Origin of the sequence: Frateuria sp. Soil773, assembly GCF_001428405.1 — a bacterium.
Taxonomy (GTDB): Bacteria; Pseudomonadota; Gammaproteobacteria; order Xanthomonadales; family Rhodanobacteraceae; genus LMSL01.
The window spans coordinates 44,698-87,708 of sequence record NZ_LMSL01000040.1 but is presented as its reverse complement, the minus strand read 5'-3'; the positions used below and the strand labels follow the sequence as shown (position 1 = coordinate 87,708).

General features: G+C 70.2%; 43 protein-coding genes, 1 pseudogene and 1 riboswitch. Of the genes and pseudogenes, 11 read left to right on the top strand and 33 right to left on the bottom strand.

Annotated features, from left to right (window positions below):
* From ASG87_RS21035 to ASG87_RS14730, 5 genes and pseudogenes are all read right to left on the bottom strand, one after another.
* Positions 1–622 (bottom strand): annotated as a pseudogene (locus tag ASG87_RS21035) (Hsp70 family protein); the annotation flags it as partial.
* Between the two features lies 1 nt (position 623).
* Positions 624–858 (bottom strand): Hsp70 family protein (locus ASG87_RS21030; protein ID WP_235499663.1); only part of this gene is annotated, 235 nt, incomplete at its 3' end.
* 90 nt (positions 859–948) lie between these two features.
* Positions 949–1,512: an HdeD family acid-resistance protein gene (locus ASG87_RS14740; RefSeq protein ID WP_056006755.1), complete on the bottom strand. Its 564-nt coding sequence runs from the start codon at positions 1,510–1,512 to the stop codon at positions 949–951.
* Between the two features lie 304 nt (positions 1,513–1,816).
* Positions 1,817–2,569: an EAL domain-containing protein gene (locus ASG87_RS14735; RefSeq protein WP_056006752.1), complete on the bottom strand. Its 753-nt coding sequence runs from the start codon at positions 2,567–2,569 to the stop codon at positions 1,817–1,819.
* Positions 2,570–2,603: 34 nt separating this feature from the next.
* Entirely contained in the window at positions 2,604–2,840 is a 237-nt protein-coding gene (locus ASG87_RS14730; protein ID WP_056006749.1) for a hypothetical protein, read from the bottom strand.
* Between the two features lie 328 nt (positions 2,841–3,168).
* Between ASG87_RS14730 and ASG87_RS14725 the strand changes: the two genes are divergently transcribed.
* Positions 3,169–5,484, top strand: a complete 2,316-nt coding sequence (locus ASG87_RS14725; protein ID WP_056006746.1) for an FdhF/YdeP family oxidoreductase — start codon at positions 3,169–3,171, stop codon at positions 5,482–5,484.
* Positions 5,485–5,590: 106 nt separating this feature from the next.
* Here ASG87_RS14725 and ASG87_RS14720 read toward each other — a convergent pair whose 3' ends face one another.
* Positions 5,591–6,064, bottom strand: coding sequence for a molybdopterin-dependent oxidoreductase (locus ASG87_RS14720; RefSeq protein ID WP_056006742.1), 474 nt, complete (start codon positions 6,062–6,064; stop codon positions 5,591–5,593).
* A 176-nt stretch (positions 6,065–6,240) separates the two neighbouring features.
* Here ASG87_RS14720 and fdhD point away from each other — a divergent pair, with 176 nt between their 5' ends.
* Positions 6,241–7,080 (top strand): formate dehydrogenase accessory sulfurtransferase FdhD, encoded by an 840-nt coding sequence (gene fdhD / locus ASG87_RS14715; protein ID WP_056007338.1) that lies wholly within the window; start codon positions 6,241–6,243, stop codon positions 7,078–7,080.
* A gap of 62 nt (positions 7,081–7,142) precedes the next feature.
* Here fdhD and ASG87_RS14710 read toward each other — a convergent pair whose 3' ends face one another.
* The 13 genes from ASG87_RS14710 to ASG87_RS14650 form a co-directional block, all read right to left on the bottom strand.
* Complete coding sequence (locus ASG87_RS14710; RefSeq protein ID WP_082583011.1) at positions 7,143–8,144, bottom strand: ABC transporter ATP-binding protein; 1,002 nt, start codon at positions 8,142–8,144, stop codon at positions 7,143–7,145.
* Positions 8,144–8,899: an ABC transporter permease subunit gene (locus ASG87_RS14705; RefSeq protein ID WP_056006739.1), complete on the bottom strand. Its 756-nt coding sequence runs from the start codon at positions 8,897–8,899 to the stop codon at positions 8,144–8,146. Before ASG87_RS14705 ends, ASG87_RS14710 begins: the two co-directional genes overlap by 1 nt.
* Before the next feature lie 8 nt (positions 8,900–8,907).
* Complete coding sequence (locus ASG87_RS14700; protein ID WP_200949124.1) at positions 8,908–9,819, bottom strand: extracellular solute-binding protein; 912 nt, start codon at positions 9,817–9,819, stop codon at positions 8,908–8,910.
* Entirely contained in the window at positions 9,816–10,166 is a 351-nt protein-coding gene (locus tag ASG87_RS14695) for a hypothetical protein (protein ID WP_056006736.1), read from the bottom strand. The genes ASG87_RS14700 and ASG87_RS14695 overlap by 4 nt, the downstream gene beginning before the upstream one ends.
* Positions 10,163–10,735, bottom strand: a complete 573-nt coding sequence (locus tag ASG87_RS14690; RefSeq protein ID WP_056007333.1) for an NTP transferase domain-containing protein — start codon at positions 10,733–10,735, stop codon at positions 10,163–10,165. Before ASG87_RS14690 ends, ASG87_RS14695 begins: the two co-directional genes overlap by 4 nt.
* On the bottom strand, positions 10,719–11,216 hold the full coding sequence (locus tag ASG87_RS14685) for a molybdenum cofactor biosynthesis protein MoaE (RefSeq protein ID WP_056006733.1): 498 nt from the start codon (positions 11,214–11,216) through the stop codon (positions 10,719–10,721). The genes ASG87_RS14690 and ASG87_RS14685 overlap by 17 nt, the downstream gene beginning before the upstream one ends.
* Position 11,217: 1 nt before the next feature.
* Positions 11,218–11,478 (bottom strand): MoaD/ThiS family protein, encoded by a 261-nt coding sequence (locus ASG87_RS14680; protein ID WP_162258378.1) that lies wholly within the window; start codon positions 11,476–11,478, stop codon positions 11,218–11,220.
* Complete coding sequence (gene glp, locus ASG87_RS14675) at positions 11,475–12,716, bottom strand: gephyrin-like molybdotransferase Glp (RefSeq protein WP_056007330.1); 1,242 nt, start codon at positions 12,714–12,716, stop codon at positions 11,475–11,477. The genes ASG87_RS14680 and glp overlap by 4 nt, the downstream gene beginning before the upstream one ends.
* 8 nt (positions 12,717–12,724) lie before the next feature.
* Positions 12,725–13,738, bottom strand: coding sequence for a bifunctional molybdenum cofactor biosynthesis protein MoaC/MoaB (gene moaCB, locus ASG87_RS14670; protein WP_056006728.1), 1,014 nt, complete (start codon positions 13,736–13,738; stop codon positions 12,725–12,727).
* Positions 13,739–13,741: 3 nt separating this feature from the next.
* Positions 13,742–14,722 (bottom strand): GTP 3',8-cyclase MoaA, encoded by a 981-nt coding sequence (moaA, locus tag ASG87_RS14665; protein ID WP_056006726.1) that lies wholly within the window; start codon positions 14,720–14,722, stop codon positions 13,742–13,744.
* A riboswitch (molybdenum cofactor riboswitch) is annotated at positions 14,715–14,853 on the bottom strand. Its footprint overlaps the gene before it by 8 nt.
* Before the next feature lie 266 nt (positions 14,854–15,119).
* The gene (locus ASG87_RS14660; RefSeq protein ID WP_056006723.1) at positions 15,120–15,812 is read right to left on the bottom strand and encodes a 4'-phosphopantetheinyl transferase superfamily protein; all 693 of its coding nucleotides are present in this window, start codon (positions 15,810–15,812) and stop codon (positions 15,120–15,122) included.
* A gap of 1 nt (position 15,813) precedes the next feature.
* A complete protein-coding gene (locus ASG87_RS14655) occupies positions 15,814–17,223 on the bottom strand; it encodes an MATE family efflux transporter (protein ID WP_200949123.1) in 1,410 nt (469 codons plus the stop codon).
* Positions 17,220–18,242, bottom strand: coding sequence for a cytochrome P450 (locus ASG87_RS14650; RefSeq protein WP_056006717.1), 1,023 nt, complete (start codon positions 18,240–18,242; stop codon positions 17,220–17,222). Before ASG87_RS14650 ends, ASG87_RS14655 begins: the two co-directional genes overlap by 4 nt.
* 117 nt (positions 18,243–18,359) lie before the next feature.
* Between ASG87_RS14650 and pgm the strand changes: the two genes are divergently transcribed.
* The 4 genes from pgm to ASG87_RS14630 all read left to right on the top strand — a co-directional run bounded on the left by pgm (position 18,360) and on the right by ASG87_RS14630 (position 21,471).
* Positions 18,360–20,006 (top strand): phosphoglucomutase (alpha-D-glucose-1,6-bisphosphate-dependent), encoded by a 1,647-nt coding sequence (pgm, locus tag ASG87_RS14645; protein ID WP_056006715.1) that lies wholly within the window; start codon positions 18,360–18,362, stop codon positions 20,004–20,006.
* A gap of 115 nt (positions 20,007–20,121) precedes the next feature.
* Positions 20,122–20,334: a DUF2945 domain-containing protein gene (locus ASG87_RS14640; protein ID WP_056006713.1), complete on the top strand. Its 213-nt coding sequence runs from the start codon at positions 20,122–20,124 to the stop codon at positions 20,332–20,334.
* Entirely contained in the window at positions 20,334–20,903 is a 570-nt protein-coding gene (locus ASG87_RS14635) for a DUF488 domain-containing protein (RefSeq protein ID WP_056006710.1), read from the top strand. Before ASG87_RS14640 ends, ASG87_RS14635 begins: the two co-directional genes overlap by 1 nt.
* 262 nt (positions 20,904–21,165) lie before the next feature.
* On the top strand, positions 21,166–21,471 hold the full coding sequence (locus ASG87_RS14630) for a hypothetical protein (protein WP_056006707.1): 306 nt from the start codon (positions 21,166–21,168) through the stop codon (positions 21,469–21,471).
* A 33-nt stretch (positions 21,472–21,504) separates the two neighbouring features.
* On the opposite strand, the gene ASG87_RS14625 is transcribed toward ASG87_RS14630, so the two are convergent.
* From ASG87_RS14625 to ASG87_RS14600, 6 genes are all read right to left on the bottom strand, one after another.
* Positions 21,505–21,891, bottom strand: a complete 387-nt coding sequence (locus ASG87_RS14625; RefSeq protein ID WP_157511111.1) for a hypothetical protein — start codon at positions 21,889–21,891, stop codon at positions 21,505–21,507.
* Between the two features lie 133 nt (positions 21,892–22,024).
* The gene (gene zipA / locus ASG87_RS14620; protein ID WP_056007327.1) at positions 22,025–23,032 is read right to left on the bottom strand and encodes a cell division protein ZipA; all 1,008 of its coding nucleotides are present in this window, start codon (positions 23,030–23,032) and stop codon (positions 22,025–22,027) included.
* Positions 23,033–23,042: 10 nt separating this feature from the next.
* The gene (gene smc / locus ASG87_RS14615; protein ID WP_056006701.1) at positions 23,043–26,552 is read right to left on the bottom strand and encodes a chromosome segregation protein SMC; all 3,510 of its coding nucleotides are present in this window, start codon (positions 26,550–26,552) and stop codon (positions 23,043–23,045) included.
* Between the two features lie 171 nt (positions 26,553–26,723).
* Complete coding sequence (locus ASG87_RS14610) at positions 26,724–26,975, bottom strand: BolA family protein (protein ID WP_082583031.1); 252 nt, start codon at positions 26,973–26,975, stop codon at positions 26,724–26,726.
* A gap of 17 nt (positions 26,976–26,992) precedes the next feature.
* The gene (locus tag ASG87_RS14605; RefSeq protein WP_056006696.1) at positions 26,993–27,295 is read right to left on the bottom strand and encodes a YciI family protein; all 303 of its coding nucleotides are present in this window, start codon (positions 27,293–27,295) and stop codon (positions 26,993–26,995) included.
* A gap of 313 nt (positions 27,296–27,608) precedes the next feature.
* Positions 27,609–27,857, bottom strand: coding sequence for a hypothetical protein (locus ASG87_RS14600; protein ID WP_056006694.1), 249 nt, complete (start codon positions 27,855–27,857; stop codon positions 27,609–27,611).
* Between the two features lie 311 nt (positions 27,858–28,168).
* Between ASG87_RS14600 and ASG87_RS20255 the strand changes: the two genes are divergently transcribed.
* Positions 28,169–28,330 (top strand): hypothetical protein, encoded by a 162-nt coding sequence (locus tag ASG87_RS20255; protein ID WP_157511110.1) that lies wholly within the window; start codon positions 28,169–28,171, stop codon positions 28,328–28,330.
* A 76-nt stretch (positions 28,331–28,406) separates the two neighbouring features.
* On the opposite strand, the gene lysS is transcribed toward ASG87_RS20255, so the two are convergent.
* The 3 genes from lysS to prfB form a co-directional block, all read right to left on the bottom strand.
* Complete coding sequence (lysS, locus tag ASG87_RS14595) at positions 28,407–29,930, bottom strand: lysine--tRNA ligase (RefSeq protein ID WP_056006691.1); 1,524 nt, start codon at positions 29,928–29,930, stop codon at positions 28,407–28,409.
* Positions 29,931–30,096: 166 nt separating this feature from the next.
* The gene (locus tag ASG87_RS14590; protein WP_056006688.1) at positions 30,097–30,447 is read right to left on the bottom strand and encodes a hypothetical protein; all 351 of its coding nucleotides are present in this window, start codon (positions 30,445–30,447) and stop codon (positions 30,097–30,099) included.
* Between the two features lie 42 nt (positions 30,448–30,489).
* Positions 30,490–31,615 (bottom strand): peptide chain release factor 2 gene (gene prfB / locus ASG87_RS14585; RefSeq protein WP_157511109.1). Its coding sequence is split into 2 segments (ribosomal slippage): positions 30,490–31,539 and positions 31,541–31,615, totalling 1,125 coding nucleotides; the frame shifts between segments, so codons are not numbered across the junction.
* 141 nt (positions 31,616–31,756) lie between these two features.
* Here prfB and ASG87_RS14580 point away from each other — a divergent pair.
* Positions 31,757–32,977, top strand: coding sequence for a retropepsin-like aspartic protease (locus tag ASG87_RS14580; RefSeq protein WP_082583007.1), 1,221 nt, complete (start codon positions 31,757–31,759; stop codon positions 32,975–32,977).
* A 15-nt stretch (positions 32,978–32,992) separates the two neighbouring features.
* Here the strand turns inward: ASG87_RS14580 and asnB are convergent, their stop codons facing one another.
* The 5 genes from asnB to ASG87_RS14555 all read right to left on the bottom strand — a co-directional run bounded on the left by asnB (position 32,993) and on the right by ASG87_RS14555 (position 40,160).
* Positions 32,993–34,675: an asparagine synthase B gene (gene asnB / locus ASG87_RS14575; protein ID WP_056006685.1), complete on the bottom strand. Its 1,683-nt coding sequence runs from the start codon at positions 34,673–34,675 to the stop codon at positions 32,993–32,995.
* A 389-nt stretch (positions 34,676–35,064) separates the two neighbouring features.
* Positions 35,065–35,451 carry an STAS/SEC14 domain-containing protein gene (locus ASG87_RS14570; RefSeq protein WP_056006682.1) on the bottom strand — a complete coding sequence of 129 codons (387 nt, stop codon included), beginning with the start codon at positions 35,449–35,451 and terminating at the stop codon, positions 35,065–35,067.
* A gap of 73 nt (positions 35,452–35,524) precedes the next feature.
* Positions 35,525–37,330 carry a single-stranded-DNA-specific exonuclease RecJ gene (gene recJ, locus ASG87_RS14565; RefSeq protein WP_056007319.1) on the bottom strand — a complete coding sequence of 602 codons (1,806 nt, stop codon included), beginning with the start codon at positions 37,328–37,330 and terminating at the stop codon, positions 35,525–35,527.
* Positions 37,327–38,250 (bottom strand): hypothetical protein, encoded by a 924-nt coding sequence (locus ASG87_RS14560; protein ID WP_056006679.1) that lies wholly within the window; start codon positions 38,248–38,250, stop codon positions 37,327–37,329. Before ASG87_RS14560 ends, recJ begins: the two co-directional genes overlap by 4 nt.
* Positions 38,247–40,160: an ATP-binding cassette domain-containing protein gene (locus ASG87_RS14555; RefSeq protein ID WP_056006677.1), complete on the bottom strand. Its 1,914-nt coding sequence runs from the start codon at positions 40,158–40,160 to the stop codon at positions 38,247–38,249. The genes ASG87_RS14560 and ASG87_RS14555 overlap by 4 nt, the downstream gene beginning before the upstream one ends.
* A gap of 144 nt (positions 40,161–40,304) precedes the next feature.
* Between ASG87_RS14555 and ASG87_RS14550 the strand changes: the two genes are divergently transcribed.
* The 3 genes from ASG87_RS14550 (at position 40,305) to ASG87_RS14540 (ending at position 42,830) form a co-directional block, all read left to right on the top strand.
* Positions 40,305–40,652 (top strand): hypothetical protein, encoded by a 348-nt coding sequence (locus ASG87_RS14550; protein ID WP_056006674.1) that lies wholly within the window; start codon positions 40,305–40,307, stop codon positions 40,650–40,652.
* Positions 40,653–40,800: 148 nt separating this feature from the next.
* Positions 40,801–41,841 carry an agmatine deiminase family protein gene (locus ASG87_RS14545; protein ID WP_056006671.1) on the top strand — a complete coding sequence of 347 codons (1,041 nt, stop codon included), beginning with the start codon at positions 40,801–40,803 and terminating at the stop codon, positions 41,839–41,841.
* Between the two features lie 98 nt (positions 41,842–41,939).
* Entirely contained in the window at positions 41,940–42,830 is an 891-nt protein-coding gene (locus tag ASG87_RS14540; RefSeq protein ID WP_056006668.1) for a carbon-nitrogen hydrolase, read from the top strand.
* Positions 42,831–43,011: the final 181 nt, after the last annotated feature.

Below are 43,011 nucleotides of genomic sequence, written 5' to 3'. Positions count from 1 at the left end.
GTACGGCAGGTTCACCTCGGTCTGGTGGCTGGAGGACAGCTCGATCTTGGCGCGCTCGGCGGCATCCTTCAGGCGCTGCAGGGCGAGCGGGTCCTTGCGCAGGTCGATGCCTTGTTCCTTCTGGAACTCCTCGACCAGGTAATCGATCACCCGCTTGTCGAAATCCTCGCCGCCGAGGAAGGTGTCGCCGTTGGTCGCCAGCACCTCGAACTGCTTCTCGCCGTCGACTTCGGCGATCTCGATGATCGAGACGTCGAAGGTACCGCCGCCCAGGTCGTAGACGACGACCTTCCGGTTGGCGCCCCCCTTGTCCAGGCCATAGGCCAGCGCGGCCGCGGTCGGTTCGTTGATGATGCGCTTCACTTCCAGGCCGGCGATCTTGCCGGCGTCCTTGGTCGCCTGGCGCTGGCTGTCGTTGAAGTAGGCCGGCACTGTGATAACGGCCTCGGTGACCGGCTCGCCGAGGTAATCCTCGGCGGTCTTCTTCATCTTCATCAGCACCTTGGCCGAGACCTCCGGCGGCGCCATCTGTTTGCCGTCGGAGGTTTCCAGCCAGGCGTCGCCGTTGGAGTGCGCAATGATCCTGTAGGGAACGAGGTGGATGTCCTTCTGCACCTCGGCGNCGGTGAACTTGCGGCCGATCAGGCGCTTCACCGCGTAGAAGGTGTTCTTGGGGTTGGTCACGCCCTGGCGCTTGGCCGTTGCGCCGACCAGCACTTCGCCGCCCTTCGCGAACGCCACGATGGACGGCGTCGTACGGTCGCCTTCCGAGTTCTCGATGACACGCGCCTTGGTGCCTTCGACCACCGCGACGCAGGAGTTGGTCGTGCCAAGATCGATGCCGATGATTTTTCCCATTTTCGTGTCCCCGATTCGGTGGTTTCGGTTCGATGGCCCTTTGCGTCCGGGCCATGGTCAAGGTCTATCCCGCCATTTCGCACGGGCGGCTCAGGCGGTTCGGAGCCTGATCGCCAATCCCGCCAGCGCGCATCCTTGAAAAGAAAGGTCGACCGCCAGGACCATGCCCAGCAGCCACAGGCTGTTCACCGGCCAGCCAAAAATGAAGATCAATCCGACGATGGCGGTGACCAGGCCCGAGGCGACGATCCAGCCCCAGCCATGCCGGGCCTTCGCACGGAAGCCGAGCCAGATGCGGGACAGCCCCGAAGCGGCCGCGAACAGTCCCAGCAACAACGTGAGGATGAACGACGCGAGCAGGGGATTCATGAGGGCGGTGATCCCGGCCACGAGGTACAGGACGCAGCCGGAAAGCCAGTAGAAGAAACCGCCCAGGTTTCTAGCGCCGATGGCGTGAAGAAGCTGTATCGCCCCGGCGACGGTCATCAGCAGGCCGACGTAGTACACCGTGGCGATCGTCGCCAGGACCATGTTGGCGAACGCGAGGATGCCCAGGCCGATGAGGACGATGCCCAGTGCGAAGAGCCATGCCCATCTCGCACGCATCCGGGCGGCCGCGCTCATGGACTCGGGGTGCTGGGAGGCTGTGGTCATGCCGGGTTTCCTCGGTGGCGCATCGGTTGGATCCGGGCAGCGCGGTCCGGCGGGAGAGCCGCCCGCCGCCCACGGATCTGCTGGCAACATGCATGCCAGTAGGTGAAGTGCTGGAGCATCAGCCACTTGACGCGGCGGCGACGGACCGGACGCGACCCGCATCCGACAATTTGTCCGTCCGGCATGGGACAGAGTGTCCGCGGCGCTTGCCCGGGTGATCCTGCGGCAACGCAGTCAGGGCGCTTGGTGAAGCCTCGAAGCTCGTCGATGGCGGCGCGTCCCGCGCCCGCGCAAGGCGGACGCCCTATCTCGACGCGCAGAACGCCTTGAAGTCCACGGCGGCCAGCGGCTTCGAATACAGCCATCCCTGCGCGAACTGGACGCCCGCGTCTTTCAGCAGCCGCTCTTGCCAGGGAGTCTCCACCCCCTCGGCTACCACGTAATGGCCCCGGGAACGGATGAACGTGGAGATCTGGTCGAGCCGCTTGCCGTCCGAACTCGTCAGGCTGCCCACGAACTCCCTGTCGAGCTTGATGATCGGGACGGGCTGCCGCGACAAGACGATGAAGTTGCTCTCGTCCAGATCGACGTCGTCCATGGCGACGAGCCGGTGTTCCCTGATCAGCCCCCGCAGCTCATCGAGGCCGAGGCGATCCGGGAAGCCGCGCTCGGTGATCTCCAGGATGATCTGTCGGCTGACGTCGGCGAGATTCGCCCTGCAGATGGCATATTCCAGTCCGCCTCGTCCCAGGACTTCCGGCGGGACGTTGATGCCTACGTGGATGTCGGCACGGTTTCTGAGCCAGTCCCCCAGGTCCCGGGCCACCGTGTCGATGACCCAGTAGGTCAACAGCCCGGATACCGGGGTCTCCTCGACGACGGGGACAAAATCCATCGGATAGACGACATCCGTACCGCGCCGCCAGCGCGCCAGCGCCTCGCACCCCACGCAGCGCCCGCCCTCCTGGAGCGCCACGGTCGGCTGGTATTCGAGGAAAAGCTCCTTCCGGAGGATCGCCTTATGCACCGCGCCAGGCGTGATGACGTTTTGTTCCATCGCGGCTCCCCCCTGGTAGCGTTACGGGTCCAACCTATCGCAACCGGGCCTGGAACGCGGCAAAGCCGTCGCGGGTGAGCTGTTCCATGATCGCCCGGACGTCCACGCCGTCGAATTCGCCGCTGGAGACGATGTCCGTTCCCTGCAGGTAAAGCTGGAGGTCCGCCAGATCCGGCGTATCGGGAAGGCGTGCGGCGGCCAGGGATTGCCCGATCGGGATGGCGACGAACTGTGCCGGATTGACGCCGCTTCGATAGATGTCGACGAGCATGGAACCTCCCAAGCATCGATGACGCCGGGCGCGGATCAGGCCGAGGCGCCCGGCGATTGCCCATGAGCGCGCCGTGCGGCATGGCGCGTACTCGATCAGTGAACCCGCAGAGCCTTCACACCCGGCGGTGGCGCCGCCGCAAACCGGATGGACAAGCCCGAACCGGAGAGAGGATAGTAGCCGTCGGCAAGCCTACTCTTCGACGATCCCTCCGGAACAGGCTTGGCGCCGCAAACGCAATCGGCCCATGGCTCGTCGCCGCGACGGAACGGCGACCGCGACTGGCAACGGCATCGTTGCAGCAGATACGAACGTGCAAGGTGGCAGCATGGCTGACAAAGACAAAGGCATTCCCGGCATCCATCCCTACGACAGCCCGGCGGGTGGCTGGGGCGCGCTGCGGGCCACGGCCAAGGCCGTCTTCGAGCAGATGAACGCCCCGGAGGCGGCGATCACGCTGTTCCGGACCAACAAGCCCTATGCGCTGCGCAGCAAGCGACCCGAGGGCTTCGACTGCCCCGGCTGCGCATGGCCGGACAAGCAGCACACCTCCACCTTCCAGTTCTGCGAGAACGGCGCCAAGGCGGTCACCTGGGAGGCCACCAAGAAGCGCGTGCCGCCGGAATTCTTCGCCGCGCACACGGTGAGCGAACTGCTGACCTGGAGCGACTACCAACTCGAGGGCGAGGGACGCCTGACCCACCCGATGGCGTACAACGCCGAGAAGGACATCTACGAAGCGGTCGACTGGGACGTGGCGGTGGCGCGCATCGGCGAGATCCTGCGCAGCCTGGCGGACCCGGACACGGTCGAGTTCTACACCTCCGGGCGCGCTTCCAACGAGGCCGCCTTCCTCTACCAGATCTTCGCCCGCGAATACGGCACCAACAATTTTCCCGACTGCTCGAACATGTGCCACGAGGCCACCAGCGTGGGCCTGCCGCAGTCGATCGGCATCGGCAAGGGCACGGTCTCGCTGGACGACTTCGATCACTGCGAGCTGATCATCGCCATGGGGCACAACCCGGGCACCAACCATCCCCGGATGATGGGCACGCTCCACGAGGTCGCGCGCCGCGGCGTGCCCATCATCGTGTTCAACCCGCTCAAGGAGCGCGCGCTCGAACGCTTCACCGACCCGCAGAACCCGGTGGAGATGGCCACCTTCAGCTCCACGCCGATCGCGTCCACCTACCTGCAGGTGAAGGTCGGCGGCGACGCGGCGGCGCTCAAGGGCATCATGAAGGCGCTGCTGGAAATGGACGATGCGGCCGCGCCCGGCGCCGAGGTGCTGGACCATGCGTTCATCGCCAAGCACACGCGCGGCTTCGAGGCGCTGGCCGCCGACGTGCGAGCGGCTTCCTGGCAGGACATCGAGGCCAAGTCCGGCCTGCCGATGCAGGCACTGCGCGACGTCGCCGCGGCCTACGCCAGGTCGAACGCCACCATCGTCACCTACGGCATGGGGCTGACCCAGCACCACCACGGCACGCAGAACGTGCAGCAGGTCGCCAACCTGCTGCTGATGCGCGGCAACTTCGGCAAGCCTGGCGCCGGCATCTGCCCGCTGCGCGGGCATTCCAACGTGCAGGGCGACCGCACCGTCGGCATCACCGAGAAACCGGGCGCCGACATGCTCAGGCGCATCGAGCAGACCTTCGGCTTCAAGCCACCGACCGCCCATGGCCATGACGCCGTCGCGGCGATGCAGGCCATCAGCGACGGCCGTTCGAAGGCGCTGATCTGCCTGGGCGGCAACCTCGCCGTCGCCATGCCCGATCCGCAGCGATGCTTCGCCGGCATGCGCAGCCTCGAACTCGCGGTGCACATCGGCACCAAGCTCAACCGTTCGCACCTGCTCACCGGCAGGCATTCCTTCATCCTGCCCTGCCTGGGGCGCACCGAACGCGACCTGCAGGCGGGCGGCCCACAGGCGGTGACGGTGGAGGATTCGATGTCGATGGTGCACGCCTCGCTGGGCAAGCTGCCCCCGGCCTCGCCGCACCTGCGCTCGGAACCGGCCATCATCGCCGGCATCGCCGCCGCCACCCTGCCCGACAGCAAGGTGCACTGGATGAAGTACATCGAGGACTACGACCTCATCCGCGACGCCATCGAGGCCGTCTTCCCGGACTTCGCGCAATACAACGAGCGCATCCTCGTCCCGGGCGGTTTCAGGCTGCCGCTGCCGCCCACCGAAAGGATCTGGAACACGCCCTCCGGCAAGGCCGAATTCCTGTGCATGAAGGGGCTGGACGAAGATCCCGTCGCCGTCGATCCGACCATCCTGACGCTGACCACCGTGCGCAGCCACGACCAGTACAACACCACCATCTACGGCCTCGACGACCGCTACCGCAGCGTGTTCGGCCGGCGCGACGTGGTGTTCATGAACGCCGACGACCTGGCCGAACGCGGCATCGAGCCCGGCGATGAAATCGTGGTCGAGACGGCCATCGGCCAGGGGCCGGAGCGCCGCCTGGCCAACGTCATCGCCGTCGCCCACGACATCGCCAGGGGTTCCGTGGCGACCTACTACCCCGAGGGCAACTGCCTGGTGCCGCTCGACTACAACGACCAGGCCAGCGGAACGCCGTCCTACAAGTCGATTCCCGTGCGCATCGTGGCCGCGCGGGCGGGATGACGGGCGATTCCGGTACGGAGTGGGCGGGAACGGTTCCCGCCTCGTCCGCCGGCACCGCCGGGACGAAGATCGTCGTGCCGCCCCGGCGCGGGGATCCGGCCCCGGGTCAGTCCGCCACGCGGATGGAAACCACCTGGCGCTCCCAGCGCGCCGGTCGCCGGTCGCCGGGAACGACGAGGCGCCATGCCCCGTCGCCGGGCGGCAGCGGGCGGCCGTTCTCGCGATCCGCCAGCAGCACCAGCCGGTTGCCCAGCGTCGGATCCAGTTCGCCCAGGCCGAACACCACCCTGTAGCCGTCGGTGGCCGTGACCGCCACGTAGTTGCCGAGCCGCTTGCCCCGGATCGCTTCGATCGGGGCGACGCCCGCGGCCGCAAGCACGGCACGCAGGTCATAGCCCTCGTAGCTGGCGGTTTTCCCGTGCGCGGTGGCCGAGACGGTTTGCCGCGGCACATGGGCAAGCAGCGCGGGCGACAGCGCGACGCGTCGCCCGTCGGGCACGGCGACGTAGACGGCGGCCGGCTCCGCGGCATGCGAAACCGCGCAGCAGAGCAGCGCGAGTACAAGGATCGCTTTGCGCATGGGTGCTCCCCGGATGGCCGACGCACGAGATGGCGAATATACGAATTGTGCCGATGATTACGCTACGCTGCGCGCTGCAGCAACGGCGGCCGCCATCGCCGCCCGGCGACGGCCGGCATCGGCGCCGATGCCCCCTGGCAATCGTGGCGCAGCCCCACATCGGCGATGATGCCCGCATGGATTCCAGCACTCCAACTCCCGGTCCCGCTTCGCCTGGCTACGTCGCGCGCCGTGTCGAGCGATGGCGTCGCGGGCGCGACGAACGGGTGGAGGATTGCATCGCCGAAGAGGCGCCTGTCGGCATGCTGTACAACGGCGTGTCCTTCGCGGTGATGATGGCGACCCCGCTCGACCTGGAAGACTTTGCCCTCGGCTTTTCGCTCAGCGAGGGGCTGATCGCCGAGGCGGCGCAATTGCATGCCGTCGAGCGCATCGAACTGCTCGAAGGCATCCAGCTCGCCATCACGGTGGCGCCCGAAGCGCCAGCCGCCCGGCTCGATGGCGAGGCGAAGCGCCTGCTGCCGGGGCGCGGCAGTTGCGGCATCTGCGGGACGCGCGACCTCGAAGACGCGGTACGCCAGCCGCGGCCCGTCGGAAACCCGAATCCATTCCCGGCCCCGGCGCTGGAGCGGGCGCTGGCCGAGCTGCCGCTCAACCAGCCGATGAATGCCGCCACCGGCGCCGTCCACGCCGCCGCCTGGGCCGACGCCGAGGGCCGGGTCGTGCTGGTGCGCGAAGACGTGGGCCGGCACAACGCGCTCGACAAGCTGATCGGCGCGATGGCTCGTGCCGGCATCGCGCCGGACGCCGGCATGCTGCTGCTGACCAGCCGCGCCAGTTACGAAATGGTCACCAAGGCAGCCAATGCCGGCATCGGCTTCATGGCCGCGATTTCCGCACCCACGGCGCTGGCCGTCGAACTGGCGCGCAGCGCCGGCGTATGCCTGGTCGGCTTCGCGCGACCGGGCAGCCACAACGTCTACACGTACCCTGACCGGCTGGTTTCCGGCCGATAGCGGAGAACGGCCCGGGTGTCATCGCCTTGCAGCCGACGCACGCAGCACCGCCCAGATCGAAATCAATCCCGCGGCCAGCAGCGGATGGCCGTGGGCGGCAACCGCAACCGGATCGTCCCGGCCATGTCGAGCGACCACGGCGGCGACCTGGCCCACAGCCTGGCCTGCCCGCAACGCAATCCCAGGTAACTCCCGTGCGCGCCGGCTTGCCGCACCTCCGTCGCGGCGACGACGACGCCATCGGCGTCGCCGGCGGCTGCACCGCCTGCCTCGTGCAGCTCGATCGCCTCCGGCGCGATATGCCAGTCCACCGCCGTATCGCCAGGGAGACCCGTCTCCACGGGCAAGGCCACGTTGCCCTCCGGCCAGAACAGCCGCTGCGCCCCCGGTTCGCCGACCAGCCGCCCGCCATGCACGTTGCGATGCCCCAGCAGGCGCGCCACCGCGCCATTGGCCGGCCGCGCATGCACCTCCCATGGCGCGCCGGCCTGCACGATGCGGCGCCCATGCATCACCACCAACCGGTCCGCCACCGCGGCCAGTGCGGGGTCGTGGCTTGCCGCCAGCGCCGGAATGCCCGCCGCATGCACCTCCGCGATCAGCTCGGCCAGCACGTCGTCGCGGGTGGCCGGGTCCAGCGCCGAAGTCGGTTCGTCCAGCAGCAGCAATTGCGGCCGCCGCGCCAACGCACGCGCCAGCGCCACGCGCTGCTGCTGGCCGCCGGACAGTTGCGCGGGACGCCGCTCGGCCAGTGCGGCCAACCCCACCCGCTCCAGCCATGCGACGGCCTGCCGGCGGCGATCCGCGCCGCGCAGGGCGAAGGCCACGTTCTGCCAGGCGTTCAAATGCGGAAACAGCGCATGCCCCTGCGGCAGGTAGCCCACCGCACGCTGCTGCGGCGGCAGGCCGCCGAAGGGTTCGCCGCGCGCCGGCAGCAGCCCCGCGATGGCGCGCAGCAGCAGCGACTTGCCCTCCCCGCTCGCGCCCAGCAACACGGTGAAACCCTCCACCTCGAACGAGGCGGACAGTGCCACCGGATGCTCGATGCGGTAGTCGATCCGCATCACGCCAGCCGCCTGCGCACGGCCAGGCCCAGGGCCAGCGGCAAGGGCAAGGCGACCAGGAAGAACACCCACAGCAGCGGGTACACCGCCGACAGGCCGGTGTCCTGCAGGTTCGTCCACAGCTTCACCGGGATGCCCTGCGGATAATAGGCCACGATCAGCACCACGCCGAACTCGCCCAGCGCGCGCACCCAGGCCAGCGCCACCGCGGCGGCGAGGCCGAGCCTTGCCAGCGGCAGGCTGACGCGGAAGAAGCTGCGCGCGGGCGAATGGCCGAGCGTCAGCGCGATCTGCTCCAGCTCGCGCGGCACGCCTTCGAAGGCGGCGCGCGCGGCGAGTACGTAGTAAGGCAAGGCGGCGTAGAACTGCGCAATCACGAAGGCCGGCGCCGAGTTGGTGAGCAGCAGGCCGGCCCGTTCGAGCCACTGCCCGGCCGGACCGTAGGGGCCGTACATCGTGGCGAGCAACAGGCCCATCGCCAGCGGCGGCGTGAGCAGGGCCAGCAGCAGCAGCGCGTCGACCAGCCACTGCCCGCGTACGCGATGGCGCGCCAGCCACCACGCCAGCGGCGTGCCCAGCGCCACGATCAGCGCCAGCGCGACCAGGCTCAGGCCCAGCGACACCGCCACCGCGTCGCCGTCGCCGCGCGCGAAGCCGAGATGGCGCCAGTCGGTGGCGATCGCCAGGCCCGCGAACGGCGCGGCCAGCAGCAGCAAGGCCAGCGCCGCGGCGAACGTCGTCAGCCGTGGCCGCATGGCATCGCTCAAAGGGCATCCCCGTGCGGCGGGTCGTAACCGCGCTCGCGCAGCATCGCCTGCCCCTGCGCGCCCTGCATGAACCGCACGAAGGCGCGGCCCAGCGCAGGCTGCCGCGCAACGGTCGGCACCGCGGCGTAGAACACCAGCGGCTGCGCCTCGATCTTCTTGCCGCTGGCGAGGGCGAAGCCGGCCTGCGCGTACCACGGCGCCTGCATCGCCGGCTGCGCCAGGTCGATCTCGGCCGGCAGGTCGACGGTGGGCAGGCGGTGCGAGAAGGCCGCGCTGGCGTAGCCGATCGCGGCGTCGATCTGGCCCGCTTCCAGCCGCGACATCAGCGAGGTCTCGGCGAAGAGCTGCCGCGGATTCTGGAAATCGCCGGCCACCTGTTGCAGCAGGTCGGGCTGTCGGTAATAGCGCGATGCCAGTTGCAGGGCGAGCAGTGCGTTGGCGCCCTGCGGGTCCACCGCGGGATCGGTGCGGCCGAAGCGCAGGCCGGGCTCGCGCAGCACGTCGTACCACGCCTTCCTGCCGGCGGCGGCGGCCTTGAAGTCGGCGGCGAAGCGGCTCTTCGGGCTGTAGACCACCACCATGCGCGTGCTGGCTACCGGCACCGCATGCGCCACCAGGCCGGCCTTCCGTACCACCTGCATCGGGCCGGGCGTGATGCACACGAACACGTCGGCCTGCAACTGCCTGCCGGCCAGCAGGCGCGCCAGTGCGTACGAGCCCTGGCCGATGCCCTGGTAGCTGGCGTGTTGCGCCGCGGCCACCGCGGGACCGAGGTCGTGGTCCATCACCACGCCCATCGAGCCGGCATAGGCCACGCGCAGCACCGGCGCGTCGGCGGCCAGCGCGGCGAAGCCGATCATCAGGAGCAGCGGCGCCAGCCAGCGCATGCGGGGCGACATGCGGCTCATGCCTTGCCATCCTTGTCCGCACGGCGCTGGCGCACGCTGTCGCGCACGTCCACGTCGAACAGCACTTCGAGCGCGCCGCCACCCGACACCGCCAGCTCGAACGACAGGCCGGCGCGGCTCGGAAGGCGCGCGGCGAGTTCGCGCACCGCCGCGTCCGACAGCTCCATGCGCCAGCCGTCGTCGTTGCGACGCCAGCCGTGCTGCGCGGCCAGCGCCAGTTGCTGGCGCCCGTCGCGGCCGTCGGGCCAGCGGGTGACGTTCTCCACGGTGCCGCCGGCCAGCAAGGCCGCCAGTTCCGCCTCGTCGATGCGCAGGCGCAGCGCCTGTCCCTGCTGTTGCACTCTCATCGGCTCACCTCGTCCCAGCTTGCCTCGGTATTGCAGTCGGCCAGTTGCGCGGCTTCGTCGGCGGCCAGCGCGACCTCCGCGCAATCCAGCGCCTGTTGCAGGGCTCGCAGCGAACGCCGGCGCGGCTCGCGCTCGCGCAGCAGCGCGGCGAGCAGGCCGCGGCTTTCCGTGTCGAGGCGCAAGCGCATCGGCAAGACGTGGCCGGCGCAGCGCAGGCCGCGCGCCAGTGGCTGTTCCGTGCGCAGCCGTCCCAGCAGCGCGGCGCCGAGCAACGGCATGTCCACCGGGATCACCACCAGGTCGGCATCGCCCGCCACCGTCCCGGCAATGGCGGCCAGGCCGCCCAGCGGACCGAGTCCAGGCTGCGCATCGGCGATGCCGCGGTAACCGTGACGGTCGCCGCTCACCCGCGCCTCGTCCACGCCGGCGGCGCGCAGCGCGTCGAGCTGGCGTTCGAGCAGTGGCCGGCCGCGCCAGTCCAGCAGCGCCTTGTCGCGCCCCATGCGCGTCGATTGGCCGCCGGCCAGCACCACGCCGATGCACGGCAGGCGTTCAGTGGCCGTGGGCATGGCCGGCATGGTCGTGCCGCTCGGCATCGCGCTGTTCCTCGCACAGCGAGCAGCCCTCGCTCCAGGCGCTGTCGCCGTCCACGTAGTGTTCCCGCTTCCAGATCGGCGCCTCGTGCTTCACCGCCTCGATCGCCAGCCGGCAGGCGCGGAAGGCCTCGTCGCGGTGCGGCGTGCCGGCGGCGACCACTACGGCGAGGTCGCCGATGGCGAGGTCGCCCTTCGCATGCGCGATCCACAGCTTCAGCGGCGCGCCCACCTCGGCCCGCGCGCGTTCGCCGATGGCGCGGAACGTGCGCAGCGCCAGCGGCTCGAACAGGTCGTAGCTGATGCCGGTGACCACGCGGCCCACGTTGTGGTCGCGCACCCGGCCGATGAAGGTGGCGATGCCGCCGAAACGGGGATCGCTCACGAAAGCCAGCGCCTCGGCCACGTCCAGCGCGGCCATGCGGCGCTCCACCACGGCGACGTGCAGGTCGTCCATCTCAGCCTCCGCTCACCGGCGGCAGCACGGCCAGTTCCACGCCTTCGGGCACGCTGCGGTGGTTGTGCAGGATTTCCTCGGCGCTGGCGAAGGCGGAGCAACGCACCAGCCCCGCGGGAATCGCCGGAGCGTGTTCGGCGAGATGCGCCGCAAGCAGCTCGCGCAGCTCGGCGATGCTGCTGCCGGCAGGCACGTCGAGTTCCACGTGGCCGCTGGCGTCGGCTTCGCGCAGGGCGCCGTACAGGGCGATGCGGGTCTTCATGCGCTGCATCCGTCGATGATCGGGCTTTCCAGGTGGCCGAGGCCGCATACGTCCACCAGCGTGCCGGCGGGAAGTTCGGTCGCCTCCACCGGCACCACCGCCCACGCGTTGGCTTCGGCCAGCGGGCGGATGCGGTAGGACTCCTGTCCCGGCAGCACGGCCACCGCGAGGCGGCCCTGCGCATCCAGCGCCACGCGCGCCTTGAGGTGGAAGCGCAGGCGCGGCTTCTTGGCGTAGTCGGCGGCCAGCGGCACGCGCCACGGCGCTTCGCGCGGCAGGCCCAGCATGGCGCGCAGCGCCGGCTCCACGAAGAAGCGCAGCCCCACCGCTACCGCGATGGGGTTGCCGGGCAGGCCGAAGAACAGCGTGCCGTCGGGCAGGCGCGCGAACAGCAGCGGCTTGCCGGGGCGGATCGCCACCTTGTGGAAGATCGCCTCCGCGCCCAGCCGCTCCAGCGCCTGCGGCACGAAGTCGTAGCGGCCCATCGAAACCGCGCCGGTGGACACCACTACGCGCGCGCCGGCGGTGCGGGCGCGCGCGAAGGCGGCGAGGAAGGCCTCCGACTCGTCGCCCACCGTCTCGATGTACGCGAGTTCGGCGCCGGCGCGCGGCACGCGTTCGGCCAGGAAAGGGCCGTTGGAGTTGTGGATCTGCCCAGGCGCCAGCGGTGCGGCGGGACCATCCACCAGCTCGCGGCCGGTGCACAGCACCGCCACGCGCGGGCGCTCGGCCACCGTCACGCTCGCCACGCCCAGCGCGGCGAGCAGCATCAGGTGCTGCGGCGCCAGCACGCAGCCGGCGGCGAGCACGGCTGCGCCCGCGGGCACGTCGGAACCGGCGCGGCGCACGTTTTCCTCGGCGGCCACGTCGGCCAGCAGGCGCACGCGCGGCGGCGCTTCCAATCGCGCGGTCTGCTCCACCGGGATCACGCGGTCCAGGCCCTCGGGCAGGCGCGCGCCGGTCATGATTTCCCACGCGCCGCGCTGCGCGCGCGCGATGCCGTCGCCTGCGGCCTGCTCGCCCTCGACGGTCCATTCGCTGCCCGCGGCAAGCACTTCGCCACCGCCGCCCAGCGCGTAGCCGTCCATCGCCGAATTGTCGAACGGCGGCAGCGCGCCGGGCGCCACGACCGGCGCGGCGAGCACGCGGCCCATCGCCCCGGCCATGGGCACCTCCTGCGCGGGCAGCGGTGCGCAGGCGGCGAGGATCAGCCGCAATGCCTCGGCCGGATCGAGCAAGGCATGGCTCATGCGTGGCCCTCGCCCGCGGCCATCGCCAGCGCATGCGCGAGGATGGGCGCGAGGATGTCCATGCCTTGCGCCACCGCCTTCGCGCTGCCGGGCAAGGCGATCACCAGCGTGCCGCCGAGCAGCACCGCCTCGGCGCGGCTCAGCCAGGCCAGCAGCGTGTGCTGGCTGCTCTCGCTGCGGAACATCTCCGCAAGGCCGGGCACGCGGCGCTCGGCGACTCGCGCCAGCGCCTCGGGCGTCACGTCGCGCGGGCCGAGCCCGGTGCCGCCGGTGCACAGCACCAGGCGGATCCCCGCGGCCGCCAGTTCGCGCAGGCGCATGGCCAGCGGTTCGGCTTCGTCCGCCCGCACTTCGGCGGGGCCGACGTCGGCGCCCAGGGCGCGCAGGCGTTCCACCAGCAGCGGACCGGAGGTGTCCTCGTAGTCGCCGCGATGGGCGCGGTCGCTCAGGGTGACCACGGCGGCGGGCACCCCTTCCAGCCGCGGCGTGGCGCGCGGGCGGTAGCGCTCGCGCTCGGCCTCGCTCATGCCGTCGGGGTGGAGCCACAGTCCCTTCTTGCCGCCTTCCTTGAACAGCAGCCGCACGCCGCCGATGGACAGCGCGGGCTGCACCGGCTTGGTGAGGTCGTAGAGCGTGAGCAGGGCCGCGTTGACGCCGGCCAGCGCCTCCATCTCCACGCCGGTGCGGGCGCAGGTGGCCGCCTCGCAATACACGCGGATGGCCCGGCGCTCGGCCACCGGCTCGCAGCGCAGCTCCAGGTATTCCAGCGGCAGCGGGTGGCACAGCGGCATCAGTTGCGAGGCGATCTTCGCGCCCTGCAGGCCGGCGATCTCGGCCATCGCGATGGCGTCGCCCTTGGGCAGCCGTTTCGCCACGATGTCGCCGAACGCGCTGCCGGCATGCAGCTCGCCCACCGCCACCGCGCGGCGGGCGGTGGCGCGCTTGCGGCGCACGTCGGCCATGTGGAACGCACCCTCTTGAAGCGATGCGCGCTCCTCGCGCTGGCGCATGGATCAACCTCCGGTGGATGCGAGATGGGGCGTGATGCCGGTACGGCCTTCGTGCAGGAAATGCCCCTGCTCCTTGCGGCCGATCTGGCCGCCGATGGCGCGCACCAGGTCGTCGAGCTGGTCGTCGCGTTGCAGGTGGGCGCGCAGCGGGATGCCGAACTCGCCGAACAGGCACAGCCGCAGGTCGCCGGTGGCGGTGACGCGCAGGCGGTTGCAGCCGGCGCAGAAGTCCTTCGAGTACGGCGCGATGATGCCGATGCGCCCGGCGTAGTCCGGATGACGGTACTCGCGCGCGGGACCGGCGTCGGCGGCGCGCGGCAACGCCTGCCAGCCCGATTCGCGCAGCTCGGTTTCCAGCGGCTCTGCCCGCTCGTGATGGTCGCGGAAGAACGCGAGGTTGTCGCCGGTCTGCATCAGCTCGATGAAGCGAAGGCCCACTGCGTGGTCGCGCAGGTAGTCCAGCCAGCGCGGCAGTTCGCGGTCGTTGACGTCCTTCAGCAGCACCGCGTTGAGCTTGGCGGGCAGGCCGGCGGCCAGGGCCATGTCGATGCCGCGCAGGATGTCGTCCAGCCGGTCGTGGCCGGTGATGCGCGCGAAGGCGGCGCGGTCGAGACTGTCCACGCTGACGTTGATGGCGTTGAGCCCGGCGTCCATCCATTCGCCCAGCCGGCGCGACAGCAGGGTGCCGTTGGTGGTCATCGCCAGCCGGGTCACGCCCGGCGCGGCGGCGGCGGTGCGCAGCACGTCGGTGAGATCGTGCCGCACGCTGGGCTCGCCGCCGGTGATGCGCAGCTTGTGCATGCCCAGTTCGGCGAAGCCGCGCAGCAGGCGCGCGATCTCGTCCAGCGACAATGGCCCCGCGATGCCCGCCCCGGCGCGGTAGCCGTGCGGCAGGCAATACGTGCAGCGGAAATTGCACGCGGGAGTGATCGACAGGCGCAGGTAAGGAAAGCTGCGACCGTAGCGATCGGCCAGCGGGGTCATGCCATGTGCTCCTTTCCAATGTTCGGGAGGCGAGCGCGTTTCCCCGCTCGCCCGGTGGTTCCATGAACCACGGACGCAGCACCATGTTTCCGTGGAAACGAAGATCCTGCGTCTCGGAGTTGCCCTGCGATTGTCGTTCTTATCCCGCCCCATGTCGATCACGCCGGCCACTGGCTGGTGCGCCGTTTCCGGCCTTTTCCATTCACGTTTCCAAGCAAATCGTCGACGTCCACCGCCGGTTGGACTCCGTCGCAGGAAGGGTGAACCGCTGCAACCGGCCCATTGGCGAAAAGCCATGGATTTCTTCACGGAAAGTGCACGGAAGCCGGGTGGCTGGGCCCATCGCGACCGGCTCCCATCGTGCAGGCGGGCACGGCCATGGAAAGCTTCCGCGCGGTCAGCGTGACCAGGCGCAGCTCGTGATGACGGTGGCGTCGTCGAGAAGCAGCGAGTAGCCCAGCCGGAAGCGCATGCCGGCCGGCAGCGATGCGGCGAGCGCCTCGGCGGTTTCGGCCTCGACCGTTCCGTCGTGCGCATCGACGACTTTCAATGCGCTGAATTCGAAGATCCGCCCTACGGTCGCCGCCGTGGCCTTGTAGAAGCTTTCCTTGGCGGAAAAGGCGACGGTGAGCGCCATCGGCCAACCGAGCCTTTGCGCGAGCCCATCCAGCGCCTGTCGTTCGGAGGCGTCGATGACCGACTGCGCGATCGCGTCGAGCGCGCCTTCCGTCGCCACGTGCTCGATATCGATGCCGACGCCGCGCATCGCGCCCCCGCGCAAGGCCACCGCGGCGGCGATGCCTGCGGCATGGGTGATGCTGCCTATGAAGCCACCCGGCCAGGCCGGCGCGCGCGACGGCGTGACGGCAAGGTCGACCGCGCCGCCGCCGGCCTCGGCAAGCGCGGCAAGGGCCGCCCGCCGGCCGGCGAGATATTCCGCCCGGCGCTTGGGTACGCTGCGCGCCACCGACGGCGGGCAGGCGAGGCCATGGCGGGCGAAGTGCGCGTCATCGCCCTCCTCCACCCCGAACGGCAGTAGGAACGCATCGGGCAGGCCGCCCGGATGCCGCGCAAGCGACAGGCGTTGCAAGTCAGGCCTCCACCTGGGGTCTCAACACGATCCCATTCTGCCGCCGCCGCACGGCCACCCATATCCGCCAGAAGTACAGGATGCCGATGCCGGCCTCGAACGACGAACCGACCACCCATGCCGTAGGCAGGTATTCGGCATCGCCCACGTGGCCCAGCGTGATCAGGTAGATGGTGGGGATGCTCAGCACCCACATCATCACGAAGCGCACCGCGAACAGGAACCGCGTCAGCCCCATCGCCTCCAGCACCGCCTGCCCGGTCATCGAGAAGGCGAACGCGAGCGAGTACGTCCACAACACCTTCGACGTCGCTACCGCCGCGTGGCGGATCTCGTCCGGCTTGTCGGCCAGCCCGAACGGGTCGAGCAGCACGTTGGGCGTAACGATCTGCAGGTAGGTGGTGAACGCCGCGTACACCAGCTCTATGCCCAGCGTGACTAGCACGATCCGCGGCACCTGCCCGAACTCGCCCTGCCCCAGCGCGATGCCGCACAGCACGCTGCAGCCGATGCCCAGCCCCAGCAGCGGTATCACGCCGATATAGCTGACGGTGAGGTTGACGTTGTTGGCCGCCAGCGCAATGGCGCCGAGCCCGGCGATGATCCAGATGAAAGCCGCATTGCCGAAGTTGCCGATGCCCGCCGTCACGCCCAGCGCGATGCCTTTCCTGACCCGCGGCATCACGTCGCCGCGATGGAGGCCGCGCGCCGCCACCAGCCGCCGCACGTCGCTCCACACCGCCCTGGGCATGTAGGCCACGTAGATCAGCGTGATCGCCAGCGTCCCGGCCAGCGTGCCGAGCGCCGAGCCGCGCATGCCCAGCTCCGGCAGGCCGAACCGGCCGAACACCAGGCCGATGGTCGCGGCGATGCCCACGGCCTGCCCCACCAGGCCGGCGACCAGGGTGATGCGCGTCTTGCCGATGCCGTTGAAGTACGACGACAGCGCCATGTTGAACGTCATCGCCGCGCCGAAGTACGCCGCCCAGTAGAGAAACTGCGACTCCAGCCGCGTCAATGCGGGCGGCCGGTGGCTCAAGGCCGGGATCCACGCCATCAGCGGCGCCAGCAGCCACAGCAGCACGGCAAGCACCACGCCGACCACGATGCCGATCGCCGCCTGCCACGCGGCGTCCGCATGGCCCGAGCGGCCGTACGCCTGCGCCACGCAGGACCGCGAAAACCCGACCACCGCCACGAAGAAGCCGACGATCGCCATCGCCGTGTACACCGCCGGACCGGAGGCCGCCAGCGTATCGGCGGAATACCGCGCCAGGCAGATCCGGTCGACCAGCATCATGATCAGGTTGCCGATCATGGACCCCATCAGGGGCAGCGAGACCTTGAGGATCAGCCGGGCGATGCCGAGGCTCGACGGCGGCGCGCCCGCTGCTGGCGCGACGGCGCTCAAGCCGCGCTCCCCGGCGGCGGCACGCGCGCGGTCAGGCGCACCGGCACCGAGCTGGGTGCCATGAAGAAGTTCAGCAGTTCCTTCGCCGGCGGCGCCTTCGGGTCGGGCGCCAGTTCGAAGTTGCGCAGGATCATCGACACCACCACCTTGATCTCGGTCAGCGCCAGGAAGCGCCCGGGGCACAGCCGCGCCCCGCCGCCGAACGGGAACAGCTTGCGGCTGGGGTCCTCCTCGCCCGGATCGCGCAGTTCCGCGATCCAACGCTCGGGGCGGAACCGCTCGTGCTGCGGGAACTGCGCCTCGTCGCGCCCCTCGCCCACCGTCGCCACGATGATCGCGGTGTTCTTCGGGATGAAGGTATCGGCCACGACGCAATCGGCATTGGCGGTGAGCCCCAGGTACGGGGCGACCGCCTTCAGCCGCTGCGTCTCGCTGTGCGCCGCCTCCAGGTACGGGAACGCCTTCATCTGCTCCCACTCGCGCGGCAGCGGCGCATCGCCCAGCACCCGGTCCACCTCGGCGGCCAGCGCGGCGGCGGCGGCCGGGTTCTGCGCCAGCAGGCACAGCATCCATCCGATCGAGTTGGCGGTGGTGTCCTCGCCGCCGACCACGCTCAGGATCGCGTTGGCGACCAGTTCCTCGTCGGTGAACCCGGACTCCGGATCCTCGCTGGCGGCGATCATCGCCTCCAGCATGTTGGCCGGCTTGCGCTGCTGCTCGCGCTGGTGCGCCATGCGCTCGCGCGTGTTGCGGATGAACTCCGTCACCCGCGTCTCGATGTCGGCGAACGAACGCTCGGCCGCGCGGTCCACCGGCAGCTTGAAATAGCGCCAGTACGGGAAGGCCGCGGTGGTGCGCTGGCCCAGGCGCCGGAACATGCTGTCGATGTCGCGCTGCAGGGGATCGCCATCGTGGTTCACCGCGTCGATGTCGTGGCCCATGGCGATGCCGACGATGGTGTCCAGCGCCATCGCCTTCAGGTCGCGGCGCAGGTCGATGGCGCGGCCTTCGGCCCTCATCGTTGAATCGGAGCCAGGAAGGATGAACCGGAGCTGGCCTGCGACAACTCCGTTGCCGCGCCAATCAGGCACCATGGGCGAGTTCGCGCCATCCTTCATCGAGACCCGTCAGGACCCATGAGCCAGAAACTCGATCCCCTCGCCGGCAAGCCGGCGCCCGCCTCCGCCCTGGTCGACATCCACGCCCTGCTCGCCGCATACGCCGACCTGCGGCCCGATCCCGGCGTGCCGGCGCAGCGCGTGGCGTTCGGCACGTCCGGCCATCGCGGCAGTTCGTTCGAGCGCAGTTTCAACGAGTGGCACATCCTCGCCGTCAGCCAGGCGATCTGCGACTACCGCCGGCAGAACGGCATCGACGGTCCGTTGTTCATCGGCGCGGACACGCATGCGCTGTCGCAGCCGGCGTTCGACAGCGCACTGGAGGTGCTGGCGGCGAACGGGGTGGAGACGATGGTCTCCGCCGGCGGCGAATTCACGCCCACGCCGGCGGTCTCGCACGCGATCCTGGCCTACAACAGGGGCCGCACGAGCGGCCTGGCCGACGGCATCGTGGTCACGCCGTCGCACAACCCGCCGGACAACGGCGGCTTCAAGTACAACCCGACCAACGGCGGGCCGGCCGACACCGGGATCACCCGCTGGGTGCAGGACCGTGCCAACGCCCTGCTCGAGGACGGCCTGAAGGGCGTGCGGCGGATGCCGCTGGCGCAGGCGCGCAAGGCGGCGAACGTCCGTGCGTACGACTACCTCGGCGCCTACGTCGCCGACCTCGGCAGCATCGTCGACTTCGAGGCGATCCGCGCCGCCGGCGTGCGCATGGGCGTCGATCCGCTGGGCGGCGCCGGCGTGCACTACTGGGGGCCGATCGCCGAGCACTACCGGATCGATCTCGACGTGGTCAGCGACGCAGTCGATCCGCAGTTCGCCTTCATGTCGCTGGACTGGGACGGCAGGATCCGCATGGACCCGTCGTCCAGCCACGCGATGCAGCGGCTGATCGGATTGAAGGACCGCTACGACGTCGCCTTCGCCTGCGATACCGACCACGACCGCCACGGCATCGTCGCCCGCTCCAGCGGCCTGATGGAGCCGAACAACTACCTGTCGGTGCTGGTCGACTACCTCTACCGGCACCGGCCCGGGTGGAGCGCACAGGCGGCCGTCGGCAAGACCGTCGTCACCACCGCGCTGATCGACCGCGTGGTCGCACGGCTCGGCCGCCGGCTGTACGAGGTGCCGGTGGGCTTCAAGTGGTTCGCCGAGGGCCTGTACGACGGTTCGCTCGGCTTCGGCTGCGAGGAAAGCGCCGGCGCCTCGCTGTTGCGCCGCGACGGCACCGCCTGGTCCACCGACAAGGACGGCCTGGTGCCGGCCCTGCTGTCGGCCGAACTCACCGCACGCACGGGCCGCGACCCGGGCGAGTTGTTCGCGCAGCTCACGCAGGAGCTCGGCAAGCCGTACGGCAACCGCGTCGAGGCCGCCGCCACGCCCGCGCAGAAGGCGCAACTGGCCAGGCTGTCGCCCGCCCAGTTGCGCACCGACCGGCTTGCCGGCGAGAAGATCCAGCAGGTGCTGGACAAGGCGCCCGGCAACGACGCCGCCATCGGCGGCATCAAGGCGGTCGCCGCCAGCGGCTGGTTCGCCGCCCGACCGTCCGGCACCGAGGCGATCTACAAGATCTACGCCGAGAGCTTCAAGAGCGAGGAGCACCTGCAAAGCCTGCTTGCCGAGGCGCAGGAGATCGTCGACGCGGCCCTGGCCTGACCGCCGGCAAGCGTGCCGGAGCCGGGATTACCGGCCCCGGCGCGCGGCGAGGCGTTCACGCACCTGTCAAGCGCAGGCTGCTTCCATTCGAAGGGCTACGCAGCGGAGAAGCCACATGCCCCATCCCTTCAAGGTCGGCGACCACGTTCGCTGGAATTCCGAAGCCGGCTACGTCAGCGGCACGATCACCAAGGTGCACACGCGCGACACCGAGTACAAGGGCCACGTGCGCCGCTGCAGCGAGGACGACCCGCAGTACGAGATCAAGAGCGACAAGACCGACCACGTCGCCATGCACAAGGGATCGGCGCTGCACCGGATCGCCTGATGCCAGCGCTTCCCGCCACGATCTGGACGATCGGTCACTCCACCCGCACGCTGGCGGAGTTCCTCGATCTGCTGCGCGCATACCGGATCGAAGCGATCGCCGACGTGCGGCGCTTTCCCGGCTCGCGCCGCCATCCGCAATTCGCCAGCGACGCATTGGCCGCGGCCCTGCAGGCCCAGGGCATCGCCTACCGGTGGCTGCCGCAGCTCGGCGGCCGGCGCAAGGCCAGGCCCGATTCCCCCAACACCGCCTGGCGCAACGCCTCGTTCCGCGGCTATGCCGACTACATGGACAGCGCCGAATTCGCCGGCGGCCTGGACGACCTGCTCGCCCTGGCAACCCGCCTGCGCACCGCGCTGATGTGCGCCGAGGCCGTCTGGTGGCGCTGCCACCGCTCGATGATCGCCGATGCCCTGCGCGTGCGCGGCATCGAGGTCGTGCACATCGCCGGCGCCACGCACAGCACCGTCCATCCCTACACTTCCGTCGCACGGGTGGTGGACGGCCGGCTCAGCTATGCCCCGCCCCAGGCGGACCTGCTTGGGGCCGGTCCGCCGTCGGCGTCCTAGCCGGCAAAGCCGCTTGGCGCTGCCCTTGCGAGCCCGCGAGGCGCCATCGGGATCGGCCCAGGCAAGCCCGGCATCGGAAATCCTCCCGGCATCCGGGGCCAGCACGCACGCGACTGCCGGTTTCGCCGCGCCGCGCATGGACGAGCCGCGCTGCAACCGGTACGACGACCGGCGGGAAAACGGCGGCACCAGCTTTCCATGACACCCCGGTAACGCCCGCTGGCGCAGCCTGTCTCGCACAGGGCACACCGAGGATCCCGCCATGGGCAAGCGGCCGCCGCACGCCGGAGTCAGCCGCCTCGAACAGAGGCGGTTCCTCGAAGCCTATGGCAAGGCGGTCGCCGCCTTGCCGTCCGCCGCACCGAACCGGCAGCCGACCCATCCGCCGCGCAGGCGGCCGGCACCGCGCTCCAACGCCGCCTTGCGCGATGCCTTGCCGCATGCCCGCTGGCTCGCCTACATCCTGCTGCTGGTCGCCCTCGTCACGATCATCGCCACCGGCTTCTACCTCGGCGCGGTGCATCAGGAACCCCGCCCGCAGGGCGGCGACCGCTCGTCCATGGCATGAAGGCGGCCGTGGCCGCGGGCGTCAGCCCGGGTGTCAGCCCGAAAAACCGGCCACCCGGCGCTGCGCTTCGCGGATCGCCGCGACCAGTTGATCGCGCCCGAACGGTTTCATCAACGTGACGGCGGCAGCCGGCATGGCGGCCGGCCTCGCCGGCACGCTGCTGGACACCAGCACGATCGCGAGCCTGGGGTAGCGTTCCGCCGCGGCCACCACCAGCGCCTCCGATTCGCTCTCGTCGGCCAGATGGATATGCGCGATCAGCACGGCCAACGACGGATGCAGCTCGATCAGACGATGCGCTTCGTCGGCCTGCGTGGCGGTGAGCGTGGAAAATCCCTCGCTCTCCAGCGCCAGCGCGGCACTCTCCGCGATCATCCAGGAGCGATCGACGATCAGCGCGAGCGGGTTCGACGCAGCCATGGTCACTCCAGCGCCGGCCAGGCGGTATCAGATGCAGCATGGGCGGCGCCGGCCAACGCGCCGTCCATTCCCCTCTTCCGCCCACGACCGGCGTACGCCGGCCGCGGCGGGATCGTCGGCATCCTTGCGGCGCTCAGCGCCCGAAGACGATTTCCTCGCCTTCGTGGTCGCGGTCCCAGCCGCGCAGTTCGTCGCGGATGTGCGCGATGCGCTGGCGGCCGAGCGCGTTGCGCTCCTCGTCGAGCACCAGGCCGTCGAGCAGCTCGGCCAGGCGTTGCACGGTGGGCAGCATCGCGTCCCAGGCATCCAGCGCGGGAATCGGCGCCGGCAGGGTCATGAAGAAGGTCAGGCCGGGCGTGCGCAACTGGTCGAGCCGGCTCAGGTCGAAGTTGCCGGGCTTGAGCATGTTGGCCACGCTGAAGATCGGGCCCAGCTCGCGCTTGCCGTCCACCAGGCGATGGTAGATGCCCATGTCGCCGAATTCGAGCCCGGCCTTCTCGGCCGCGACGATCAGGTCGGCGCCATTGAAATGGCTGCCTTCGCGGGCGACCAGGAACAGCGTGACGATGCGCTCCACGGGCATCTGCGGCGGCCGGCGCCCCAGCTCGGAACGCGGCGGCGCCTTGGGCGCGGCAGCCGGCGTCGGAGCAGCCGGTGCGGCGGGCGCCGATGCCGGGGCGGCGGCTGGTGCGGCGGCGGGCACCGGGGCCGGAACCGCCGCGGGCGCAGCGCCCGCTTCGGGCTGCGAGGGCGCGCGCAGGGCATCGACGATGGATGCGGCATGCCCGGTGGGCTGGGGCAGCGGCGCGGCGGACGAGCGGCCACCGGCCACCGTAGCGCCGAGCTTTTCCAGTTCCTCGCGCAGGCCCACGTCCAGCTCGCCCTGCTGCGGCTTCGCCGCCGGAAGATCCCTCGCGTCGTCCAGCGCGCCGAAGGACGCCATCGCATCGGCCTCGCCCGCGTCGCCCAGCGTCGGCTCGCGCCGTTCGCTGCCCTGCGGCGTCGGCACGCGTCGCTTACCCTGCTCCTTCTTCGGCTGGCCGAACAGCCAGATCAGCGCGAGCACGATCACCCCGACGATAAGCAGCGGAATGCCGACGGCGGGATTCCAGGCGAAGGCGAGCACGGGTTGAAGCGTCATCATCGGTTCCTCAGGCAGCTCCGGCCAGTTTAGCCGCTTCGGCGAGGTCCACCTGCACCAGGCGCGACACGCCGGGTTCGCGCATGGTCACGCCGCACAGCTGGGTGGCCGCTTCCATCGTCGCCTTGTTGTGGCTGACGAAGATGAACTGCACCTTCTCGCTCATCTCCTTCACCATGTTGGAGAAGCGGCCCACGTTGGCCTCGTCCAGCGGCGCGTCCACCTCGTCGAGCAGGCAGAACGGCGCGGGATTCAGGCCGAAGATCGCGAACACCAGCGACACCGCGGTGAGCGCCTTCTCGCCGCCGGACAGCAGCGATATGTTGGACGGGCGCTTGCCGGGCGGGCGCGCCATGATCGACACGCCGGTGTCGAGCAGGTCGTCGCCGGTCAGTTCCAGGTAGGCGTGGCCGCCGCCGAACAGGCGCGGGAACAGCGCCTGCACGCCGGCGTTGACCTTGTCGAAGGTTTCCTTGAAGCGCTGGCGGGTCTCGCGGTCGATCTTCTTGATCGCGCCTTCGAGCGTTTCCATCGCGCTGACCAGGTCGGCCAGTTGGTTGTCCAGGTAGGTCTTGCGCTCGCTCTGCTCGGCGTGCTCCTGGATCGCGGCGAGGTTGACCGGCTCCAGTCGCACGATCTTCTGCCCGATCTCGCCGAGCTGCTGCCGCCATTGCGCGGCGTCGACGTCCTCGGGCAGTTCGGCCAGCAGCGGCTCCAGTTCGAGGCCGGAGGCGGTGATCGCCTCGGCCAGTTGCTGCGCGCGCAGTTGCAGTGCCTGCGCGGCAAGGCGTTTCTCCGACAGCTTTTCGCGCAGGCCGGCGAGGTGCTGCTCGGTCTGCTGGCGCTGCTGCTCCAGCCGGCGGAACTCGGCGTCGCAGTCTTCCAGCGCGCGGCGCGCCTCGACCAGTTGCCTGTCGACCAGCAGGCGCTGGTCGAGGTAGGCCTGCCGCTCGGCCTCGAGCTCGGCGATCGGGTCGGAGCCGGCGGCCAGTTGCTCGGCCACTTCGGTGCGGCGCGCCTCGATCTGGCGCAACTGGGCGTCCATGCGCGCCAGCGCCTGTTCCAGCGAGGCCAGCGAGGAACGCTTGGACTCCAGCCCCAGCGCCAGCGCATGCGACTGGTCGGCGGCCTCGCGCGCGTTCATGCGCGCTTCCTCGCGCGCCTCCAGCAGCGCGCGGCGCTCGTTCTCCAGTTCGCGGCGCTGGTCTTCCAGGTCGCCCATGTTGTTGACCGATTCGTCCAGCCGCGCCCGCGCCTCGCGGGTCTGGCCCTGCAGTTCGTCGAGCTGGTCGACCAGCTCGGACAGCTCGCCGGCCACCTTCTCCGCGCGGGCCCGCGCGGTTTCCATCTTGCCGCGATGGCTTTGCAACTGGCCGGCCAGCTCGGACTGGCGCCGGTGCGCGTTGTACAGCTCGCGCTGGGCGTCGTCGCGCGCGCGCTCGGCCTCGAACTTGCGGGTGCGCAGGTCGTCGAGCTGCCCGGTGGCTTCCTCGATGCGCGCTTCCAGCGCCTCGACCTGCGCGGTCAGCGTGCGGATCTCGCGCTCGCGCGCGAGCACGCCCACCTGGCTGCCCTGGGCACGGCGCACCCGCGCCCAGCCCGGGCCCAGCCATTCGCCGGCGCGGGTCATTACCGACTGGTACGGCGCCAGCGCGGACAGCGAGGCCACGCGCCGGTGCGCGTCGTCCAGCGTTTCGGCGGTGAGCACGTGGCCGAGGATCGCCACCGCGGCGGCCGGCCCGCGCACGTGGGCGGCCAGCGTGCCGGCGGTGTTGGCGCCGCCTTCGACGCTGTCGAGCAGGGCGACGTCGGCGTTCTCCAGGCCGCAGAACTCGCCGGCCAGCGCATGCGAACCGTCCACCAGCACGCTGTCGAGGAAACCGCTGAGCGCGGTTTCCACCGCGGTCTCCCAGCCGGCCTCGACCTGCAGCGACTCGCCCAGGCGACGCGACTTGTCCAGCCCCAGCCGGCTCAGCCAGCTGCTGGCGGCGCTCTCTTCCTGGCCGAGCGCGGCATGCTGCAGGGCCTCCAGCGAGGCCAGCCGGCCGCGCGCGGTCTGCAGTTGCTGGCGCGCCTCGTTGAGGGTGGACTGCAGTTGGCGCTCCTCGTCCTGCACCCGCTCGTGGCTGAGCTTGTGCTGGTCGAGCAGGCTGCCCAGGCTTTCCACGCGCTCGCGCTGGGTATCGTGCTCGGCGTGCAGTTGTTCGGCCGCGGCGTCGAGCGCGGCGATGTCGGTGGCCTTGTGCTCGTTGTCCAGCGCCTCGCGGCGGCGGGAGAGATCCACCGCCTGGCGGTCCAGGTAGGCCAGCTTGGTGCGTTCCACCTCGGCGGCGCGGCTCGCCTCGCCGGCGGTGCGGGTGTGGCTGTCCCAGCGCTGCTGCCAGTCGGCCAGCTTGATCTCGGTGCTGCGCAGCGCCTCGGCGGTGTCGTCCTGCATCTGCTGCAGCGCCTCGAGCTTCGGCTCGCCTTCGGCCAGCGCCATGCGCAGCGCTTCGATCTGCTCGCGGTCGCTGGCGATGTGCGCCGCCAGCTCGGCGTGCTCGCGCTCCGCCTCGCCGTGCGCGCGTTGCAGGCGCTCGGCGGTCTCGCGGTTGTGCCGCACCTGCTGCTCGACGCGGGCGATCTCGGCGCCGACCTTGTAGACCTCGGCCTGCACCGCGTTGAGGTGCTCGCTGGCGCCGGTGTGGCGCTCGCGCACGCTTTCAAGCTGCGCCTCGGCCTGGCGCTGGTCGGCGAGGTATTTCTCGATCTCGGTCTCGGCCGCCGACAGCCCGGCGCCTTCGCCGTCGTGCCGGCCCTTCAGGTCGCGGTATTCCAGCGCGCGCAGTTCGGCTTCCTTGCGCGTCTGCTCTTCCTTCAGCGCCTTCCAGCGTTCGGCCGCGCGGGCCTGGCGGTTGAGGTGGTCGAGCTGCTTGTCCACCTCGTCGCGCACGTCGCGCACGCGGTCGAGGTTCTCGCGGGTGGACTTGATGCGGCTCTCGGTTTCCTTGCGGCGCTCCTTGTACTTGGAGATGCCGGCGGCCTCCTCCAGGTGCGTGCGCAGTTCCTCCGGGTGCGCCTCGATGATCTGGCTGATCATGCCCTGCTCGATGATCGAGTAGCTGCGCGGCCCCAGGCCCGTGCCGAGGAACAGGTCGGTGATGTCGCGGCGGCGGCAGCGCGCGCCGTTGAGGAAGTAGGACGACTGGCCGTCGCGCGTCACCTGGCGCTTCACCGAGATCTCGGCGTACTGGCCGTACTCGCCCTGGATGGCGCCGTCGGCGTTGTCGAAGATCAGCTCGACCGTGGCCTGCCCCACCGGCTTGCGCGTATTGGAGCCGGAGAAGATCACGTCGGTGAGCGAGTCGCCGCGCAGGCGGCTGGCCGCGCTTTCGCCCATCACCCAACGGATCGCGTCGATGATGTTCGACTTGCCGCAGCCGTTGGGCCCGACCACGCCGATCATGTTGGTGGGCAGGTGCAGCATGGTCGGATCGACGAAGGACTTGAAGCCGGCGAGTTTGATCGTGGTCAGGCGCATGCGTGGATGACGGGTTCCGGAAAAGGGGCGGCCGCCACGTCAGCGGCGCCGGGAGGCAATGTGCCAAGTGCTTCTATTGTGGCGCAATTCGCCGGCCGGGGTGGCGCCTGCGCTCGTGGCGGGCATGGCCGGTCCGCCCGCGGCGGGCGGGCCGTACCCCGGGCCCGTGGTTCAGCCGCGCGGGACGCCGGCGTCGATGGACAGCGCGTGGATGCCGTTGTCCATCAGGCCCTGCAGGGCCTCGTACACCATCCGGTGCCGTTTCAGCGGCGACACGCCGGCGAAGGCCGCGCTGACGATGCGTACGTGGAAGTGGCCCTTGCCGGCATTGGCGTGGCCGGCGTGCTTGTGGCCTTCGTCCAGCACCTCCAGCTCGCTCGGCGCCAGCGCGCCGGCGAGGCGCTGGCGGATCTGCTCGGCCATGGGCGCCGCCGTTGCGGTCATGCCGGCAGCGTCTTGCGGAACGGCTTGACGCTGACCTGGGCGTATACGCCGGCCGCGACGTACGGATCGGCCTTGGCCCAGCTTTCGGCCTCGGCCTGAGTGGCGAACTCGGCGATGATCAGGCTGCCGGTGAAGCCGGCCGGGCCCGGGTTCTCCGATTCGATCGCCGGAAACGGGCCGGCCAGCAGCATGCGCCCCTCGTCCTGCAGCCGGTTCAGCCGGTCCAGGTGCGCCCCACGCGCGGCGAGGCGCTGGTCCAGCGTGCCGGGACGGTCCTCGGCGATGATCGCAAACCACATGGTCCAACTCCGTGCAGTGAAACGGCGATTTTAGCCGACGGCGCCGCCGGACTGGCGCCTCGCGGCCCGAATTGCCGCCATGGCGCGGAGCGGTCATGGGCATGGCGCTGCCGGCGCCGGCAAAGACTGCCGGACGGGTCGTCGTCCTCCGATGACGCGGCGCCAAGTCGCCGGGGTTGCTTGCCTGCCAGCTCCAGCGTGCGAACACTGCGGGTTTCGTGCCATGCCAACGGCTGCGGTCCGGTGGCATGCGGGCCGACGAGCCGCTCCCATGCCGTTGCCGGCATGGAACGGTCGCATCAGGCAACGGGCATCAGGACATCAGCTGCCGGCGCGCCAGTTCGTCTTCGCGCCGCGTCCGTGCCGACGAACTCCAGGACACCAGTTCGCGCGGCGGCGGTGCCGGCAGCGGCGGCTTGCGGCGCCGGCTGTTGTGGTTTTCCAAGAGGTTCAGAAGCATCCCTGCGATCAGCCCGGTACCCATCACGGTACCCGCCAAAAGCATCACCATGTCGATCGCTCCCGGCCACCCCTGCGTGACCGCGATCACATCGTGGCGCATTCACGCACCCGACACAATCTAAGGAACGTTCATTTTCGTGATCCTGGAACGCGGAAGCCGCGTCGCGCCGGGCGGCGCCATTCCGGACAGTGCCATAAGACATGGCGGCGCCGGCTTGAAACCCATGCTGCGCAATTTACGTCGACGGGATCGGCAATACACTCGGCGGGGGAATCGCTGCGCCAGCGGCATGCCAAGGACCTGGCGGCCCAGGCTGGCGCACCCGGATCTCGCGCTGGCCCTGCAGGTGACGGCCCTGAGCCTGGCCGCGGCGATGCTGAACCCGATGCTGCCGGAGCAGGCGCGCGGCGATGCAGCGGCTGCCGGTGTTGTCCACATTCTTCATGGTGTGGCACATGGTGGCCGGCCTGCTGGGCCCGTACTGGCTGGTTTCCAGCGGTGCGACGGTGCTGCAGATGGTGCTGCTGCGCCGGCGCATCCGGCACCTGTCCGCGCTGCCGGCGACCGCCTGAAACGGCGAAGGCCCGCCATCCGGCGGGCCTTCGCGTCGTATCGCCCTGCGCCATGTCACCCCATGGCGCGGAAGCGTCAGGCTTCCGGCCGCATGTATGGGAACAGCAGCACGTCGCGGATCGAGGCCGAGTCGGTGAGCAGCATCACCAGCCGGTCGATGCCGATGCCGAGGCCGCCGGTGGGCGGCAGGCCCACTTCCAGCGCGCGGATGTAGTCGGCATCGAAGTGCATGGCCTCGTCGTCGCCGGCGTCCTTGGCGGCGACCTGGGCCTGGAAGCGCGCGGCCTGGTCCTCCGGGTCGTTCAATTCGGAGAAGCCGTTGGCAAGCTCCTTGCCGTTGACGAACAGCTCGAAGCGGTCGGTGATGCCCTTGTCGGCATCGTTCTCGCGCGCCAGCGGCGACACCTCCACCGGATGCTGGGTGATGAAGGTGGGCTGGACCAGGGTGTGCTCGACCGTCTTCTCGAAGATTTCCAGGAGCAGCTTGCCCCAGCCGTAGCCGTCCTTGACCTGCACGCCGAGGCGCTTCGCATGCGCGGCCATTGCTTCGCGGTCGCGCAGTTCCCCACGCCCGATCTGCGGGTTGTGCTCCAGCACGGCGTCTTCCATCGTCCAGCGGCGGAAGGCCGGACCCACATCGATCCTGGCGCCTTCCCAGGTCAGCTCGGTGGTGCCGATAACCTGCTTCGCCGTCTCGCGGATCACGTTCTCGGTGAGGTCCATGATCTCGTCGTAGGTGGCGTAGGCCTGGTACAGCTCCAGCATGGTGAACTCGGGGTTGTGCCGGGTGGACACGCCCTCGTTGCGGAAATTGCGGTTGATCTCGTAGACGCGGTCGAAGCCGCCCACCACCAGGCGCTTCAGGTAAAGCTCCGGCGCCACGCGCAGGTAGAGGTCCATGTCCAACGCGTTGTGGTGGGTGACGAACGGCTTGGCCGTGGCGCCGCCGGGGATGACGTGCATCATCGGCGTCTCCACTTCCATGAAGCGGCGCGGCTCGGCCTCCAGCCACTTGCGCATGAAGCCGATGATGCGCGAGCGCTTCTGGAAGGTGTCGCGCGCTTCCTGGGTCACGATCAGGTCGACGTAGCGCTGGCGGTAGCGCTGCTCCACGTCGGCCATGCCGTGGTGCTTGTCGGGCAGCGGGCGCAGGCTCTTGGTGAGCAGGCGCAGCACGTCCACCTTCACCGACAGCTCGCCGGTCTTGGTGCGCATCAGCACGCCCTCGGCGCCCACGATGTCGCCCATGTCCCAGCCCTTGAACGCCTCGTAGGCCGCCTCGCCCACCGTGCCCTGGTGGATGAACAATTGGATGCGGCCGCTCATGTCCTGCAACTGGGCGAAGCTGACCTTGCCCTGCACGCGCTTGAGCACGATGCGGCCGGCGATCTTCACGCGGCGCGCGGCGGCCTCGATGGCCTCGGCGGTATGCGCTTCCCTGTCGTCGAACTCGCTTTGCAGGTCGCCGGCAAAGCTGTCCACCTTGAAGTCGTTGGGAAACGCGATGCCCTGCCCGCGCAGCGCCGTGAGTTTCTCGCGGCGCTCGGCAATCAGCTTGTTCTCGTCAACGGCAGGCTGGGTCTCGGTGGTCTCGCTCATGGGGCTTCCGTGGTGGCCGGCGCTTGTGCCGGTGGCTGCATGTCTAAAGTAAACCCGTTCGCCCTGAGCGTAGGCCCCCAGGGCCGAAGTCGAAGGGCCGTCGCAGGGCGCTTCGACTCCGCCTGCTTTCGCAAGCCATGCCCGGCGCGAACGGGCCAAAGGGCGGTCAATTGCCCTTGCCGAACACTTTCCTGGTCGCGTCCCTTGTCGCTTCCCAGCCTTCCTTCGCACCGTGGCCGATGGCGATGCCGGCATCCCTCGCGCCATGGCCGACGGCGATACCGGCCTTCTTCGCACCGTGGCCAATGCCGGTGCCGGCATCCTTGGCGCCGTGGCCGACCTTCTTCGCCACGTCGCGGGTGGCGTGGCCCACCGCACGGGCACCGTCGGCGACGCCGTGGCCGACGTCCTTCGTGCCTTGCTTGATCTCCTGGCCGGCGCTCTCCTGCGCGGCCGCGGCGGATGCCGCCAGCGCGGCGCTGGCAAGCAGGATGCTGCAGACCTTTCTGGCACTCATGCTGGCTACCTCGTCAGGGTGGGAACGGAACGCCGGCCCTTGTCAGGCATCGACGCGCTTGGCGCCGGCATCCAGGCCGGATTTCAGGCTCGCCTCGATGAACTCGTCCAGGTCGCCGTCCAGCACCTTCTGCGTATCGGTGCGTTCGACGCCGGTGCGCAAGTCCTTGATGCGGCTCTGGTCGAGCACGTAGTTGCGGATCTGGCTGCCCCAGCCGATGTCGGACTTGGTGGCTTCCAGCGCGTCCTTCTCGGCGTTGCGCTTCTGCATCTCCAACTCGTACAGCTTGGCCGCCAGCATCTTCATCGCGCGGTCGCGGTTGGCGTGCTGGCTGCGCTCGGTCTGGCAGGCCACCACGGTGTTGGTCGGGATGTGGGTGATGCGCACCGCCGACTCGGTCTTGTTGACGTGCTGGCCGCCGGCGCCGGACGAGCGGTAGACGTCGGTCTTGAGGTCGGCCGGGTTGATCTCGATGTCGATGTCGTCGTCGACTTCCGGCGACACGAACACCGAGGTGAAGCTGGTGTGGCGGCGGTTGTCCGAATCGAACGGGCTCTTGCGCACCAGCCGGTGCACGCCGATCTCGGTCTTCAGCCAGCCGTAGGCGTAGTCGCCCTCGACGCGGAAAGTGGCGGACTTGATGCCGGCCACGTCGCCGCCGGAGACTTCCATCAACTCGACCTTCCAGCCGCGCGACTCGGCCCAGCGCAGGTACATGCGCAGCAGCATCTCGGCCCAGTCCTGCGCCTCGGTGCCGCCGGCGCCGGCCTGGATGTCGACGAAGGCGTTCGTCGCGTCCATCTTGCCGGAGAACATGCGCTGGAACTCGAGCTTGCCCACGCGGGCCTCGAGCTTTTCCACGTCGCCGGCGACCGAGTTGACGGTGTCCTCGTCGCCGTCGGCGGCGGCCATGTCGAGCAGTTCCTTCGCGTCGGACAGGCCGGCGGTCAGCTCGTCGATGCCGGTGACCACGGTGTCCAGGCGGGCGCGCTCGCGGCCCAGCTCCTGCGCGCGCGGCGGATCGTCCCACACGGTGGGGCTTTCCAGCTCGCGGCTTACTTCCTCCAGGCGCTCGCGCTTGGTGGCGTAGTCAAAGATACCCCCTAAGCGACTCGACGCGGGCCGTGAGGTCCGCGATCTGCGCGAGGATCGGATTGGTCTCGATCATGGTTGAACCGGTGCGGGAAATTCGGCCGCCCATGGTAGCAGAGCCTCCAGCCGGCCTGGATGGCCTGGCGGCTATACTCGCCGCAAACCGGACCGGGGGCTGAAGATGCGATCGATCGCCAGATGGCTATGCGGCGGATGGATGCTGTCGGCCGCGGGACTGGCCGCGGCCGCCGCACCCGACGAAGCGCCGCTCGTCCAGACCGTGCGACGGGCGGTCGCCACCGCCGACGTCCCGGCGCTCGCCGAACTGTACCGGCACCCGCCGGATGACGCGGCCCGCGCGCTTGCCGCGATAGGGCTGGAACGCATCCACTACAACCTCGACCGCTCCAGCGAAATCGCACAGACCTGCGAGCGCTCCCTGTCCGCCAGCCAGCCGGGCTACGCGTACTTCTGCGCCCTGTTCGACAACGGCAACCTGCGCCTGCGCGAAGGCCGTGCGGTGGCCGACGCGGCCGAAACCGCCATTGTCGAACGTTTCGCGGGAAGCATGCCGAAGCCGGAACTCGACCGCCTGCGCGACTACGTCAAGTCCCGTACCGGCGAAGCGGCCTTCACCGTGGAACTGCCGGGGCAGGATGAAGTCCTGCCGCTGGAGCACGCGCCGGGCGACAACCGCGGCGCCCTGGAAGTGGCCGCCAATGGCGCAAAAGCGCGGCTGGTGGTGGACACCGGCGCCAGCGACATCGTGCTCGACGCCACCACCGCCAGGCGCCTGGGCGTGCGCATGCTGGGCCGCGACAGGCGCACCAACGGCTTCCTGTCGCGCGATGTGGACCTCGAGGCCGGCATGCTCGACCGCCTCGCCATCGGCCCGGTCACCCTGCATCACGTGCCAGTATGGGTCGGAACCTCCCGATCCCGCTTGATCGGGCTGGACGTGCTGAAGACGCTGGGCGCGTTCCGCATCGCACAGGACGCGATCACCGTCTACCGTACCCCGTCGAACCGCCCGGCCTGCGAACAGCCGCTGCTGATCGCCAGCGACCTGTGGGGCAATTCGATCCGCGCCACCGTGGCGCTGTCCATCGACGGCACGCTGCGCACTGTGCTGATCGACAGCGGCAGCGCGTTCTACCTCAGCGCAGACGGGCCGGCGATGCAGGAACTGGTCTCCACCTACGCCCACCGGGTGCGCCTGCACGACATCGGGCCGCGCCTGCATGCGGCCCGCGTCGGCCAGGCCACCGCGCGCGTGGAGATCTCCGGCCAGCCGATCGAGATGACCTTCGGCGTCTTCAAGGACGCCGCCCTGCCCTGGCACTACGTGCTGGGCAGCGGCGCGCTGGGCGACATGGACTTCTATTTCGACTTCCCCGGCCGCCACAGTTGCCAGTTGCTGCACGCCAACCTGCGCTGACCGGTCCGGCACCGATCAGGCCAGCGCCTGCGCGTGGACACCGCGCACGGCGCGCCCGGAAGGGTCGGCCATGCCGGCGAAGGCCGGGTCCCACGCCAACGCCGCGGGCGAGGAGCAGGCGATCGACTTGCCTCCCGGCACGGTGGCGGCGCAGGCCTCGCCCGGAAAGTGCTGCTCGAAAATCCGGCGGTAGAAGTACGCCTCCTTGGTCGCCGGCGTGTTGAACGGGTAGCGCGCGGCGGCCGCGGCGAATTCGCGGTCGCTCACCGCCTGTTCGGCATGCGCCTTCAGCCCGTCGATCCAGCCATAGCCCACGCCGTCGCTGAACTGCTCCTTCTGGCGCCACAGGATCTCCTTCGGCAGCGCGCCCTCGAACGCCTCGCGCAGCACGTGCTTCTCGATGCGGCCGTGGCCGGCCATCTTGTGCGCGGCGTCCAGGCCCATCGCCACGTCGACGAATTCCAGGTCGAGGAACGGCACGCGCGCTTCCACGCCCCAGGCCATCATCGCCTTGTTCGCGCGCAGGCAGTCGTAGCTGTGCAGCGCGTCGAGCTTGCGCACGGTCTCCTCGTGGAAGGCTTCCGCCGACGGCGCCTTGTGGAAGTACAGGTAGCCGCCAAAGAGCTCATCCGAGCCCTCGCCGGACAGCACCATCTTCACCCCCATCGCCTTGATCCGCCGCGCCAGCAGGAACATCGGCGTGGCGGCGCGGATGGTGGTGACGTCGTAGGTCTCGATGTGGCGGATCACCTCCGGCAGCGCGTCCAGTCCTTCCCAGAAGGTGTAGACGAAGCCGTGGTGCACGGTGCCCAGCGCGTCGGCGGCGACCTGGGCGGCGGCCAGGTCGGGCGATCCCTCCAGCCCGATCGCGAAGGAATGCAGGCGCGGCCACCAGGCCTCGCTGCGGTCGTTGTCCTCGATGCGCTCGCGCGCGAACTTCGCGGCGCAGGCGGCGACCAGCGAGGAATCCAGCCCGCCGGACAGCAATACGCCGTAGGGCACGTCGGTCATCAACTGGCGGTGCACGGCCTGCTCGAACGCCCGGCGCAACTCGCCCGCGGCGGGGGCACGGCCTTTCGTCGCCGCGTAGTCGCGCCACGGCCTGGCGTAGTAGCTGCGCAACTCGCCGCTGGCGCTGTCGTACACGTGGCCGGGAGGGAACGCCGCCACGTCGGCGCAGACGCCGGCCAGCGCCTTCATCTCCGAGGCCACGCACAACCGCCCTTGCACGTCGTGGCCCCAGTACAGCGGGCACACGCCGATGGGGTCGCGCGCGATCAGGTAGCGCCGCGCCGCGCCGTCCCACAGTGCGAAGGCGAAGATGCCGTTCAGTCGCGGCAGGCCGTGCTCCAGGAACGCCGCCGCGCCGTGTTCGCGGTACAAGGCGTTGATCACCTCGCAGTCCGAGCCGGTGGTGAAGTCGTAGCCGCTGGCCGCGCGCAGTTCGCGGTGGTTGTAGATCTCGCCGTTCACCGCCAGCGCCAGCGCGTCGTCGCGCGAGCGCAGCGGCTGCGCGCCGCTGGCCGGGTCGACGATGGCCAGGCGCTCGTGCACCAGGATCACCCCAGCATCGACGAACACCCCGCTCCAGTCCGGCCCGCGGTGGCGCTGGCGCTGCGACAGTTCCAGCGCCTGCCGGCGCAGGGCCGTCAGGTCGTCGCCCGGCTGCAGGTCGAACATTCCAAAAATCGAACACATGGCTATGGCCCTTTTCGTTGTTCCGGCTTGGTTGAAAATCCGGCCACGGATGGCCGGCTTGCCTTGCGCGGGCGGTGCGCGCGCAGAAAACGAAAAGGCCCGCACGGGGCGGGCCTTTTCGCGTGTCTCTGTCTCGTGAAACGTACAGCTACGCGTCGGCCCACCAGCGGTTGGCGTTATTGTTCGCGCGATTGTTATTGAAGCGGCTGGAGTCGCCGCCGGCCGGCACGACGCCGCGCGCGCAAGGCGCGTCGAGGGTCTGGAGGCGGGTGGCGGGGAAAGTCATGGACACGACTAGAACAGATCGCCCGGCCGCGCGCAAGCGGATTTTTCGTACGGGCGTCCGGACGCCCAAACGCCACGCCGCGCCCTCATCCGCCGGCCATCATTCATTCCGTATGGACGACCGTCGGCGGCTCGGTGATCCATTGCCTGGCCGCCTCGCGTTCGGCCAGGCCGAACAGCCGGAACTCGGCCGGGATGGCGAAGCCCATCGCCTTGCACATGGTGCGGATCCAGCCGACGTCGGTCACCAGCGCGATGCGCTCCCAGCCGGTGAAATGGCGGAAGCCGAGCTTGGCGTCGTCCCACATCGCGCCGGCATCGAAGCCGGTGAAGTCCTCGGCGATGCAGTACAGCAGACGCAGCTTGCGCTTGAGCGCGAAGGCCGCCTCGATGTCCGGCACCATGACGTTCTCGTAGTCCGCCGCGGTCACCTGGTCGTGCGCGACGAAGCCCAGCGTACCGGCCGGCAGGCCGTCGATCTGCTCGATCATGATCGTCTCCCTCGCCGTGATGGTCCCATCCAAGCGCCAATGGCATGCGGACGCAAGCGGGAGAACGTGAAGATCAGGCCGGTTCGACGTGACGAAGCAGCAGGCGCGGGCTTTCGCGGCCCTGCCAGTCGTTCACCACCAGTTCGTAGGCGGCGCGCAGCCGGGAGGGCGGCGCGGCGGCGGCGACGTTGAACATCACCGCGTCGTAGAGGCCGCCGTCGCGCGGATCGCGCAGGCTGAGCCGCCAGTGCCGCTCGCCCATCGGGCGCCAGCCGACGCAGTCGAACAGGTTGTCGAACAGCGGCTCGGGAAAGCCCTGCCCCCACGGGCCGGCGTCGCGCAATTGCAGTGCCAGCGCCAGCGTGGCCGCGCCCGGCGGCAGCTCGCCGTCGGTGTAGAGCGCGGCCTGCAGGTGCTCCTCGTCCAGCCATTCGCGCGCCACCGCGTCGAACGCCGCGGCGAAGCGGTCGTAGTCGCACGCCTTGAGGCTCAGCCCGGCGGCCATCGCATGGCCGCCGAAGCGCCCGATCAGGCCGGGATGGCGCGCATCGATCAGGGCCAGCGCATCGCGGATGTGGAACCCGGCGATCGAGCGCGCGGACCCGCGCAATTCGGCCTCGCTGCCCTGGTCGAACAGCGGCAGCGCGCCCCCCTCGTCCGCGCCGGCCGGGGCGAACGCGATCACCGGCCGGTGCAGGCGCTCCTTCAGCTTGGAGGCGACCAGCCCGACCACGCCGGCATGCCACGAGGGCTCGAACAGCGCCACGCCGACCGCGTCGGTGGACAGCGCACGGTCGACCATCGCCTCGGCCTCGGCCACCATCGCGGCCTGCAGGTCGCGGCGTTCCTGGTTGATCGCGCTGAGCTGCTCGGCGTGGCGGCGGGCCTGCACCGGGTCGTCGGTGAGCAGGCATTCCACGCCCAGGCGCATGTCCTCCAGCCGGCCGGCCGCGTTCAGGCGCGGGCCGACCGCGTAGCCCAGGTCGCTGGCGCCGAGCGTGGACAGGCTGCGCCTGCCGGCCTCGACCAGGGCCGCGATGCCGGCGCAGCCGCGCCCGCTGCGGATGCGCTTGAGCCCCGCCTCGACCAGCACGCGGTTGTTGAAATCCAGCGGCACCAGGTCGGCCACCGTGCCCAGCGCGACGAGGTCGAGCAGGCTGGAAAGATTGGGGCGGGCGCCCTTTCGATCGGCCGAACTATGGAAAGACGCTTCCCGGCTCGCAGAATCGGCCTCGCTCGCAGAATTAGGAGGATCGGCGGGATACAGCCGCGCGCGCAGCGCCAGCAACAGGTAGAACATCACCCCGACGCCGGCCAGCGCCTTGCTGGGAAAGCCGTCGCCGGCAAGGTTCGGGTTGACCATCGCATCGGCCGCCGGCAGCCGCTCGCCCGGCAGGTGGTGGTCGGTGACGATCACCCGGCAGCCGCGCGCCTTGGCGGCGGCGACCCCGGCCACGCTGGCGACGCCGTTGTCGACGGTGACGATGAGCTGCGGTGCCGGCTGCAGCGACTCGACCAGGGCGGCGCTGAGGCCGTAGCCGTGGACGAAGCGGTTCGGTATCGCGTAGTCCACCCGCGTCGCGCCGAGCATGCGCAGGCCGCGCACGGCGACCGCGGTGCCGGTGGCGCCGTCGCAGTCGTAGTCGCCGGCGATCACGATCGACCAATGCCCGCGGATCGCCTCGGCCAGCAGCTCGACCGCCGCCGCCATGCCGCCCAGTGCCTGCGGCGACAACAGGTGCTGCAGGCGGTGCTCCACCTGCGCCGGTCGCAGCACGCCGCGCGCGGCGTAGATCCGCTGCAGCACCGGGTGCACCGCGTCGCCCCAACCGGCCGGCTCGCCCTGCACGGCGCGGCGCCGCAATTGCAGCGCGCTCATGCCCGGCCCCCGCGCCAGAAGCGCCAGCGATGCCACGGCCGCCATTCCCGGCGTTCGCCGCTGGCGAAGCTCAGGCGCAGCGCCTGCCGCCGCGCCAGGCGTTCGAGCGGCGGCCACCATGCCGTGGCGAGGTCGTCCGCCGAGGCGTCCTGCAGGTCGACCAGCCAGCCCGGCCTGGCCGCCGCCACGAGTTCCGGCGTCGCGGGCAGTTGCAGGCACTTCGCCTGTGCGGCAAGCGCGAGCAGCAGCGGATCGTCGCCGATCACGCCGCCCAGCCCGCTGCGCACCCGCGCCGGCAGCCGCCCGCTGCCCCATAGCCACAGGCTGTTGACCGGCGGCAGGCCACGCGCGCGGCGTTCCTCGTTCACCGGATGCCGGTGCAGCAGCACCTGCACCTCGTTGAGCAGGATCCGCCAGCGACGCCCGTCGGCGCCCTGCGGCAGGTGTTGCAGCAGATCCTCGCCCAGCGCCTGTTCCGGCGAAGCGAAGACCGGCAGCGGGCTGCCCGGCGGCAGGCGCAGGTGCCAGCGGTCGGGCGTGGACAGTTCGAGCAGCATGCCGGCGTCGCCGAACAGCGGCCGCAACGGCTTCGCCAGCGCCTGCGCCTCTTCGGCATCGAGCTGCAACCGGCCGCAGGCGAGCAGGCGTACGCCGTTGAGGTCGGGCTGCACCCAGGCCGGGTCGGCGCTGAGCCAGGTCGCGTCGGCCGCGTCGCCGGCGACGCGCTCGCGGGTCAATGCCGCGGCGGGCAGCGGATGGACGTCGCATTGGAAATAGCCGTCCAGGCCGGCGAGGTAGCCGCGCGGTCCCTCCCCCAGCACGTCGGCGCGCGCCAGCAGGCGCCGCAACGGATGCCCCGGCTCGAACCGCGCCAGGTCCGGCAGCCACAGTTCCAGCGGGCGCGGCAGGGGTGCGCTCATGCGTCGAGCTGCTCGTACAGCTCCAGCCACTCGCCTTCGAGCGCCGCCTTTTCCTGGCGCAGTTCGCCCTGGCGCTGGCCGAGCTTCATCAGTTCGGCGGTGGCGCCGCCGTAGACCGCCGGGTCGGCCAACCGGGCCTCCAGCATGCCCAGCTCGGCGTCGATGGCGGCCATCCGCGTCTCGATCTTCTTCACCCGCTGGCGCGAGCTCTTCTCCTGCTCGCGCTGTGCGGCCGCGTCGCGCCGGCGCTCCTCCGCCGCAACGGGCGCGGCCGGCCTGGCCTCGGCCTTGCCGGATTTCTTGCCGGCCGCGGTGCGCGTCTTCAGCCAGCGCGCGTAGTCGTCCAGGTCGCCGTCGAAGGGTTCCACCACGCCGTCGGCGACGCGCCAGAAGCTGTCGCAGACCATGCCGAGCAGGTGGCGGTCGTGCGAGACCAGCACCAGCGCGCCGTCGAAGCCGGCCAGCGCGTCGGCCAGCGCCTCGCGCATGTCGAGGTCCAGGTGGTTGGTGGGCTCGTCGAGCAGCAGCAGGTTGGGCTTGTCCCAGGCGATCAGCGCCAGCGCGAGACGCGCGCGCTCGCCGCCGGAGAAGCCGTCCACCGATTCGAACGCGCGGTCGCCGGCGAAATTCCAGGTACCGAGGAAGTCGCGCATCGCCTGGGTGGCCACGCCCGGCGCCTTGTCCATCAGGTGGTCGAGCGGGCTGGCGCCTTCGCGCAGGCTCTCCACCGTGTGCTGGGCGAAGTAGCCGATCTTCAGGTCCTTGTGCACCTTGCGCTCGCCGCCGAAGGGCTCCAGCTCGCCGACCAGGGTCTTCACCAGGGTGGATTTGCCGGCGCCGTTGGGGCCGAGCAGGCCGATGCGCTCGCCCGCCTCGATGGAGAAGCGCACGCCGGACAGCACGATATGCACCGCGTCGCCCGTGCCGGCGGACGGATCGGCCACGTAGCCGGCCACGATGTCCTCCAGTTGCAGCATCGAGTCCGGCAGGCGGCCGGGCGCGGCGAACTCGAAACTGAAGGGCCGCTCGGCGCGCACCGCCTCGGTGCCTGACAACTTCTCAAGCCGCTTCATGCGCGACTGCGCCTGCTTGGCCTTGCTGGCCTTGGCCTTGAAGCGGTCGATGAAGGACTGCAGGTGCGCCCGCTCGGCCTGCTCGCGCTCGTGCGAGATCTGCTGCTGGCGCAGTTGCTCGGCGCGCAGGCGCTCGAACGCGCTGTAGTTGCCGGTATACAGCTTCGCCTTGCCTTCGTTGAGGTGCAGCGTGTGGGTGATCACGCCGTCCAGGAACTCGCGGTCGTGCGAGATGATCAGCAAGGTGCCCTGGTAGCGGCGCAGCCATTCCTCCAGCCACAGCACGGCGTCGAGGTCGAGGTGGTTGGTCGGCTCGTCGAGCAGCAGCAGGTCGGACGGGCACATCAGCGCGCGCGCCAGGTTCAGGCGGCCGCGCCAGCCGCCGGAGAATTCCTTCACCGCGCGCTCGTGCGTCTCCGGCGGGAAGCCCAGGCCGTGCAGCAGGCGGCCGGCGCGGGCGCGGCCGTCGTAGCCGTTCAGTTCCTCGATGCGGTGGTGCGCGCGGGCCATCGCCTCCATGTCGCCGCGCTCGCCGGCCTCGGCCTCGTCGCGCATCGCGGCGGCCAGTTCCTCGTCGCCGCCCAGCACGTAATCGATCGCGGCATCCGGCAGCGCCGGGGTTTCCTGCGCCACCGAGGCCAGCCGCAGCTTGCCCGGCATGTCCAGCTCGCCGGCGTCGCTCTCCAGCTCGCCCTGCAAGGCGGCGAACAGGCTGGACTTGCCGCAGCCGTTGCGGCCGATCACGCCCAGCCGCCAGCCGCTCTGGATCACCAGGTCGATGTCGGATAGCAGCAGGCGGCTGCCGCGGCGCAGGGCGAAATGGCGGAACGCGATCATCGGTAAGCTTCGTCAACGGGCAAGCCGCACATCATAACGGCCAACCGGAATGCCCACCCCATCGCAGTCGCCGCAGGTCGCCATGGCACGCCCCCGGCAGTTCTGCTACAACGACGCCGCAACGCCTTGTGCGGAGAGGGGACCATGTACAAGCACCGCTTCAACCTGCCATTGATCGCCCTGGCGGCCTTCGGCTTCGGACTGTCCGCGGCGCCCGCCGCGTTTGCGGGCGACAACCTGCTGATCCATCGCGTGCAGGAGGAGCGGGGCATGAACCTGCCCGCCCGCGGCATGAGCATGGCGCAGGTGGAAAGCAGGTACGGCGCGCCGCAGCGCAAGCTGTCGCCGCGCGGCGGCGACAGCAAGAAGCATCCGGTGATCAACCGCTGGGACTATTCGCGGTTCATCGTCTACTTCGAGCGCAGCCACGTGATCCACGCCGTGCTCAACACGCCGGCCGGCAACAACACCAATCCGGCAGCGGTCAACTGAAGTCCGGCCATTCCATAGCACGGCCCGCGGCGACGCGGGCCGTGTTTTCGTATGCGCGCGGCCGGGCCGCCTCTCGTCGTACACTCTGCGCCCCGCGCGCCCGGCCCGCTGCCAGGCGCATCCGTGTTCCGCCGCCCGAGTGACCGCCATGACCCACCCCACCCTGCGCCTGCCGGCGGAATGGGAGCCCCAGTCCGCCGTGCTGATCGCCTGGCCGCATGCCGGCACCGACTGGGCCGAGCGGCTGGCCGAAGTGGAAACCACCTATGTCGCGCTGGCCGCGGCGGCGACCCGCTTCCAGCCGCTGATCGTCGTGGCGGCCGATGCCGGCGTGCGCGCGCATGCCGAGCAGGCGCTGCGCGGGGCGCAGGTGGCGCTCGATCGCGTGCGCTTCGTCGAACTGCCCTACGACGACACCTGGCTGCGCGATTCCGGCCCGGTCACGCTGAAGGCAGCCGACAGCGCCGGCTTCCAGCTCACCGACTTCCGCTTCACCGGCTGGGGCGGCAAGTTCGGCGCCGAGCAGGACGACGCCCTGGTGGCCGGCCTCACCGCGGCCGGCGTGTTCGGCCAGGCCGCGCACCAGCGCATCGACTGGGCGCTGGAGGGCGGCGGCATCGAAAGCGACGGCGCGGGCACCGTGCTCACCACCTGGCGCTGCCTGGCGCAGCGCCATCCCGAGCAGTCGCGCGAGGAGATGAGCACGATCCTGCGCGACAGCCTGCACGCCGGCCGCATCCTGTGGCTGGACCACGGCTACCTGGAAGGCGACGACACCGACGCGCACATCGACACGCTGGCGCGCTTCGCGCCGGGCGACCGCATCGTCTACCAGGCCTGCGACGATGCTGCCGACCCGCACCATGGCGAGCTGCAGCGCATGGGCGAGGAACTGGCCGCCCTGCGCACTACCGACGGTCGTCCCTACCGGCTGTATCCGCTGCCGTGGGCCCGGCCGATCCTCGACGAAGGCCGCCGCCTCGCCGCCTCCTACGCGAACTACCTGATCGTCAATGGCGCGGTGCTGGTACCGGCCTATGGCGACCCGGCCGACGACGAGGCCGCGCGCATCATCGGCACGGCACACCCGGGCCGCGAGATCGTGCAGGTGCCCTGCCGCCCGCTGATCTGGCAGAACGGCAGCCTGCACTGCATCACCATGCAGTTGCCGGCCGGCCTGGTGGGCTGAACGCGCCGTCCCGTGCGGGCGACCGTCCGCCTGGGGTCCGCTACAATCGCGTCTTCCCCTTGCGCTAGCGTCCGCCCACGACGCACAGGACACCCGGCATGACCCGAAAGACCCTCAAGGTCGCGCTGCTGCAGGAAACCGACCGCGGCAGCCGCGACGCCAACCTGGACGCCATCGAGGCCGGCCTGCGCGAAGCCGCCGCCGCGGGCGCCGAACTGGTGCTGCTGCAGGAACTGCACAACGGCCCGTACTTCTGCCAGCGCGAGTCGGTCGACGAATTCGACCAGGCCGAGACGATCCCCGGCCCGGGCACGGCGCGCATCGGCAAGCTGGCCGAGGAGCTGAAGCTGGTGGTGGTCGCCTCGCTGTTCGAGAAGCGCGCCACCGGGCTGTACCACAACACCGCGGTGGTGTTCGACCGTTCCGCCGCCATCGCGGGCAAGTACCGCAAGATGCACATCCCGGACGATCCGGCGTTCTACGAGAAGTTCTACTTCACGCCGGGCGACCTCGGCTTCGAGCCGGTCGACACCTCGGTCGGCCGCCTTGGCGTGCTGGTGTGCTGGGACCAGTGGTATCCGGAAGCCGCGCGCCTGATGGCGCTGGCCGGCGCCGAGCTGCTGCTCTACCCCACCGCGATCGGCTGGGACCCGAACGACGAACAGGCCGAGAAGGACCGCCAGCGCGAAGCCTGGGTCACCGTGCAGCGCGGCCACGCGGTAGCCAACGGCCTGCCCCTGCTGTCCTGCAACCGCACCGGCTACGAGGCCGACCCGTCGAACGTCGGCAGCGGCATCCGGTTCTGGGGCACCAGCTTCGTGGCCGGCCCGCAGGGCGAATTCCTGGCCCAGGCCGGCACCGATGCGCGCGAATTGCTGGTCGTCGAGATCGACATGGCGCGCAGCGAGCACGTGCGGCGGATCTGGCCGTTCCTGCGCGACCGCCGCATCGACGCCTACGGCGACCTGCTGAAGCGTTACCGGGACTGAGCTTCGCCGCACCGGGTTTCGCCGCGGCGTGCCTTGAAGCATCTTTGCTCTCAGCCGGTATCCCGCTATTTCGAGCCGGCTCATCCACCGCTTCGAACTCGTCATCCCGGCAAAAGCCGGGATCCAGTGGCTTCGGCCACAGACCATCGAAGTACCAAGACGCTGGACCCAAGCTTTCGCT

Coding starts and splice junctions, on each gene's coding strand:
- ASG87_RS14740 (WP_056006755.1), bottom strand. CDS start 1,512: ATGACCACAGCCTCCCAGCACCCCGAGTCCATGAGCGCGGCCGCCCGG.
- ASG87_RS14735 (WP_056006752.1), bottom strand. CDS start 2,569: ATGGAACAAAACGTCATCACGCCTGGCGCGGTGCATAAGGCGATCCTC.
- ASG87_RS14730 (WP_056006749.1), bottom strand. CDS start 2,840: ATGCTCGTCGACATCTATCGAAGCGGCGTCAATCCGGCACAGTTCGTC.
- ASG87_RS14725 (WP_056006746.1), top strand. CDS start 3,169: ATGGCTGACAAAGACAAAGGCATTCCCGGCATCCATCCCTACGACAGC.
- ASG87_RS14720 (WP_056006742.1), bottom strand. CDS start 6,064: ATGCGCAAAGCGATCCTTGTACTCGCGCTGCTCTGCTGCGCGGTTTCG.
- fdhD (WP_056007338.1), top strand. CDS start 6,241: ATGGATTCCAGCACTCCAACTCCCGGTCCCGCTTCGCCTGGCTACGTC.
- ASG87_RS14710 (WP_082583011.1), bottom strand. CDS start 8,144: ATGCGGATCGACTACCGCATCGAGCATCCGGTGGCACTGTCCGCCTCG.
- ASG87_RS14705 (WP_056006739.1), bottom strand. CDS start 8,899: ATGCGGCCACGGCTGACGACGTTCGCCGCGGCGCTGGCCTTGCTGCTG.
- ASG87_RS14700 (WP_200949124.1), bottom strand. CDS start 9,819: ATGAGCCGCATGTCGCCCCGCATGCGCTGGCTGGCGCCGCTGCTCCTG.
- ASG87_RS14695 (WP_056006736.1), bottom strand. CDS start 10,166: ATGAGAGTGCAACAGCAGGGACAGGCGCTGCGCCTGCGCATCGACGAG.
- ASG87_RS14690 (WP_056007333.1), bottom strand. CDS start 10,735: ATGCCCACGGCCACTGAACGCCTGCCGTGCATCGGCGTGGTGCTGGCC.
- ASG87_RS14685 (WP_056006733.1), bottom strand. CDS start 11,216: ATGGACGACCTGCACGTCGCCGTGGTGGAGCGCCGCATGGCCGCGCTG.
- ASG87_RS14680 (WP_162258378.1), bottom strand. CDS start 11,478: ATGAAGACCCGCATCGCCCTGTACGGCGCCCTGCGCGAAGCCGACGCC.
- moaCB (WP_056006728.1), bottom strand. CDS start 13,738: ATGCGCCAGCGCGAGGAGCGCGCATCGCTTCAAGAGGGTGCGTTCCAC.
- moaA (WP_056006726.1), bottom strand. CDS start 14,722: ATGACCCCGCTGGCCGATCGCTACGGTCGCAGCTTTCCTTACCTGCGC.
- ASG87_RS14650 (WP_056006717.1), bottom strand. CDS start 18,242: ATGAGGGCCGAAGGCCGCGCCATCGACCTGCGCCGCGACCTGAAGGCG.
- pgm (WP_056006715.1), top strand. CDS start 18,360: ATGAGCCAGAAACTCGATCCCCTCGCCGGCAAGCCGGCGCCCGCCTCC.
- ASG87_RS14640 (WP_056006713.1), top strand. CDS start 20,122: ATGCCCCATCCCTTCAAGGTCGGCGACCACGTTCGCTGGAATTCCGAA.
- ASG87_RS14635 (WP_056006710.1), top strand. CDS start 20,334: ATGCCAGCGCTTCCCGCCACGATCTGGACGATCGGTCACTCCACCCGC.
- ASG87_RS14630 (WP_056006707.1), top strand. CDS start 21,166: ATGGGCAAGCGGCCGCCGCACGCCGGAGTCAGCCGCCTCGAACAGAGG.
- ASG87_RS14625 (WP_157511111.1), bottom strand. CDS start 21,891: ATGGCTGCGTCGAACCCGCTCGCGCTGATCGTCGATCGCTCCTGGATG.
- zipA (WP_056007327.1), bottom strand. CDS start 23,032: ATGACGCTTCAACCCGTGCTCGCCTTCGCCTGGAATCCCGCCGTCGGC.
- smc (WP_056006701.1), bottom strand. CDS start 26,552: ATGCGCCTGACCACGATCAAACTCGCCGGCTTCAAGTCCTTCGTCGAT.
- ASG87_RS14610 (WP_082583031.1), bottom strand. CDS start 26,975: ATGGCCGAGCAGATCCGCCAGCGCCTCGCCGGCGCGCTGGCGCCGAGC.
- ASG87_RS14605 (WP_056006696.1), bottom strand. CDS start 27,295: ATGTGGTTTGCGATCATCGCCGAGGACCGTCCCGGCACGCTGGACCAG.
- ASG87_RS14600 (WP_056006694.1), bottom strand. CDS start 27,857: ATGCGCCACGATGTGATCGCGGTCACGCAGGGGTGGCCGGGAGCGATC.
- ASG87_RS20255 (WP_157511110.1), top strand. CDS start 28,169: ATGCAGCGGCTGCCGGTGTTGTCCACATTCTTCATGGTGTGGCACATG.
- lysS (WP_056006691.1), bottom strand. CDS start 29,930: ATGAGCGAGACCACCGAGACCCAGCCTGCCGTTGACGAGAACAAGCTG.
- ASG87_RS14590 (WP_056006688.1), bottom strand. CDS start 30,447: ATGAGTGCCAGAAAGGTCTGCAGCATCCTGCTTGCCAGCGCCGCGCTG.
- ASG87_RS14580 (WP_082583007.1), top strand. CDS start 31,757: ATGCTGTCGGCCGCGGGACTGGCCGCGGCCGCCGCACCCGACGAAGCG.
- asnB (WP_056006685.1), bottom strand. CDS start 34,675: ATGTGTTCGATTTTTGGAATGTTCGACCTGCAGCCGGGCGACGACCTG.
- ASG87_RS14570 (WP_056006682.1), bottom strand. CDS start 35,451: ATGATCGAGCAGATCGACGGCCTGCCGGCCGGTACGCTGGGCTTCGTC.
- recJ (WP_056007319.1), bottom strand. CDS start 37,330: ATGAGCGCGCTGCAATTGCGGCGCCGCGCCGTGCAGGGCGAGCCGGCC.
- ASG87_RS14560 (WP_056006679.1), bottom strand. CDS start 38,250: ATGAGCGCACCCCTGCCGCGCCCGCTGGAACTGTGGCTGCCGGACCTG.
- ASG87_RS14555 (WP_056006677.1), bottom strand. CDS start 40,160: ATGATCGCGTTCCGCCATTTCGCCCTGCGCCGCGGCAGCCGCCTGCTG.
- ASG87_RS14550 (WP_056006674.1), top strand. CDS start 40,305: ATGTACAAGCACCGCTTCAACCTGCCATTGATCGCCCTGGCGGCCTTC.
- ASG87_RS14545 (WP_056006671.1), top strand. CDS start 40,801: ATGACCCACCCCACCCTGCGCCTGCCGGCGGAATGGGAGCCCCAGTCC.
- ASG87_RS14540 (WP_056006668.1), top strand. CDS start 41,940: ATGACCCGAAAGACCCTCAAGGTCGCGCTGCTGCAGGAAACCGACCGC.